General features: G+C 39.9%; 55 protein-coding genes and 1 pseudogene (2 of these 56 cut by a window edge). 51 read left to right on the top strand and 5 right to left on the bottom strand.

Annotated features, from left to right (window positions below; all coding sequences use genetic code 11):
• The 10 genes from COD92_RS19245 to COD92_RS19200 form a co-directional block, all read left to right on the top strand.
• Positions 1-1095, top strand: partial view of a substrate-binding domain-containing protein gene (locus COD92_RS19245; protein ID WP_098530947.1) — the 3' portion only. It extends 75 nt beyond the left edge of the window; the window shows 1095 of its 1170 coding nt (coding positions 76-1170); its start codon lies beyond the left edge, outside the window; it ends in the stop codon at positions 1093-1095.
• A 65-nt stretch (positions 1096-1160) separates the two neighbouring features.
• The gene (locus tag COD92_RS19240) at positions 1161-2657 is read left to right on the top strand and encodes a sugar ABC transporter ATP-binding protein (protein WP_098996477.1); all 1497 of its coding nucleotides are present in this window, start codon (positions 1161-1163) and stop codon (positions 2655-2657) included.
• Positions 2638-3618, top strand: coding sequence for an ABC transporter permease (locus COD92_RS19235; protein ID WP_098996476.1), 981 nt, complete (start codon positions 2638-2640; stop codon positions 3616-3618). The genes COD92_RS19240 and COD92_RS19235 overlap by 20 nt, the downstream gene beginning before the upstream one ends.
• Positions 3619-3837: 219 nt before the next feature.
• Positions 3838-5016: a Gfo/Idh/MocA family protein gene (locus tag COD92_RS19230; RefSeq protein WP_098996475.1), complete on the top strand. Its 1179-nt coding sequence runs from the start codon at positions 3838-3840 to the stop codon at positions 5014-5016.
• The gene (locus tag COD92_RS19225) at positions 5013-5984 is read left to right on the top strand and encodes a sugar phosphate isomerase/epimerase family protein (RefSeq protein ID WP_098996474.1); all 972 of its coding nucleotides are present in this window, start codon (positions 5013-5015) and stop codon (positions 5982-5984) included. The genes COD92_RS19230 and COD92_RS19225 overlap by 4 nt, the downstream gene beginning before the upstream one ends.
• Positions 5985-6115: 131 nt before the next feature.
• Positions 6116-7150, top strand: a complete 1035-nt coding sequence (locus COD92_RS19220) for a zinc-dependent alcohol dehydrogenase family protein (protein ID WP_098996473.1) — start codon at positions 6116-6118, stop codon at positions 7148-7150.
• A 56-nt stretch (positions 7151-7206) separates the two neighbouring features.
• The gene (locus COD92_RS19215; RefSeq protein WP_026565962.1) at positions 7207-8049 is read left to right on the top strand and encodes a sugar phosphate isomerase/epimerase family protein; all 843 of its coding nucleotides are present in this window, start codon (positions 7207-7209) and stop codon (positions 8047-8049) included.
• Positions 8050-8311: 262 nt separating this feature from the next.
• The gene (locus COD92_RS19210) at positions 8312-9490 is read left to right on the top strand and encodes a substrate-binding domain-containing protein (protein ID WP_098530951.1); all 1179 of its coding nucleotides are present in this window, start codon (positions 8312-8314) and stop codon (positions 9488-9490) included.
• A 148-nt stretch (positions 9491-9638) separates the two neighbouring features.
• Positions 9639-10529 (top strand): AraC family transcriptional regulator, encoded by an 891-nt coding sequence (locus COD92_RS19205; RefSeq protein ID WP_098996472.1) that lies wholly within the window; start codon positions 9639-9641, stop codon positions 10527-10529.
• Between the two features lie 190 nt (positions 10530-10719).
• Complete coding sequence (locus tag COD92_RS19200; protein WP_141561125.1) at positions 10720-11751, top strand: zinc-dependent alcohol dehydrogenase; 1032 nt, start codon at positions 10720-10722, stop codon at positions 11749-11751.
• A gap of 77 nt (positions 11752-11828) precedes the next feature.
• On the opposite strand, the gene COD92_RS19195 is transcribed toward COD92_RS19200, so the two are convergent.
• On the bottom strand, positions 11829-12638 hold the full coding sequence (locus tag COD92_RS19195) for an AraC family transcriptional regulator (protein ID WP_098530954.1): 810 nt from the start codon (positions 12636-12638) through the stop codon (positions 11829-11831).
• Positions 12639-12863: 225 nt separating this feature from the next.
• Here COD92_RS19195 and COD92_RS19190 point away from each other — a divergent pair, with 225 nt between their 5' ends.
• From COD92_RS19190 to COD92_RS33405, 25 genes and pseudogenes are all read left to right on the top strand, one after another.
• The gene (locus COD92_RS19190) at positions 12864-14366 is read left to right on the top strand and encodes a sugar ABC transporter ATP-binding protein (RefSeq protein ID WP_098530955.1); all 1503 of its coding nucleotides are present in this window, start codon (positions 12864-12866) and stop codon (positions 14364-14366) included.
• Positions 14367-14649: 283 nt separating this feature from the next.
• Complete coding sequence (locus COD92_RS19185) at positions 14650-15495, top strand: sugar phosphate isomerase/epimerase family protein (protein ID WP_098530956.1); 846 nt, start codon at positions 14650-14652, stop codon at positions 15493-15495.
• 17 nt (positions 15496-15512) lie between these two features.
• Positions 15513-16361, top strand: a complete 849-nt coding sequence (locus COD92_RS19180; RefSeq protein ID WP_098530957.1) for a sugar phosphate isomerase/epimerase family protein — start codon at positions 15513-15515, stop codon at positions 16359-16361.
• The gene (locus COD92_RS19175) at positions 16358-17851 is read left to right on the top strand and encodes a sugar ABC transporter ATP-binding protein (RefSeq protein ID WP_098996471.1); all 1494 of its coding nucleotides are present in this window, start codon (positions 16358-16360) and stop codon (positions 17849-17851) included. Before COD92_RS19180 ends, COD92_RS19175 begins: the two co-directional genes overlap by 4 nt.
• Positions 17826-18842, top strand: a complete 1017-nt coding sequence (locus COD92_RS19170; RefSeq protein ID WP_098530959.1) for an ABC transporter permease — start codon at positions 17826-17828, stop codon at positions 18840-18842. Before COD92_RS19175 ends, COD92_RS19170 begins: the two co-directional genes overlap by 26 nt.
• A 45-nt stretch (positions 18843-18887) precedes the next feature.
• Complete coding sequence (locus COD92_RS19165; RefSeq protein WP_098530960.1) at positions 18888-19892, top strand: sugar ABC transporter substrate-binding protein; 1005 nt, start codon at positions 18888-18890, stop codon at positions 19890-19892.
• A 64-nt stretch (positions 19893-19956) separates the two neighbouring features.
• The gene (locus COD92_RS19160) at positions 19957-21027 is read left to right on the top strand and encodes a Gfo/Idh/MocA family protein (RefSeq protein WP_098996470.1); all 1071 of its coding nucleotides are present in this window, start codon (positions 19957-19959) and stop codon (positions 21025-21027) included.
• Complete coding sequence (locus tag COD92_RS19155; protein ID WP_098530962.1) at positions 21028-22206, top strand: Gfo/Idh/MocA family protein; 1179 nt, start codon at positions 21028-21030, stop codon at positions 22204-22206. It begins immediately after the preceding gene.
• Entirely contained in the window at positions 22203-23171 is a 969-nt protein-coding gene (locus COD92_RS19150; protein WP_098530963.1) for a sugar phosphate isomerase/epimerase family protein, read from the top strand. The genes COD92_RS19155 and COD92_RS19150 overlap by 4 nt, the downstream gene beginning before the upstream one ends.
• Positions 23172-23779: 608 nt before the next feature.
• Positions 23780-24496 carry a FadR/GntR family transcriptional regulator gene (locus COD92_RS19145; protein ID WP_098530964.1) on the top strand — a complete coding sequence of 239 codons (717 nt, stop codon included), beginning with the start codon at positions 23780-23782 and terminating at the stop codon, positions 24494-24496.
• Between the two features lie 734 nt (positions 24497-25230).
• Positions 25231-25971 (top strand): FadR/GntR family transcriptional regulator, encoded by a 741-nt coding sequence (locus COD92_RS19140; RefSeq protein ID WP_098530965.1) that lies wholly within the window; start codon positions 25231-25233, stop codon positions 25969-25971.
• Between the two features lie 28 nt (positions 25972-25999).
• Entirely contained in the window at positions 26000-26734 is a 735-nt protein-coding gene (locus COD92_RS19135; protein ID WP_098996469.1) for a cysteine hydrolase family protein, read from the top strand.
• Between the two features lie 55 nt (positions 26735-26789).
• Entirely contained in the window at positions 26790-27332 is a 543-nt protein-coding gene (locus COD92_RS19130) for a type 1 glutamine amidotransferase domain-containing protein (RefSeq protein ID WP_098532433.1), read from the top strand.
• Between the two features lie 175 nt (positions 27333-27507).
• Positions 27508-29172 (top strand): GMC family oxidoreductase, encoded by a 1665-nt coding sequence (locus COD92_RS19125; RefSeq protein WP_098532428.1) that lies wholly within the window; start codon positions 27508-27510, stop codon positions 29170-29172.
• Positions 29173-29344: 172 nt separating this feature from the next.
• Positions 29345-30049 (top strand): gluconate 2-dehydrogenase subunit 3 family protein, encoded by a 705-nt coding sequence (locus tag COD92_RS19120; protein WP_098532429.1) that lies wholly within the window; start codon positions 29345-29347, stop codon positions 30047-30049.
• Positions 30050-30051: 2 nt separating this feature from the next.
• Positions 30052-31185, top strand: a complete 1134-nt coding sequence (locus tag COD92_RS19115) for a mandelate racemase/muconate lactonizing enzyme family protein (protein WP_098532430.1) — start codon at positions 30052-30054, stop codon at positions 31183-31185.
• 56 nt (positions 31186-31241) lie between these two features.
• The gene (locus tag COD92_RS19110; protein ID WP_098532431.1) at positions 31242-32009 is read left to right on the top strand and encodes an N-acyl homoserine lactonase family protein; all 768 of its coding nucleotides are present in this window, start codon (positions 31242-31244) and stop codon (positions 32007-32009) included.
• A gap of 116 nt (positions 32010-32125) precedes the next feature.
• Complete coding sequence (locus tag COD92_RS19105) at positions 32126-32557, top strand: GlcG/HbpS family heme-binding protein (protein ID WP_098532432.1); 432 nt, start codon at positions 32126-32128, stop codon at positions 32555-32557.
• Between the two features lie 55 nt (positions 32558-32612).
• Positions 32613-33347, top strand: a complete 735-nt coding sequence (locus tag COD92_RS19100; protein ID WP_098996468.1) for a cysteine hydrolase family protein — start codon at positions 32613-32615, stop codon at positions 33345-33347.
• Positions 33348-33724: 377 nt separating this feature from the next.
• Positions 33725-35251, top strand: coding sequence for a sugar ABC transporter ATP-binding protein (locus COD92_RS19095; RefSeq protein ID WP_098530967.1), 1527 nt, complete (start codon positions 33725-33727; stop codon positions 35249-35251).
• On the top strand, positions 35251-36243 hold the full coding sequence (locus tag COD92_RS19090) for an ABC transporter permease (RefSeq protein WP_098530968.1): 993 nt from the start codon (positions 35251-35253) through the stop codon (positions 36241-36243). Before COD92_RS19095 ends, COD92_RS19090 begins: the two co-directional genes overlap by 1 nt.
• Positions 36244-36280: 37 nt before the next feature.
• Positions 36281-37282 carry an ABC transporter permease gene (locus tag COD92_RS19085; RefSeq protein ID WP_098530969.1) on the top strand — a complete coding sequence of 334 codons (1002 nt, stop codon included), beginning with the start codon at positions 36281-36283 and terminating at the stop codon, positions 37280-37282.
• A gap of 97 nt (positions 37283-37379) precedes the next feature.
• A complete protein-coding gene (locus tag COD92_RS19080; RefSeq protein ID WP_098530970.1) occupies positions 37380-38495 on the top strand; it encodes a sugar ABC transporter substrate-binding protein in 1116 nt (371 codons plus the stop codon).
• 566 nt (positions 38496-39061) lie between these two features.
• The gene (locus COD92_RS19075) at positions 39062-39397 is read left to right on the top strand and encodes a spore germination protein (RefSeq protein WP_255286672.1); all 336 of its coding nucleotides are present in this window, start codon (positions 39062-39064) and stop codon (positions 39395-39397) included.
• Positions 39357-39664: pseudogene (locus COD92_RS33405) on the top strand (GerAB/ArcD/ProY family transporter). Before COD92_RS19075 ends, COD92_RS33405 begins: the two are co-directional and overlap by 41 nt.
• 93 nt (positions 39665-39757) lie before the next feature.
• Here COD92_RS33405 and COD92_RS33620 read toward each other — a convergent pair.
• Positions 39758-39961 carry a YczF family membrane protein gene (locus tag COD92_RS33620; protein WP_098530972.1) on the bottom strand — a complete coding sequence of 68 codons (204 nt, stop codon included), beginning with the start codon at positions 39959-39961 and terminating at the stop codon, positions 39758-39760.
• Between the two features lie 273 nt (positions 39962-40234).
• Here COD92_RS33620 and COD92_RS19065 point away from each other — a divergent pair, with 273 nt between their 5' ends.
• The 10 genes from COD92_RS19065 to COD92_RS19020 all read left to right on the top strand — a co-directional run bounded on the left by COD92_RS19065 (position 40235) and on the right by COD92_RS19020 (position 50671).
• Positions 40235-41242, top strand: a complete 1008-nt coding sequence (locus tag COD92_RS19065; protein WP_098530973.1) for a LacI family DNA-binding transcriptional regulator — start codon at positions 40235-40237, stop codon at positions 41240-41242.
• 416 nt (positions 41243-41658) lie between these two features.
• Entirely contained in the window at positions 41659-42894 is a 1236-nt protein-coding gene (locus tag COD92_RS19060) for a Gfo/Idh/MocA family protein (RefSeq protein ID WP_098530974.1), read from the top strand.
• Positions 42891-43862, top strand: coding sequence for a sugar phosphate isomerase/epimerase family protein (locus COD92_RS19055; RefSeq protein ID WP_098530975.1), 972 nt, complete (start codon positions 42891-42893; stop codon positions 43860-43862). Before COD92_RS19060 ends, COD92_RS19055 begins: the two co-directional genes overlap by 4 nt.
• 46 nt (positions 43863-43908) lie before the next feature.
• Complete coding sequence (locus tag COD92_RS19050) at positions 43909-45186, top strand: MFS transporter (protein WP_098996467.1); 1278 nt, start codon at positions 43909-43911, stop codon at positions 45184-45186.
• Positions 45187-45225: 39 nt separating this feature from the next.
• Positions 45226-45519, top strand: coding sequence for a putative quinol monooxygenase (locus COD92_RS19045; RefSeq protein WP_098996466.1), 294 nt, complete (start codon positions 45226-45228; stop codon positions 45517-45519).
• A gap of 108 nt (positions 45520-45627) precedes the next feature.
• Positions 45628-46428 carry an SDR family NAD(P)-dependent oxidoreductase gene (locus tag COD92_RS19040; RefSeq protein ID WP_176550457.1) on the top strand — a complete coding sequence of 267 codons (801 nt, stop codon included), beginning with the start codon at positions 45628-45630 and terminating at the stop codon, positions 46426-46428.
• A gap of 16 nt (positions 46429-46444) precedes the next feature.
• Entirely contained in the window at positions 46445-47125 is a 681-nt protein-coding gene (locus tag COD92_RS19035) for an ATP-binding protein (protein ID WP_218014479.1), read from the top strand.
• A 340-nt stretch (positions 47126-47465) separates the two neighbouring features.
• Entirely contained in the window at positions 47466-48287 is an 822-nt protein-coding gene (locus COD92_RS19030) for a sugar phosphate isomerase/epimerase family protein (RefSeq protein ID WP_098996463.1), read from the top strand.
• A gap of 65 nt (positions 48288-48352) precedes the next feature.
• Positions 48353-49540: a levoglucosan dehydrogenase gene (locus tag COD92_RS19025; RefSeq protein WP_098530981.1), complete on the top strand. Its 1188-nt coding sequence runs from the start codon at positions 48353-48355 to the stop codon at positions 49538-49540.
• 147 nt (positions 49541-49687) lie between these two features.
• A complete protein-coding gene (locus tag COD92_RS19020; RefSeq protein ID WP_098996482.1) occupies positions 49688-50671 on the top strand; it encodes an ROK family glucokinase in 984 nt (327 codons plus the stop codon).
• A 1218-nt stretch (positions 50672-51889) separates the two neighbouring features.
• On the opposite strand, the gene COD92_RS19010 is transcribed toward COD92_RS19020, so the two are convergent.
• A complete protein-coding gene (locus tag COD92_RS19010) occupies positions 51890-52090 on the bottom strand; it encodes a hypothetical protein (protein WP_255286673.1) in 201 nt (66 codons plus the stop codon).
• A gap of 53 nt (positions 52091-52143) precedes the next feature.
• Between COD92_RS19010 and COD92_RS19005 the strand changes: the two genes are divergently transcribed.
• Positions 52144-52308, top strand: coding sequence for a LamG domain-containing protein (locus COD92_RS19005; RefSeq protein WP_255286674.1), 165 nt, complete (start codon positions 52144-52146; stop codon positions 52306-52308).
• Positions 52309-52398: 90 nt separating this feature from the next.
• Here COD92_RS19005 and COD92_RS19000 read toward each other — a convergent pair whose 3' ends face one another.
• Together COD92_RS19000 and COD92_RS18995 are read right to left on the bottom strand one after the other, a co-directional pair.
• The gene (locus tag COD92_RS19000; protein ID WP_098530983.1) at positions 52399-52593 is read right to left on the bottom strand and encodes a hypothetical protein; all 195 of its coding nucleotides are present in this window, start codon (positions 52591-52593) and stop codon (positions 52399-52401) included.
• Between the two features lie 977 nt (positions 52594-53570).
• A complete protein-coding gene (locus tag COD92_RS18995) occupies positions 53571-54539 on the bottom strand; it encodes an NAD(P)-dependent alcohol dehydrogenase (protein WP_098530984.1) in 969 nt (322 codons plus the stop codon).
• A 223-nt stretch (positions 54540-54762) separates the two neighbouring features.
• On the opposite strand from COD92_RS18995, the gene COD92_RS18990 reads away from it, so the two are divergent.
• The 5 genes from COD92_RS18990 to COD92_RS18975 all read left to right on the top strand — a co-directional run.
• Entirely contained in the window at positions 54763-55170 is a 408-nt protein-coding gene (locus tag COD92_RS18990; protein ID WP_098530985.1) for an NUDIX hydrolase, read from the top strand.
• A gap of 126 nt (positions 55171-55296) precedes the next feature.
• The gene (locus COD92_RS18985) at positions 55297-55734 is read left to right on the top strand and encodes an SRPBCC family protein (protein WP_098530986.1); all 438 of its coding nucleotides are present in this window, start codon (positions 55297-55299) and stop codon (positions 55732-55734) included.
• Positions 55735-55755: 21 nt separating this feature from the next.
• Positions 55756-55917, top strand: a complete 162-nt coding sequence (locus COD92_RS32125) for a hypothetical protein (protein WP_176541234.1) — start codon at positions 55756-55758, stop codon at positions 55915-55917.
• A gap of 101 nt (positions 55918-56018) precedes the next feature.
• Entirely contained in the window at positions 56019-56309 is a 291-nt protein-coding gene (locus tag COD92_RS32120) for a hypothetical protein (protein ID WP_176541235.1), read from the top strand.
• A gap of 280 nt (positions 56310-56589) precedes the next feature.
• Positions 56590-57671, top strand: the 5' portion of a protein-coding gene (locus COD92_RS18975; protein WP_098530987.1) for a cation:dicarboxylate symporter family transporter. Its footprint extends 199 nt past the window's final position; the window shows 1082 of its 1281 coding nt (coding positions 1-1082); its start codon is at positions 56590-56592; its stop codon lies off the right edge, out of view.

The following is a 57671-nucleotide window of genomic DNA, read 5'->3' as shown; positions in this document are numbered from 1 at the left end:
AAATCTACATCTGAACAAGCGAGCACGAAAAAGAATGATAACTACTCAGAAACAGCTTCAGGACCATTAACGATCAATCCAAAGATTCCTGATTTAGCGGTACAAGATAAAGGGCCGAACGGAGAACAGGCCGTTTCAGCTAAGACATTGCAGCTTACGGAAGATGAGCTAAAGAAGATTAAAGAAGGTAATTATAAAGCGGCGATTGTTATGCACTACTCTGGTACTGACTATATGAATGCCGCAGTTGGTGCGATGAAGGATACATTTAAGAAGATGGGCATCAAGATCGTTGCTGTAACAGATGCACAGTTCAAAGCGGAAAAGCAAGTAAATGATATCGAAACCGTTTTAGCGAAAAAGCCGGACATTATGATTTCTGTTCCAGTTGATGCCGTATCTACCGCACCAGCTTATAAAAAGGCTGTTGCCCAAGGCGTAAAGTTAGTATTCATGGATGGTGCTGCACAAGGTTTAGTTGCAGGTAAAGATTACATCAGTATTGTGTCTGGTGACAACATGGGTAACGGAGCAACCGCAGCAGACATCATGGCTGAAAAACTTGGCGGAAAGGGTAAAGTCGGCATTTTGTATCACGATGTAAACTTCTTTGTAACCAAAAACCGTTCTGATGCTTTTGAAAAAAGAATCAAAGAAAAATATCCAAATATTGAGATTGTCGCAAAAAGTGGGATTACTGGTCCAAATCAGGCAGAAGAAGTAGCATCTGCTATGTTGACAAGACACCATGATATTGATGGTATCTTCGCACCATGGGATGTACCGGCTGAAGGTGTTATGGCTGCAGCAAGAACGGCTGGCAGGGATGACCTAGTTGTTACAACAGTTGACTTAGGTACAAACGTAGCAATCTCCATAGCACAAGATGGAATTGTTAAAGGTCTTGGAGCACAGCTGCCATATGACCAAGGTGTAGCACAAGCGATCCTTGCCGGCTATGCCCTATTAGGAAAAGAAGCACCAGCGTATGTTGCTTCACCATCCATCAAAGTTACGAAAGAGAATGTATTAGATGAATGGAAGTTAATCTACGGAACAGAGGCTCCTGACACAGTAAAAAATGCGATGAAATAATTTTTAAAAAAGGATAAAGGCTGCTTTTGAAAGCAGCCTCTAACATAAAAAGAAGGTGAACTTGGATGGAACAACCGATTCTCGAAATGAGAGGTATTAATAAAGCTTTTAATGGGATTACCGTTTTAAACGATGTCCATTTTTCCGTCAAAAAAGGTGAAGTTCACGCCTTGATGGGGGGAAATGGTGCCGGGAAATCGACGTTAATGAAAATCCTCACAGGCGTATACTCTGCAGACAGCGGCGAGATTTTAATTGAAGGAAAACCGGTAAGCATTAAAAGTTATGATGATGCTCAAAAGAATAATATATCGATGATTTTCCAAGAGTTTAGTTTAATTCCTACCCTTACCGTCGCCCAAAACATCTATCTTACTCGTGAGAAGAAAACATCATTAGGGCTGCTCGATGATAAGGATTGTGAGAAGAAAACAGAAAAATTGCTAGAAGAATTAGGCGTAGATATTAGACCAAATGATGTAGTTCAAAATTTGGGGGTTGGCTATTGGCAGATGACGGAAATTGCCAAAGCACTTTCCCAAGAAGCAAAGATTCTAATTATGGATGAGCCAACCTCGTCCTTAACCAAAAATGAAACTGAAGTACTCTTTAGTTTTATTAACAAATTGAAAGCAAAAGGTTATTCCATCATCTATATTTCTCACCGGATGGATGAAATCTTTGAAATATGTGACCGAATCACGATTATGCGTGATGGACGATATGTCACAACAGAAAAATGCAGTGAAACCGATCTTGATAGTGTAATTTCACATATAGTCGGTATGCAATTTGACCAAGCTTTTGAATGGAAAGAACGTTCCTACGCAACGGACGTGCCGCCCATTTTTGAAGTAAGAAACTTAAATGCCGAACATGTCCAGGATATTAATCTTAAAATTCAGCCGGGTGAAATCGTCGGAATCGCCGGGTTGATGGGAAGCGGAAGAACGGAATTACTTCGAAATCTCTTCGGGATTGATCCCATTGAGAGTGGAGACATCTACATCAATGGTCAAAAACAATCCATTAAGAATCCTAAGAATGCCATAGAAGCCGGACTTGCACTGATTCCGGAGGACCGCCGGATGCAAGGATTGGTCCTTGAACATAGTGTCAAGGATAATATGATTCTTCCAATTCTTTCGAAGGTGAAAAAAGGAGCTTTTATTGATAGTAAGAAATCCAATGAGATTAGTAATGAATTTGTAAGGAAGTTAAATATTAAAACGGATAATATTTTTAAAAAGGCCGGGTTGTTATCGGGCGGTAATCAGCAAAAAATCGTTCTAGCTAAATGGCTGGCGAACGACCCTACTGTCTTGATGTTGGATGAACCAACGATTGGTGTGGATATTGGTGCAAAAACGGAAATTGTGGAGATTATTAGAGCCATGGCCGAAAACGGCAAGGCAATCCTTGTGGTCTCTTCCGAACTTCCAGAACTGCTTGCTTTGAGTGATCGTGTCATCGTTATGCATGATGGGAAAATTAAAAAGGAAATGACCCGCAGGGAGATTAAATCAGAGGAGGAATTACAATATGCAATCCAAGGTTTCTAGTATTCAAAAGCCAGCAACTCCTTCATTGAAGGGATTCGAGTGGCGTAATTATATTGTCTATTTTGCCTTCGTGGGCGTATTAATCTATTTTTCTATCAGCTTAAGTGATGAAGGTTTCTTAACTTCAGGGAACTTATTAAACATTGTTAGACAAACAGCGACGATTTCTTTGATGGCGTTGGCAATGACATTTGTTATTAGTACAGGGGAGATTGACCTTTCTGTTGGTTCCATTGCTGCCCTTTCTTCTCTAGTCGGTGCATTAGCCATCCAAGCGGGTTATGGCATTATTGGTGGACTCATCGGTGGTGTAGGTACTGGACTTGTGGTTGGATTAATCAATGGGTTGCTTGTTACAAAAGTAGCGATTCCTTCCTTCTTGGTAACACTGGGAACGATGGGAGCCGTTAAAGGTGCTGCGATGTGGGTTACAGATACTGCTCCAGTTCCGATTGTAGACGCAAATTTCAATTTCATCTTTGGTTCAGGGGACATTGGTCCAATTCCAGTTTTACTTATTTGGACTCTAGTATTTACAGTGATTGCCCATATATTACTTCGTAAGACATCATTTGGCCGCCAGGTATTGGCAACAGGCGGTAACGAAAATGCGGCTAGATTCTCTGGTGTAAAGACAATGAAAATCAAGCTAATAGTTTTCCTTGCAACGGGTTTAATGGCTGGTTTAGCTGGTCTTCTCTATGCGGGCCGTATGAATGCCGGACGTTTCTCCTTCGGTGAAGGCGATGAGCTTTCTGTTATCGCTGCGGTTATTCTTGGTGGAACAAGCTTGTTTGGCGGTGTAGGAACGATTATCGGAACTATTGTTGGTTCCTTAATGATTGGTACGATCAACAATGGTTTGATTATCATGGGTCTTGATGTCAGCCAGCAAATGATTATCAAAGGAATTATCATTATCTTGGCGGTGGCTTTCGGTAAGAAAGCGTTGAAGAGGTAAATTTTAATAGAGGTTTCCGCGAAATAATAGCAAAATTCTGCGGAATTCCCCCGGAAATTGACGGAATTAATGAGAAAACTGGCAGAATTTCCTCGGAAATTGGCGGAATTAATGATAAAAGCGGCGGAATTCTTTTCAAAAAAAGCGGAATGACCCTATAAGGTCTATAAATTTGCATCCTTGAACAACACGATCAACTTTTGAACAGGAGGAAGAAAGGTGAAGAAGATTAAAGTTGGTATCATTGGTACTGGTTTTATCGGGCCAACCCATATTGAAGCCATCAGAAGACTTGGCTTTGTAGAAGTAGTTGGTTTGGCAGAAACAAGTCAGGAAGCTGCTGAAAAAAAAGCAGCCGAACTTGGAATCCCGAAAGCCTATGGTGATTACCAAGAAATGCTGAAAGACAGCGAAATCCAGGTCGTGCACAACTGTACACCAAATCATCTTCATTTTGCCATCAACAAAGAGATCATTTTAGCTGGAAAGCATGTTGTCTCGGAGAAACCACTGGCTATGAACAGTGATGAATCAGCAGAATTGTTGGAGTTAGCAGAAAAGCAAGGTGTCATCCATGCGGTGAACTTTAATTACAGACAGCATGCGAGTGTACAAAACTTAAAAGCGAAAATCACTGAAGGTGATCTTGGGAAAGTGAACTTGGTTCACGGAAGCTACTTGCAGGACTGGTTATTATATGAAACAGACTACAACTGGCGTTTGGCGCCGGAAGTAGGCGGAAAGTCACGCGCAGTAGCGGACATTGGTTCCCATTGGTGTGATACCGTCCAATTTGTAACAGGCAAAAGGATTGTCGAAGTTTTTGCCGATTTAGCAACTGTTGTTCCAGTAAGAAAGAAACCGACAGGAAACGTAGCAACTTTCGGGGCACAGACGGCGGAAGATATGCAATATGATGATGTACCAATTAATACAGAAGACTATGCATCCGTGCTTGTCCGGTTTGAAGATGGATCAAGAGGCGTTTTTACGGTATCTCAAGTAAGTGCTGGACGGAAAAATCGACTAAGCTTTGAGATTAACGGAAGCAAAAGCTCGATTTTCTGGAACCAAGAAGAACCTGAGAAGCTATGGATTGGGTACCGGGATAAAGCAAATGAAGTTCTATTAGCGGATCCGGCGTTGTTTTTACCGGAGGCAAGGTCTGCTATTCATCATCCTGGAGGGCATAATGAAGGCTGGCCGGATGCATTGAAAAATATGATGTTCAATTTCTACACATTTGTTCGCGACGGCAAAAGTCTGAAAACAGACAAGCCTAATTTTGCGACATTTGCAGACGGGCACCTTTCGATGTGTATCACAGACGCAATCTTAGAAAGTAACCAGCAGCAGAAATGGGTGAAGGTTCAGGCTAGCAAGGAGGTACTTGCGTGAAATTAGGTGTATTTACCCCCTTGTATCAGAACCTGCCTTTTGAAGAAATGTTGGATAAACTGGCAGCCATGGGTGTGGAGGCCGTTGAATTGGGGACAGGGAATTATCCCGGCAATCATCACTGTAATCCGGATGAATTGCTTGAATCTCCTGAAAAAAGAAAATCATTCCTGAGAGCGCTTGAAACTAGGGGAATAACGATCAGCGGCTTAAGCTGCCACGGTAACCCGCTTCATCCAAATGTAAACATTGCTCAAGAGTCACATGACGTTTGGCGAAAAACGGTATTACTTGCAGAACTTTTGGAAGTTCCTGTTATCAATGGCTTCTCCGGCTGTCCGGGTGATCATATAAGTGCAAAAAATCCAAACTGGGTTACATGCTCATGGCCTCCGGAATATTTAGAAGTGCTGAACTGGCAATGGAACGAAGTCGTTATTCCTTATTGGAAAGAGGAAGCAAAATTCGCGAAGTTGCACGGCATTAATCAAATAGCTTTTGAGATGCACCCAGGATTTGTAGTTTATAATCCTGAAACTCTACTAAAGTTAAGGGAGCATGCCGGCGAAAACATTGGTGCAAACTTTGATCCGAGCCACCTTGTTTGGCAAGGAATTGACCCGGTCGAGGCCATCAAAAAGCTTGGCAGGGAAAATGCGATTTTCCATTTCCATGCGAAGGACACTTATTTAGATCAAGCAAATATCAAGATTAATGGTGTTTTAGATACAAAGCATTATAGCCAAATTTTAGACCGCTCTTGGACATTTAGATCAGTCGGATACGGCTCGGACGAAAAAATGTGGAAAGACATAGTAAGTGCCCTTCGAGCGGTCGGATACGATTATGTCATTTCCATCGAACATGAAGATATGCTTGCTTCCACCGACGAGGGACTAAGCAAAGCTATTACTCTCTTAAAAGGGGCCATGTTCAAGGAGAAAATTACCGAGATGTGGTGGGCTTAATTTTTTGGAAGCATGGGGACGGTTCTCTTGCTTCCAAAGGGAGGGGCTGTTCCCTCCCGCAGCTCATTTCAAGGAAATATGATAGGATAATTGTTTTTCAAAATTAATGATGAATGATTGGAGGCAGTACAATGACAATAATGAATGCTGTATTTTTTCCAGGAGATAAAAAGGTAGAGATTCGCCAGGTTGAAATTCCAACGCCTGGCCAAGGGGAAGTATTAGTTCAGTTAAAAGCATCAGCGATCTGCCGAAGCGATATGAGCTTATATTATGGAACTTCCGTTTTTGAAGGAACAAAATGCGGATGCACGGTACCAGGGCATGAACCTGCAGGAGTTATCACGGAAGTAGGAGCTGGCGTTTCCAATTACAAAGCGGGTGACAGAGTTGCTGTTTACTTAGCTCTTGGCTGTGGTGAATGTGCACATTGTAAGAGCGGCTACAAAATGTTCTGCAAAGAGTTTAAATGTATCGGCTTTGACTCTCACGGTGGTGACGCAGAGTACATGGTCGTTCCAGCTGAAAACTGTATGAGATTGCCAGATAGCATGAGTTTCGTAACGGCCGCTGTTTCAACCGACGCTGTTGGAACCCTTTATCACGCACAAAAGAGATTAGGAATTTCCGGTAGAGATTATCTCGTTATTTTTGGAATGGGTCCTATGGGCGGTGCGGGTGTGATGATCGCCAAAGGATTAGGCGCAACCGTTATTGCTGTTGATATGCTTGATGAGCGCTTGGAGCTTGCGAAGGAATTGGGTGCGGATTATACCATCAATGGTAAAACAATGAATGTTCAAGAAGAAATCGCTCGTATTACAAAGGGTCTTGGTGCAGATGCTGCGATTGATTGTTCCGGAAGCCCTTACGGTGAGAATGATGCATTAGATTGCGTGAGAGCACATGGACGTGTCGCTTTTATCGGGGAAAGTAAAGAGACGACAATCAAACCAAGTGCGCAATTAATTCGAAAACAGATTTCTGTAATGGGTTCTTGGTACTTCCCAATTCAAGAATTTGATGAAATTGCGGAGTTTATTGTTAGAAAGAATCTGCCTGTAGAAAAGTTGGTTACTCACCAATTTAAATTGGAAGAAGCGGAAACAGCTTTCCGTTTGTTTGACGAAAGAAAGACAGAAAAAGCTGTGTTTGTTTGGGAATAATCACATTGAATAACAAAAATTTGCTTTATGACTTAATTTTTGAGGAGGATCAAAAAATGAAACTTTCATTTAATACTTGGGTTTATAATTCTTTTCCATCCATGTTGCCCTTTTATCCATTGGAAGAAGTGATTAGTCGAATTGCTGCATTTGGATATGATGGAATTGAAATAGGTTGTGCGAGTCCGCATGCATGGCCTGATTATCTATCCACACAAAGACGTAAGGAAATTCTTCAGCATTTAAAAAGAAATAATCTTAATGTAGCTGCTATGCTTCCCGCACCTGGAGGAGGACCTGGAGTGAATCCAAGTTCAGCTTTGAAAGAAGAGCGTGAATTTACGATCAATCATTATAAGGAAGTCATTCGTTTAGCGCATGACTGGGAATGCCCAACTGTGATGTGGCTTGCCGGCTGGTTTGGTTTTGGTATGAACAAACAAGAAGCATGGAAGTATAGCCGCGAAGGTTTGCAAGATGTGGCAAAATATGCGAAAGACCTTGGAATCACATTAGTAGTTGAACCTCAAGCTGCTGATTGTAATTTAATTGAATCGGCAGATGATGCCCTGCAGTTGGCAGAAGAATCAGGTGAATCCAATGTGAAAGTGATGTTTGATACGTTCCATGCCCTATATCGTAATGAAGTACCGAGTGATTATGTTTATAAAATGAAAGATAAGTTGCATCATGTTCATATTTCGGATGACGATCGTTTACCGCCTGGACAAGGAACGGTAAATTGGGATTCCGTATTAAAAGCATTAAAGGAAATCGATTACAAGGGCTACCTCTCAATGGAAATTGGATTTGGTACTAGAAAAGCAGATCCTGATTGGTATGCAAAAACATCCATTGATTACTTGACAGAAAAGTTAAAAGGAATTGGATGTAAGTAATAACCTAATTGAAAAAAATATAATCGGGGCGGATGCAGGCGTTTAATTGCAACTGGTTCGCCCAGTAAATCTATTCAAATACTTAAAACCTTTTTAATAGAAAACATGATCACCTAAAGAAAAACAGTAAAAAATAATTTTTAATTAATAAAAAAATGTAATCGATTACACTCAGAGAGAGGATGTGATACATAACAACAAGTAAAATTCGATATTTTAATCAAAGTGTTAAAAAAATTCGATGCTCAATAGGGGGCTAATCATGAAAAAGTTACTGTCTATTATCACTATGATTCTATTTATTACTAGTATCGCACTTGTCGGGTGCGGGAAGGAAAGCAGCACAACTAGCAGCGGAAGCAAAGAGACAGAGAGCACTAAAACAGAAGAAACGGCAGTAGTTTCAGGTCCAATAACGATAAACCAAGATATCCCTGACCAAGAGATTTTAAGTAAAGGTCCAAGTGGGGAAGCGGCCGTTTCTGCAAAAACGTTGAAGCTTACGGAAGAAGAAGTACAAAAGATTAAAGAAGGCAAATACAAAGCGGCGATTGTTATGCACTATGCTGGTAATGACTGGGCAACAGCACAAATCAATGGCTTAAAAGCAACTTTTGCAAAGATGGGAATTAAAGTCGTAGCTGTTACTGATGCCCAGTTTAAGGCTGAAAAACAAGTATCCGACATCGAAACAGTTTTAGCTAAAAAGCCGGATATTATCGTGGGGATACCAGTAGACCCTGTTTCAACTGCATCCGCTTTTAAGAAAGCGGCAGATGCAGGAGTCAAAGTCGTGTTCATGGATAATAAACCAAAAGGATTAGAAGCCGGCAAGGATTATGTGAGCGTTGTATCTGCAGACAACTATGGCAATGGTGTTCAAGCAGCTGAAATCATGGCGAAACAGCTTGGTGGAAAAGGGAAGATCGGCGTAATCTATCATGATGCTGATTACTTTGTGACCAAACAGCGTACAGAAGCCTTTGAAAAAACAATCAAAGAAAAATATCCGAAAATCAAAATCGTTGAACGCGGCGGAATCATTGGCCCTAACGATGGGGAAAAAGTAGCATCAGGTATGCTTACCAAAAATCGTGACCTTGATGGAATGTTTGTCGTTTGGGACGTTCCAGCTGAAGGTGCATTAGCAGCAGCCCGTACTGCAGGAAAGAAAGATTTTGTCATTACGACCATTGATTTAGGGACAAACGTAGCTTTAGACATTGCATCAAATGGTTTGATTAAAGGTCTAGGTGCCCAGCTGCCATATGACCAGGGGATTTCAGAAGCAATTTTAGCCGGTTATTCTATACTTGGTAAAGAAGCACCTGCTTATGTAGCCGTTCCCGCTTTAAATGTAACGAAAGAAAATGTATTAGGTGCATGGAAACTTGTTTACCACCAAGAGGCACCAAAATCTATTCAAGGTGCAGCAAAATAACAACAGCTGAAAAAAAAAGAGGCTCAATTTTTAGAGCCTCTTTTTTTAAGAAAAACTCCTTATTTATTAAAAAGCAGTCAAAGTCTACCTTTGGTCAAAAAGGACTACTTAGTGTTATTTATAATGAAAGGAGGCATACGGCAAGGGCATGGAATACTCTGCAATTCTTTTAAATACTCCCCGGTTAATTACGATTAAAGAAATAAATGAAAAAAAAACCAATGGGGATAAAAAACATTCTGATTCTCATTTTACAGAGATTATCTATATTCAAGAGGGGTGTGTAGAATTTGTTTTTGAAAACAAACCATTTATCGTGCAAGGGGGAGATCTTATTATTCTTCATCCGTTTAGTCCTATCGAAAGAAAACCATACACGGATGAATCTTTTAAAGCGATATATTTAAATATGTCAAATCTGCATATCAATGGTAATGATAAGGGTTGGTTCACAAATTCAAATAATTTTCCTATTATTCATTTACAAGAAGAAAAAATGGAGATAAATAACTATTTAAATATTATATTAAGGGAATATCGTACCCAACATGCTGGATACCAAGATGTCATTTCTTCCATATTGCAAGCAGCTATTATTAAAATTACTCGCCTCCTGAAAAATTCAGATCACCAATCCGTTTCTTCAATATGCTTTGATGTAAAAAAATATATAGAAGAGAATTTCAGACAAGAGCTGACTTTAAACCATTTAGCCAATCTAGTTTATGTAAGCCCCTACCATTTAGCGCATATTTTTAAAGAGGAAGTGGGGATGCCTCCTATACATTATTTGATTCAGTGTCGCATAGAAGAGGCAAAACGGTTGCTGAAGCATTCTAATCTGTCTGTAAAAGAAATTGCTGCTATGATTGGATACGAAAATCCAAATTATTTTAATCTACTTTTTAAAAAGGTGACAGGGACTCCACCAGGTAAATACAGAAAAAGTGAAATTAGTTCAAAACGGGAGGCATCTCAATCGTTAGAACCCAGTATGTTTGTTGGTCGTCATGTAATAAACGCCATAACAGTAGAATAACATTTTAAAAAGGCTTCTCACTCGAGAAGCCTCTTTTGGTGTCAAATGACTATAAAAAACACATAAATCCCCAATATAGTATATAAATACATCAATATACTTAATTTTCTTATAATTTAAATTTTAATAAGATTACTATAGAAAGAAATTAACAGTAACTGGTTATGAGAAATTATGGCGGGTGATTGATTTGAGTCAAAGGATGTTGGCAGCTGTCCTTCATAAGAAGGAAGAATTAAGTTTGGAAGAAGTCCCTATCCCGGAAATTTCGGAAGATGAGGTTATAATTAGGGTGAAAAAATGCGGTATTTGCGGGACTGATCCTCATATTTTTAAGGGCCACTTCCCAGCTCCGTTTCCCCTTATTATGGGTCACGAGTTTTCGGGAGAAATCGTAAATGTAGGAAAACAGGTGAAATCTGTTGCTATTGGGGCCAAAGTTACCGCGGATATAAATATAAGTTGTAATCATTGTTATTTTTGCCGTGTTGGTCAGAAGTTACTATGTGAATCTATTAAGCAAATCGGTGTTCATGTGGACGGTGCCTTTGCAGAGTATGTAAAGGTACCGCAAGGAAATATCTATACTTTGCCAGATGAAATGGATTGGGAAAAAGCGGCTTATATAGAACCGCTTGCTTGTGCCATTCACGGTTTAGAGCGGGCCAGGATGACCATAGGCAGCTCGGTAGCGATCATTGGTGCAGGCCCTATGGGTTTGGCCTTAGGAAAGCTGGCAAAATTAAATGGGGCCGCGCAAGTCATCCTCACCGAGCTCAATCAAAGCCGGATTGAAAAGGCTAAAGCAATAGGTGTAGACCATGTCATCCATGCCGGCCAAGAAAACCCCATTGAGGCCGTAAAGGAGCTAACAGAAGGAAGAGGGGCTGATTTTGTATTTGAGGCGGTGGGATCCTCGTATACTTATAGACAGGCATTTGAAATGGTCAGACGCGGTGGAACCTTAATCGCGTATGGAGCTGCGCCGGCAGATGCTGCTATCGATATAAAGCCTTTTGATATTTTTAGTAAAGAGCTTACCATTGTGGGTTCATATGCAGGTAGCTATGGAACTTGGCAGCAGGCGATACAACTAATTAAAAATGGCCTCTTTAACCCTCATGAGATCATTACCAAAACCATTGCCTTGGAGCAAATCATCGAGGGAATAAATGAAGCTTTATACAATAAAGATGTCATTAAAATCATGGTAGGGATTTAGTCTGCATCACCCAAAAGAGGCGGCCACTTGAATATTAGTGGCAGCCTTCCCTTTATTTTAAAAACAGTAGTAGTTCGCTAGGATGATTTTTTTCTAAATTTACCTGGAGAATAACCGGTGTACTTTTTGAACAATAAGTTAAAATAATTGGCATTCGGATAACCTACTTTGGAAGCGATTTCACTTATCGGCGAATTTGTGCTTAACAGCAAGGTTTTTGCTACCTCAATTCGATAGGTAATAAGATATTGAATAGGGGCGATCCCCATTTCCTCTTTAAACGTGTGGGACAAATGGTAAGGGTTTACAAAAACTACGCTGGCTAATTCATTAAGAGAAACGTCACGGTTGTAATTTTCAGAAATATATTTTTTTACTTTTTCCGAAATAGTGGCATTTTGACTAGAATCTGTCGTGAACAAAATACGCAGGATTTTGATGATTAGGGTTTTTAAGAGCGAGGAAATGATCTCTTGAGAACCAGGATCATTATTTTTAAATTCCTCATAAATATCCTCTATGTATTTTTGAATAGTGATATGCTGCTCTTGAACGTTCAATACCGGCTTTTCATCCGAAGCTATCATAAATCCCTCTGGAAGCAGTGATAAATGTAAACCTGAAAAGGTTAAGGAGAATCCTTTCAAACTGCTATCAACACAAGAAAGGGCATCATGCTCCATATTAGGATTAATAAGGACAAGGTCACCTCTATTGACAGTAAATATTTGACCATTTACGTTAACGTTTGCTGTGCCATCCTGGATAAACAGAATTTCGGCAGACTCATGCCTATGTAATGCATTACATTTTTGCTTCCGGACTTGGCTGAGTTCAACGACCGAGGTTAAATGCGGAGTTTGTAGTAATGCTGGTAATTTTTCCATAGTACCTCCTCTGCATTTTCCCTTAAAAGGGGTTATAATAGAACTTGTCAAAAATGTGATAAAATTTAGTAATATTATTGAAAAATAAGTTAATAAATTCAATAACTATAGCAATATCCCACAAGAATCTATAGTTTTCTAACAATTAAATTAATTTTACAAGGGAGAATTTGTATTCTAAACTAGAGGAAAATCTTTGAGTTGTTTTAAGGAAGTGGTGGGAGGATGCTATTAAAACTAAATCATATCAGCAAATCCTTTTTTGATAATAAAGTCTTAAATAATATGAGCCTAGAATTAAAAGCCGGTGAAATTCATGCTCTAATTGGTGGGAATGGAGCGGGAAAATCCACTCTAATAAACATTGCATCAGGGGTGTTTAAACCGGATTGCGGAGTGATCGAAGTGAATGACAAAAAATTTCACTTTGATTGTCCTCAGAGCGCACAGCGCAAAGGCATTTCTGTTATTCATCAAATCCCTAATTTGGTCCAGGGCATGAGTGTGGCGGAAAATATTTTTCTTGGGAACCAGCCAAAAAAATTTAAATTTTTTGTGAATCATAGAAAAATGAAAATAGAAGCCAAAAGAATTCTCGACGAGCTTGGTGTCAGCATCAATCCGAAAGAAAAAGTAAGCAATATCCCAGTACGACAGCATTATTTAATATCGATCGCAAAAGCGATTGTTCAAAAATCGAAAATTCTATTTATGGATGAACCGACAGCAAATTTAACGGAGCAGGAAAGAGAAAACCTTTTTAGGATTATCAAAAAATATAAAGATCAAGGTGTTGGCATCGTCTTTATTACTCATCGATTAAACGAAATTCACGAAATATGTGACAAGGTGACGATTATTCGCGATGGAAAGCATGTGGCAACCCATCGAGTTAAAGATATCACGTTGAAAGAAATGACCAATCTAATGCTGGGTTACAATCTAAAACATTATTATCCTCCAATGATTACAACAACAGGTAAGGAATTATTGCGGGTTGAGCATGTAACCCAAAAACCTTATGTAGAAGATGTCAATCTCATCCTTCATGAAGGTGAGATTATTGGAATTGCAGGTTTAGCAGGTTCGGGGAAAACTGAACTTGCAAAGGTTATTTTTGGACAAAGTAAAAAAGATAGCGGAAGTATCTACTGGAAAAATAATGAAGTCAATTTTAAACATCCCATTCATGCTGTCCATAACCGATTTGGCTATGTTAATGACGATCGCTTAACATCAGGATTATTTATGAATATGAGTGTAGCCAATAACATGACTATTGCCAGTTTGGAAACGCAAAACATTTTAAAATTGGTTAATCGGAATATTGAGGCGGATCAGACCCTTGAAAAAGTGATTGATCTTAATATCAAGGTGGATCATATTGATCAAAATATTCAATATTTAAGCGGCGGAAATCAACAAAAAGTGATGCTGGGCAGATGGCTTATCACGGAAAGTGATCTATATATTTTAGATGAACCGACCACAGGTATGGATATTGGCAGCAGGACGGAAATCTATCTTAAAATCCATGAGCTGGCACAAGAAGGAAAAGGAGTTATCGTTATCTCCTCGGATACAACGGAACTGCTTGGGCTTTGTAACCGCATTTTGGTTATGTACAGGGGAAGAATAGTTGCTAACCTTAAGAATGACAATATCACTGAAGAAGATATCATTCACCATATGAATGGAGTGAGCCCATGTGTGAAGACATCTTCATAATTTACTAATTTAAGATCATACAGCCTCCTGCATCAGGCGGCTTATGATCTTTTTTTGCTATTAGTACAGAAATAAAGATTGAAAATACAAAATATTTTAACAACCGCAAGATTGTGAACTTTTGACTCAATATTGTTAATTGTTTGAAAGCATGAATCAAAGTAACATTAGAGACAAGAAATCTTACAAACCAGTTGATAAACAACAGTATTTCATACTCTATAAGTTGTTTACTAGCTGCTTTTAAAAGATTTATATTAAAAAATTTCTAGGGGGATTTGGCATGTTTAAGTACAGTTTTGATTCACTAGTTTACTTTGGAGAAGATGTTGAGAAAAGTATTGAGCGCGTAGCAAAGTTCGGTTATGACGCTATTGAATTGGTAGGCGAGCCAGATGCTTATGATACAAAAAGAGTACGCAATCTTGTAAGCGATTACGGAATCACTGTTGGTTCCATTTGCTCGATTTATAATGCAGAAAGAGACCTAGCTCATCCGGATCCAAATAAACGCAGACAGGCAATTGATTATGTTAAACGAGTAGCAGATATGTCGGCTGAAGTAGAATGTCCAGTCATGATCGTAGCCCCAACGGCAAATGGTAAAACGGCATCACTAACTGATTTTGATGATGAAGTGAAATGGGCGATTGAAGGCATTCGTGAAGGCGCAGAATATGCAGCCAAATTAAATGTTAACCTTTGTATCGAAGCGTGGAACCGCTATGAAACGTACATGCTGAATCGATTAGATCAAGCAATGGATATGTGGAAAGAAGTAAACCTTCCAAACGTGGGAATCATGGGCGATCTATTCCACATGAATATTGAGGAAGATAATATTGCAGAAGCGATTCGTAAAAGCGGAGATGCATTAATCCACATTCATTTTGCTGATAGCAATCGTAAGGCACCTGGACTTGGCCAAATTGATTTTGTTCCGGCCTTACAAGCATTAAAGGATATTGATTACAAAGGACATATCACTTTTGAAATTTTACCGGCTGCTGCTGATCCGTTTGGAGTTATGAAAAAAGGCGGCGGATTAGAATTCTTCGATGACTATACAAAAAAATCAATTGATCATATTAAATCACTAGAAAAATCCCTTTTCGCAAACACAAAATAAGAAGGAGAGGAAGAAGAATGAAATTTGGTGCTAGTACGTTTATTTGGGTCTCTCCCTTTTCCAACCAAACCTTGAATTTAATTGATAAAGTAAAGAATATTGGATTTGATTATCTTGAAATTTGTATTGAAGACCCAGAAACCATTGATGTTGCTGCAATTCGTAATCATTTAGATAAAACGGGTGTTGAAGCGTTAGTGTGCGGGGCATTTGGACCAAACCGGGACATCAGCTCTGAGGATGTGGCGATACGTGAACAAGGCATTGAATATATTAAAACTTGTATCGATATTGCCGCCGAACTCGGTTCACCATTAGTGTCCGGACCAATGTATTCTGCTACAGGCAAAACGCGCTTACTTACACCTGAGGAAAAAGAACAACAATGGGCTTGGGCAGCAGAAAACATGAAAATAGTTGCCGATTATGCAGCTGAAAAGAATATTAGATTAGCAGTTGAAATTTTAAATAGATTTGAAACCGATTTTATTAATACAGTTCAGCAAGGCTTAGACTTTTTGGATTTAGTGGATTGTGATAATGTTGGATTTTTATTGGATACATTCCATATGAATCTTGAAGAAAAAGATATTGCAGAAGCGATTAAACTGGCTGGCAGCAAAATTTTCAATTTCCATTCATGTGAAAATGACAGAGGTACGCCAGGAACAGGACATATTCCATGGAATGAGGTATTCCAGGCATTGAAAGAAATATCCTATGATGGACCGGTTGTTATTGAATCATTTACAACTGAAATCAAAGAAATCGCCCGCGCTGTTTCACAATGGAGACCGTTAGCACCTTCTCAAGACTCTCTGGGTGAAGAAGGATTACAATTTCTCAAAAAGGCTGTATTAGTATGATTAATACCCTGCAGCTGAGAAACATCAGTAAATCGTTTTCAGGGGTGAAAGCCTTAACCGATGTGAGCTTTACCATTTATGGCGGGCAAGTTCAATGTTTAGTAGGAGAAAACGGGGCAGGAAAATCAACCATTATTAAAATCTTGGCCGGCTTTTATAAGCCGGACCAAGGTGGTGAAATTGTCATCGATAATGAGCCTGTTGCTTTTTCCAATCCGAGAGATTCCCAAAATCATGGAATTGCGGTTATCCATCAGGAATTACTTCTCGTTCCGCATTTAACGGTTGCTGAAAATATTTCATTGGGACATTGGCCGAAAAATAGCCGGAAAATGGTCAATTGGAAGGACGTAGAGAAACGGGCAGAAGAGGCATTGAAAATGCTGGGAGCGAATATTGATCCAAATGCGATTGTGTCTACCTTATCTACTGGTGAACAACAGTTAGTAGAAATTGCCCGTTCTCTTTCAAGGGAAACACGAGTGCTAATTTTGGATGAGCCAACTGCTTCTCTTTCCGAATCCGAAACACAGCGTCTGATGCAAATCGTTAAAAATTTGCGGGATAAAGGCATGGCCATTATGTATGTTTCCCATCGTTTAGAAGAAGTATTTGAACTGGCGGACATGATCACCGTATTTAGAGACGGGAAATTAGTTCAATCCGCAACGAAAAAAGAAATTACTCCAAACAATATTGTTCGATTAATGGTAGGAAGAGATGTTTCCCTGGAACGAACAAGAAAGCCGGTTCATGGCAAAAAAGTGCTTGAAGTACGGAATTTAACGCGTAAAGGTGCAATTGAAAATATATCCTTTGACTTACATGAAGGTGAAATCCTAGGTGTAGGCGGGCTTGTCGGAGCGGGAAGGACAGAAATATTTAGATGTTTGTTCGGTGTCGATCCGATTGATACAGGTGAGGTCATCATCAAGGGGCAAAAGGTGAATATCAAAAGCCCGCAGGATGCCATCAAACATGGTATCGGTTTTGTTACCGAAGATCGAAAGACACAGGGCTTAGTGTTAAATGCCAGTGTGAAGGATAATGCCACCATATCTATCTTAAATAATATTAAGAGATTTGGCTTTATCGATCAAAACCGTGAAAAGGAAATTGTTCAAAGCTATAAAGAACAACTTCGAATTAAGACACCAAGTCTGGAAACGGCTGTAAATTCCTTAAGTGGAGGAAACCAGCAGAAGGTTGTTTTGGCTCGTTGGCTGGCCACTCATCCGAAAATTCTACTTCTTGATGAACCAACCCGTGGAGTGGATGTAGGGGCAAGAGCAGAAATCCAAGCCATGATTGAAAATCTTGTTGCGCAGGGCTTAGCAATAATTATTATTTCTTCTGATCTTATGGAACTATTAGCATTAAGCGATAGAATTATCGTTATGAGAGAAGGAAGAAATGTTGCAGAACTTAAAGATGACAAGATTACGAAGGAAGAGGTGATTAAGTTTGCAACAGGAGCAGACGCAAGTTAATAGAAAGATTGAATTGGTATCTTCGAAGGACAAAACACAGGGACGAAAAAAACTTAAACAGTATTTAGGAAGTCTTGGACTTTTAATTGTCATTGTTGCCTTCGGTATTGTACTCAGCTTTATGTCACCCGTTTTTCTTACAAAAACGAACCTTATTAATTTATTAATGCAGTCGACGATTCTTGTCACATTAGCTCTAGGAGTAACGTTTGTCATTATAACAGGCGGTATTGATTTATCGGTGGGGGCCATAATGGCGGTATCTTCTGCCCTTGGTTTAGGTTTAATTGTTTATAATGGTGTACCAGTAATTGTAGGCGTTTTCATCATGGTATTAATTGGGGCAGTGTTTGGATTGATCAATGGACTATTTATTACAAAATTACAATTATCTCCATTAATTGTCACACTGGGTACGATGGGTATTGCCAGAGGGATCGTGCTAATTTATACAAACAGCGCGAATATCGATCCGGTTCCAGATAGCTTTGTTTCTTTAGCTACAGGAAGTCTTTTCTCGATTCCATATTTAATCCTTCTGGTAGCGGTATTCGCAATTATAGCCCATATTATTTTGAAAAATACGGTATTTGGAAGATCGGTATATGCAAGCGGAGGGAATGAATTGGCTGCACGACTTTCAGGAGTCCGGACCAAGACCATTATTACCTTAACATATGTGATATCTGGTGTAACAGCTGCAATTGGGGGACTACTATTATCCGCTCGTTTGGAATCAGTGGGTCCTACTGCTGGAACAGGTCTTGAATTAACCGTTATTGCAGCCGTTGTTATTGGAGGAACTAGTCTTTTCGGCGGCCAAGGAAATATATTAGGAACCATTCTGGGTGTCATTTTAATCTCATTGGTATCAAATGCGATCAACCTGCTTTCCGTTCCGCCTGCTTGGGATTCACTTGTTCAAGGCAGCGTGATCTTGGTAGCAGCATTGCTGGATGTCTATCGTCGAAAGTTTTTAAAAAGTGCTTAAACACAGAGGATGGGAAAAATTATTCACATTAAAGGGGTGTTTTAATTGAAATTTGTTAAAGGTCTTCTATTATTCGCTTTAATGTTTAGTCTGTTGGTAGGTTGCAGCTCTAATAATCAATCATCAAGCGGTTCTGAAAAAACAGCTGCTTCTAGTGAAAAAAATGATGGGAAAAAGAAAATTGCCGTATTATTGTGGAGCCGTGGTTTTGAATTTATGGTTGCGTTAGACCAGGGAATTAGAGCGGAAGCAAAAAAACAGGGCGTTGATGTTGAAGTACTTGATGGCCAATCAAGCAGTCAAACCCAGTTAAGACAAATTGAAGACAATATTGCAAAGAAAGTTGACTTAATCATTTTATCACCTGCCAACTCTGATGAATTGGTTCCAGGTGTCAAAAAAGCAAATCAAGCTGGTATTCCTGTCGTTACGGTAGATGCTGTTGTTTCAAAGGGCGCTGATGTTGTGAGCAGTATAGCTTTTAACAATGAAGAAGCAGGAAAAATGGCCGCTAAATACATTATGGATACATTAGGAAAAGGTTCTGTATTAGAACTGACGGGTGCACCAGGAACCTATCACGCGATTTTAAGAGGCGGCGGTTTTGATAAAGGAATGGGACAGTCTTCAGATTTTAAACTTTCTACAAAAAATGCTGAATGGTCTGCAGAAAAATCTCAAGGCATTACAGCTGATTCTTTAACAGCAAATCCAAAGATCAACGCCATCTTTACTCATAACGATGATATGCAGCGCGGAGTTCTAAGCGGTCTAAGACAAATTTCTAAAACCAGCAAGGTAGGCGAAAAAGGACATATTGTGCTTGTAGGTGTTGACGGAACTCCGCAGGCATTGAAACGAATTAAAAATGGTGAACAAGATGCCACTATTAATCAGGATCCATTTGAAATGGGTGCGTTAGCTGTTAAAACGGCTGTCGATCATCTTAATGGAAAAGAAGTTCCAAAAATGCAATACACTCCACCAACTTTAGTCACAAAAGAAAATGCAGACGATCCAAATCTTTGGGGGAATAAATTTAAAAAATGATAAAGAAAAGGGTGATAATTTATCACCCTTTTCAATTAAAAAATAACATTTTTAGGAGGAAATTATGACAAATTCATTACGTATTATTCAAGTTGGTCTTGGCGGCTGGGGATGGAGCTGGACTCAAGTGGTATTGGACTCACCTCATTGGGAATTGGCCGCGGTGGTCGATATTAATCAGGAACTGTTGAATAAAGCATGTCAGTATTATCAAATTAACCCGAACACAGCATTTAATAGTTTATCAGAAGCCGTTAAAGAAGTTGAGGCAGATGCCGTATTAATCCTGGTTCCGCCTGATTATCATGCAAATATCGCCTTGGAGGCATTTGAACATGGACTTCATTGTATAGTAGAAAAACCTTTAGCGGGTACTTTGGAAGATTGCAAGAAAATCGTAGAAGCAGCAGAGCGCAGCGGATGTAATATTATGGTTAGCCAAAATTACCGTTTTAAAAGAGCACCTCAAACAGTCAAAAAGGTAATTGAACAAAATGTGATTGGTGAGTTGGGGAGCGTTTATATTAACTTTCAAAAATCACCTGATTTTACAGGATTTAGAACTGAAATGGACGAACCTTTGATTATTGACATGGCTATTCACCATTTTGATCAAATTAGAGGAATTCTTGGTCTTGAGCCCGTTTCCGTAAAAGCGCATTCATGGAATCCTACATGGAGCTCGTTTAAGGGAAATGCGGTTGCTTCAGTGGTTTTTGAAATGTCTAACGGTGCAGTCGTTTCTTATACAGGAAGCTGGGTTTCACGTGGATGGGAAACAACCTGGGATGGAGATTGGCGCATACAAGGTGAAGAAGGAGAAATTTTTTGGGCCAATAATGAGGTCACAGTAACACCTCATGACGTCTTTAAATCTGTATTTATGCAAGGTGCAGTTGAAAAAAATGGAAAATTAGAAGTAGATTTAGTAGATTTACAGTTGGAAGAGCGCTTGGCAAGCTTACAAGAGTTTGCTGAATCCATTCATGAAAACAGAGAACCTGAAACATCTGGAAGAGATAATTTGAATAGCTTGGCCATGGTTTTAGGAGCTGTTCAGTCAACAAAAACAGGAGAAAAGGTTTATATCGAAGATGTACTGGCAGCTGAAAAGCGAGAGGAGATCACACAATAAATGGAAAAGATAAAGGTTGGAATCATCGGAACAGGTTTTATTGGACCAACCCACATTGAGGCGATCAGAAGACTGGGATTTGTAGAAGTAGTTGCATTAGCGGAAACCAGTCAGGAAGCAGCAGAAAAAAAAGCTGCCGAACTCGGGATTCCAAAAGCCTATGGCAATTATCGTGAAATGCTACAAGACCGCGATATCCATGTCGTGCACAATTGCACGCCAAATCACCTGCATTTTGCCATTAATAAAGAGATTATTTTGGCAGGTAAGCATGTCATCTCTGAAAAACCGCTGGCGATGAATAGTGAAGAATCGGCAGAATTACTAGAACTAGCAGAAAAACACGGTGTTGTCCATGGGGTGAACTTTAATTACAGACAGCATGCCAGTGTACAAAACTTACACGCAATGGTTGTAAACGGTGACCTTGGAAAAGTGAACTTGGTTCATGGAAGCTATCTGCAAGATTGGTTATTGTTTGAAACAGATTTCAACTGGCGTCTCGCCCCAGAAGTAGGCGGGAAATCTCGAGCAGTTGCCGATATTGGCTCCCATTGGTGCGATACAGTACAATATGTAACAGGAAAGCGAATTGTGGAAGTTTTCGCTGATTTAGCAACGGTTGTTCCTGTCAGAAAGAAAGCCAAAAATACAATTGCTACGTTTAGTGCACAGAATATAGAGGAACAAGAGTATGAAGATGTTTCAATCAATACAGAAGATTATGCTTCCGTTCTTGTCCGTTTTGAAGATGGGTCCAGAGGAGTATTTACGGTATCCCAGGTAAGTGCTGGACGGAAAAATAGATTAAGCTTTGAAATCAATGGCAGTCAAAGCTCTGTTTTCTGGAATCAAGAGGAGCCAGAAAAGCTATGGATCGGACACAGGGATCGGGCAAATGAGATTCTGCTAGCAGATCCTTCCCTGTTTACTCCAGAAGCAAGGTCTGCAATCCACCACCCTGGCGGCCATAATGAAGGCTGGCCGGATGCATTGAAAAATATGATGTTGAATTTCTATTCATTTGTTCGTGATGGCAAGAGCTTGAAAACAGACAAACCTAATTTTGCTACATTTGAAGATGGCCACATTTCCATGTGTATTACCGATGCTATCTTGGAAAGTAACCAGCAGCAGAAATGGGTGAAGGTTCAAGCTGGTAAGGAGGTACTTATATGAAGCTAGGAGTTTTCACGGTCTTATATCAAAATCTTCCGTTCGAAGCCATGCTCGATAAATTAGCTGAGATGGGTGTAGAAGCAGTGGAATTGGGGACAGGGAATTATCCCGGGAACCATCACTGCAATCCGGATGAATTATTGGAGTCACCGGAAAAAGCCAGAGGTTTCTTACAGGCAATAGAAAGCAGAGGGTTAACGATTAGTGGTTTAAGCTGCCACGGAAATCCGCTGCATCCCGATAAAAAGTTTGCTAACGGATCTCATGAGGTTTGGAGAAAAACGGTTTTGTTGGCGGAACGTTTAGGGGTACCGGTTGTGAATGGTTTTTCTGGCTGCCCTGGTGACCATGCGGGTGCTAAAAATCCAAACTGGGTTACATGTTCATGGCCGCCTGAATATTTGGATGTGCTGAATTATCAATGGAACCAAGTGGTTATTCCATACTGGAAGGAAGAAGCTCAATATGCCAAGTCACATGGTTTAAATGTAGCTTTTGAAATGCATCCAGGCTTTATAGTCTATAATCCTGAAACACTATTAAAATTAAGAGAATACGCTGGGGAAAATATAGGCGCCAATTTCGACCCTAGCCACCTTGTTTGGCAGGGAATAGATCCTGTTGAAGCAATTAAGAAATTAGGCCGGGAAAATGCCATCTTCCATTTCCATGCAAAGGATACTTATTTAGATCAAGCCAATATCAAAATTAATGGTGTCCTAGATACAAAACATTATAGCGATATCCTTGAGCGTTCATGGTCATTCCGTTCAGTAGGGTATGGACATGATGGAAAAGTGTGGAAGGATATGGTTAGTGCACTCCGTTCTGTCGGATATGATTATGTTCTTTCGATTGAACATGAAGACATGCTTGCATCCAACGATGAGGGGCTAAGTAAAGCTATCTCTCTACTAAAGGACATCCTGTTTAAAGAGCAGTTAACGGATATGTGGTGGGCTTAAATAAAACGGTTACGAAGCAAATGTGTAACAACTGACCTCGGCATTAAACCAAGGTCAGTTGTTTTTTCAGGCGAGAATGCTATGAAATAGATAGAAAATCTGGAGATTCAAGCAAATGCCAAAATAAATATAAGAAAATAAAGGATAGATGAACGCTGTTAAGTGTCTTATTTATCCTTTTTTTCTGTGAAAATAAATAATCTTTGTCCCCCAGAAATAGAATACACTGATAAAAATAATATCAACATATCCCTTAATTCATCAATTCAAAGTCAAATAATCACCTCCATATTAAATTCAATTCTAATTAAATGATAAACAGTAAGTGAAAGATACATTTTTTGTCCTCAGCAAATCATATAATAATTCAAAATTTTAGTTGTTAAATATTTTCGAATTATTAATTTTTTCTTTGACAGATCGTTTTTCGTGTTTTAGTCTGTTATTAGATATCAGACAACCTACAACAGACATCTAACTTTTAACGTTAACAAGATTAAAAGAGAAATTTTAAAATCACTTTAAACTTTTAATTATTTGTTATTAAATTACCTAAATTGTTGTGTGAAAAAGGAATTACAACGATAGAAAATTTTGGAGGTGTCATAATGGATACATCTATTCAACCTATAAAAAGAACAAAAGTTTCCCTCGCCGTCGCAGCCAAGCTTCAGGAGATGCTGCAAGGTGGAGAGTATAAGGTAGGGGATAAACTTCCTACGGAAAAAGTGCTTTCTGAACGCTTTGGTGTCAGCCGGAGCTCCATACGAGAAGCAATGAAGAGTCTTGAAGCTGAAGGATTTGTTCGTGTAGTACATGGTGTAGGATCATTTGTAACTAGTAGTAGTGGCAGGGAAACAATTAATTCGAGTTTGGCATCGCTTCTTGTCATAGAGGGTACCACAGTACCAGAATTGTTCGAGGCAAGACTGGTTTTAGAAAGTGAAATTGCGTTTCGGGCTGCTGAGAGAGTCACTCCTTCTTCCGCGAATGAATTAAGGAGAATTCTAGAACAACTCGATGACAATACATTATCAGATGAAGCCTATGTTGAATTAGATGTCGCTCTCCATATTGAAATTGCAAAAGCGACAAAAAACAAAATTTTCATCAGTATAATGGAAAATCTTAAGGATGTATTGATTGAATATTCATTGCGAACGATCAAGCTTTCTGGACGAAGAGAAAGGGCGAATGAGGGTCATCGGATTTTGGTCGAAGCGATCTTAGCTGGTAAACCTTCAGCAGCACGTAAGGCTGCTAGAGCACATGTGGAAGCGGTAGAATTAGAAATAATTGATCTCTTTAAGAGAGAAAATGTGTGACTACCAGTCATGACGGCTAGTTAGAATGAAATGTCTAGCAAAATGTTAAGGCAAGAGTACAAACTTCGCTAAGCAAAAAGGACCGGGCTATGCCCGGTTTTTTTATGTTCAATTCATTAAAAGTGACTTTCAAAAAATTCAATCGAGTTTAGTGAAATATTTAGCAAAAATACTAAGATCTTTAAAGACCGCAAGATAGCTGAGTAATTAACTCAATATTGTTAATTGTTTGATAGTTATCATGTAAGTAACATATGAGACAAGGAATTTTCACTAACTATCAAATTACCCATGATATTAGGATACTAAAAAAACAATTTTAAATGGGGAAAATTGCACTATTTCAGATTTTCCAATTTTTATTACTAGACATTAAATAATTCTAAAATATTAATTTACAAAATATTTAGATTTTTTTATTTTTTTCGTTGACAGACCCATCCATCCTGGGTTAATCTGTTATTAGATATCAGACAACCTACAACAGACAACAGACAACAGATAACCGACAACGAAACATCACCACAGATCATCTACAGCAAATTGCCTGCAACAGAGAACCTACATCACATTATCTACTACTGCTACCTACTTATTGATTATTGAAAGATTTAAGAGTTAGAGAATATTTTGAAAGCGAATACATTAAAACACTTAAATTTTTTTAATGATAATTTTCTTAATATTATCTAAATTGCCAAAATAAAAACGACAGAAAATAAAGGAGGTGTGATATGGCATCATACATTCAACCTATTAAAAGATCAAAAGTTTCCCTTGATGTAGCTGCTAAGCTTCAAGAGATACTGCAAAGCGGAGAGTATAAGGTAGGGGATAAACTGCCTCCAGAAAAAGTGCTTGCGGAACGGTTCGGTGTTAGCCGGAGCTCTATACGAGAAGCGCTTAAGAGTCTTGAAGCTGAAGGGTCTGTTCGTATAGTTCATGGTGTAGGCACCATTGTTAGCAGCGGGCGGGAAACCATTAGTTCGAGCTTGGCATCCCTTCTGGTGATAGAGGGAACCACAGTGCCAGAATTGTTTGAGGCAAGGCTTGTCCTAGAAAGCGAAACCGCTTTTCGAGCTGCAGAGAGAATTACCACCAGTTCTGCCAATGGGTTAATCCATATTCTAGAACAACTTAAAGATAATAGATTATCGGATGAAGCCTTTGTTGAATTAGATGTCGCTCTACATATTGAAATAGCAAGAGCGACTAAAAACAAAATCTTTATCAATATAATGGAAAATCTTAAAGATGTACTGATTGAATATTCTTTACGAACGATCAAGCTTCCTGGGAGAAGAGAAAAGGCTAATGAGGGCCATCGAATTTTGACCGAAGCCATCTTAGCTCGTAAACCTTCTGCAGCTCGTAAGGCGGCTAAAGACCATGTGGAGGCAGTAGAGTTTGAAATAGCAGAGCTCTTTAAAGGGGGTGAAGGACATGTAACCGCCAGTCATGACCTAATAAAATAAAATTCAAAAATATGAGGAGGAATTCGAAATGTCTTTAAAATTCACATACGAAAATATTGATAAGGTAATTGATAGAAGTTCCATGATTGCAAAGGAGATTGATCCGAAGAAAATAACACTGCTTGTATTGGATATGCAGCCGATGTGTAACGATCCGGAAGGTGCGTTATATATTCCAAGTGTGGGAGGCGCTCCTAGCGGTCAAGACGTTATTGCACCGGTTGAAAAAGTCCTTGAACGTTTCCGTCAGGAAGGCAGCCAAATCGTATTTTCACAGTGGGGACTTCGTCCTGATGGGCATGACAAAGGAATCTGTGCTTTAAAATGGCCAGCATTAAACTGTGGAACGCCTGAGTCACCAGCAAGCTGGGGCAATCCTCAGACGGACAGTTTTTCCGGTACGCTTGAACCAAGGGAAGGAGAACCGGTTGTAAGAAGAAGCCGTTTCAGCGCCTTTCAAAGTACTGCACTAGGGGAATTCATGAGAGAAAATGGCTCGGATACTCTTGTAATTGCTGGTATCTCAACTGCTAACTGCGTCATTACGACTACAATCGACGCATGGAATCAAAATTATAAGGTAGTCGTGCTTGCAGACTGTGCGGCTGCAGTACCTAGCTTCCATACTGATGATACACCACTAGGATATGGACAACATTGGGAATTTTTAAGAAATATCCAAATGAACTACGGGGACGTTATTACGAGTTACGAACTTTTCGAAAGAGTGGAAGCAGCAAAGAAGAACTTACAGCAAGCTTAATATAAAAGATTGATAGATTGTACTACTAGAGGAATTAATGGAGGGAGAAATCGAAATGAAATTACAAGGTAAGAAAGTCGCATTACTCATCGAAGACGATTATCAGGAAATGGAAGCCTGGTATCCAGTATATCGATTGCAAGAGGAGGGGGCAACGGTTGTAGTTGTTGGCTCTGGAACAAAATCAACTTATCATAGTAAGCTTGGTTATCCAATGGATGCTGACAAATCAGCAGATGAAGTGAATTTTGATGAGTTTGACGCTGTAATCGTTCCTGGTGGGTTTGCCCCAGATCATATGCGACTTCATAAATCAATGGTTGATTTGGTCAGAGGAGCATACGAGTCTGGAAAACTAACAGCAGCTATTTGCCACGGTGGATGGATGCTAGTTTCTGCGGGTGCAGTACGCGGGCGGAAAGCGACGGGATACCTGCCAATTCGCGATGATGTAGTTAACGCTGGAGGCGAGTGGGTAGATGCTGAGGTAGTGTGTGATGGGAACGTAATTACGGCCAGAACACCTGTCGATTTACCAGCCTTCGCCCGTGAAATCGTTGGATACTTAGAACGTGTGTCTGTAGCAAGTGAAGTTTAATCGGTGCGGACGAATTATTATGAGGGATTAATAGTATTGAAAGAAAACTATCATTCTATTGATCCTAATATAATATTTGACAAAGAAAAAAATATACTCCACAAAATGGATGGACAAATAGTTAAAGCCATCCATTTTGCGGAAGGAAACCCGCTAGAAAGGGGAAGACAACTATATGACGTATATTAAGAAGCCAGATCAGGTCGATGTGTGTATCGTAGGGGCAGGTGCCACTGGTGGAACCACCGCAAAAGTGCTTTCAGAAGCAGGATTAAAGGTCGTCGTGTTAGAGAAAGGTCCTCGTATGAAGATAGAAAACTTTTCGGGTGATGAACTTAAATATCTTAACCGAAACTATCTTTGGCCGGACCCGAAGATTAGCCCAAGGACCGTTAGAGCTGATGAAAATGATAAAGCAAGGACGTTCCAGTTTTCACCTACTCCGCAGATGGTAGGCGGTGGTACGGTTCACTGGGCAGGTTGGGTCCCTCGTCCATTAGAACAAGACTTTCAGATGCACACTCTACATGGTGATGTTGAAGGTGCAGATCTGGCGGATTGGCCTATTACTTATGATGACCTTGAGCCCTATCTTACTAAGGTTGAGTGGGAGTTTGGTGTATCTGGACTTGCAGAAGCAAACAAGTATGAACCAAGACGGAGTAAAGGGTACCCTACACCGCCTTTGCCACCTACCAAGTTTGGGAAGAAATTTTACGAGGGTGCTGAGAAGCTAGGGGTAAATGCGTTTCCTATTCCACATGCTTCAATTTCGAAGCCATATCGGGGAAGAACTCCAGCAAACTTCACGGGATTTTGGAATCAGTACGGTGATCCGGGAACCACACGTTCAAGCACGCTAACTAGCTTTATACCTGAAGCTTTAGCTACAGGAAATTGCGAATTGCGAACAGGTTGTATGATTCGTGAGATAACCGTAAATAAAGAGGGTCATGCTAAGGGAGTAATCTACATCGATTCAGATGGTCACGAGGTTGAACAGGAGGCTAACATCGTTATTTTATGTCCTGGAGCTATAGAATCATCGAGGTTGTTACTTATGTCGAAGTCTAACTTATTCCCAGACGGCTTGGCGAATAGCAGTGGACTGGTTGGAAAGTACGCAACATTCCATGAATACGCGTTCGCAACAGGCATTTTTGACAAGGATTTCCATGATCCTCTTCACGGTTTTGCTGGCCACTACATCAGCGCAGGCTCGATGCAGTTCTACGAGACTGATGAGAAAAGGGGATACATCGGCGGTTGTATTACCTCTTCTTCACAAGTTGGACACCCTATAAACTGGGTTTGTCCTGACAGACCAGAGTGGGGGATAGCCATGAAGGATGCTGATCGCGACTTCTACAACCACTCAATGAAAATTGGTATTATCCTTCAAGATCTGCCTCAAGAATCTAACAAAGTGGACCTTGATCCCGATGTCAAGGATGCCTGGGGTTTACCTGTTGCGAGAATCACATATAAACCACACGCGAACGACATTGACATGGCGAAGTGGATGATAAACAAAAACGTTGAAATCCTCGAGGCAGCTGGAGCGACGAAGACCATCAAGGTAATTCCCGAAAATGAATTAACCGGTAATACCTGTCACCAACATGGTACTGCTAGAATGGGTAACGATCCATCTAAGAGTGTTTTGAACAAGTGGTGCCAGGCACACGATGTTGATAACCTCTACATACTAGATGGAAGTAGTTTCCCTACATCCTTAGGGGTTAATCCTACACTAACAATGATGGCTAATGCTTGGAGGGTCTGTGATTATATCGCTGAAGTTCATGCCAAGGGACGTCAAGCACAATATGTCGAATAACAAGTGCAGTGGGGTATTTAAGAAGTAAATTATATTTTATGTATAGATTTAACATATTAAAGTGCCTTGTTAGTAACTTATAGTCAGGGTTATCCAATATAAATATATCAAAAAATGGCTTTAAAGTGAAGTAATCTCCCGGAGCTATTTTACCAAAAGGAGGGTGTTTCTTATGACAAGCAAAGCAGATTGGCCGGTTATAAATTCTCCAGTAGATCAAGAGTCAGACACTCGCTTATTTTTTTCCCAACATGAGTGGGAAACAATCGAAGAGGCGACAGCTCGGATTATACCAACAGATCATGATCCTGGAGCCCGAGAGGCTGGCGTTGTTCGATTTATAGACCGTTACCTTTCGAGTATAGACTACATTTATGCGTCAGCAGACGGTAGAGGATTTCTGAAGATTGCAGGCAAAGAGGTAGAAGCTTGGCGAGAACGTATGGCAGATATGCAGGAGACCTATCGTCAGGGGATCCAAAAGCTAGACGAAATCTCGCATAAGAAGTACGGTTCTACTTTTAAGAATTCAAGTGAAGAACAGCAGGATGGAGTTCTGGTTGAGCTTTCAGGAAGGCCGAAGCCGGAACATATGAAATTTGATACTTCGGGTGAGCATAATACTTTTCTCCAAGGTACGTTTGACGAGGGATTAGACTTCTTCAGTGCTTTGGTTCTGCACACTCGTCAAGGATACTATTGCGACCCGGTATACGGGGGTAACAAGGATTACGTTGGTTGGAAAGTGATCGGCTTCCCTGGACCTAAATCATTGGCTGATACCAATACCTTAAAATACAACGTTAAAGAGTATTACGTAGAAGATTATGATTGGGCTGATTTAATCCCTCATCTTAAGGAAAGGAAAGGGGAATAGAAATGAAGATTACTAATGTAAGGGCATTCCCGCTAGGTGTAAAGCTTGATCAGCCTCTACGTTGGGGAGCCATGGAAGTCAACGTAAAGGGAGGTATTATTGTACAGGTCTCCACCGATGAGGGTTTATACGGAATAGGGGAGGCGGGGTTCTCGGCAGAGTACTTTTCGACAGTCGGCCCCATCATCAATGAGAGACTTGCCCCCCTACTTATCGGTGAGGATCCTACACAAATCGCTATGCTTTGGGAGCGAATGTTTAGTGCCACCCATATGTGGGGACGACGTGGTATTGAGACTTATGCCTTAAGTGGTGTTGATATTGCACTATGGGATCTGTTCGGTAAGATCACCAATCAGCCTATTTATAAGCTCCTAGGGGCGGCCAAAACGAAAGTGAGAGCTTACTTTGCACCGAGTCTGAAAGGACCTGAGGAAATCGTGCCGGAGTGTGTGAAAGCGGTTGAGGATGGCTATACGGCATTGAAGTTAAGGGTTGGACTAGGATTGGAGACCGACGAGGCTATTGTATCTGGAGTGCGGAAGGCGGTAGGAGATAAGGTGGATCTGATGGTGGACGCTAACATGGCGTATGATCGGAGGACTGCTCTCAGGATGGCTCGTGTGTTTGAGGAACTTGGCGTCGTTTGGCTAGAGGAGCCGATCAGGTCCAGAAGCTTAAGTCAATACATCCACGAACATCGCTGGTTATCCGAACGCGTCAATATGCAGTTATCTGGTGGCGAATCCATGCTCTCTCGTTACGAATATATAGACCTTCTCGAGCCAAAAGCGTTCGACGTGCTCCAACCTGACTGTGTGAGCGTTGGCGGCATCTCTGAGGCTAAGCGTGTAGCTGACATGGCCAGTGCTTGGAACATTACCTGCGTCCCTCATATTGCCTGTTCGTCCGGAATGGGTGTCGGCTTAGCTGCGGGTCTGCATCTGATTTTGTCATGCCCTAATGCCCCATTGATCGAGTATGATGCCTATGGTGGCCCTGGTTGGGAAGGAATGCTGAAAGAACCTATACTCTTGAAAGACGGTTACGTCAGCGCGCCTGAAGGACCGGGTTTGGGTATAGAGCTAGCAGCAGACGCGGAGGAGAGGTATAGACTTTACGAACTCGCTCGTTAGTCATTGACGACGGTTGAAAAAGTGCAGCAAAACATCAGAAAGGGTGAACTAAGTTTATGTACACCGTCAACATCTTGAACAATGGGGAGTGGGTCGCACCGGGTACCGTCATTTATCTGCACGCTTTCGGTCGACACGATCCGGTCAAGATCGTGCAAAACTTCTATCTTGTAAGAGGCAGAGGACATACCATTCTTATCGATACCGGGATAGATAACTTAGAAGACTATTTGACCGAAGAACAGGAGAGGTCCTTCGTTTCCGCTCCAAGTCGAACAACGGAGGAGCTGCTGAGAGATGCAGGTGTGGCGCTCGAGGACGTAGATATGTTAATACTAACGCACTTACATTTTGACCACTATATAAATGCTCGCCTCTTCCCGAATGCTCGAATCATCATCAACCGTCGCGAGTGGCACTATAATCTAAGTCCTGAAAATAAGCGCTACGCTCCCCAGGTGGGCTTCCCGCGTGAAGTGTTCGGCTGGCTGGTGGACGAGGCGTGGGAACGCCTTCAGTTAGTAGAGGGTGAAGCAGAGGTATTACCGGGTATCCGAGTCATCTGGACCGGCGGCCACAGCCCCGGCCACCAAATAGTGACTGTAGAGACCACGCAGGGTACCGTCATTATTCCCGGTGATGAGATCTACATGTACGAAAACCTGGAAGCAAATATCCCCATTGGTTACTATTACAGCTTCGAAAATGTAGTAGCCGCAATGGATCTGATACGCGGGATGGAGGCTATCGTACTGCCTGCCCACGATCCTAAAGTGCATGAACGTTACCCGTCCTTGCAGATAGGGAACCAAAGAGTACCATGACTGCTCGAAAATAAAGAGAAGTTGGATTAACGGAACTTTTTAATTCGTAAATAAATGTATCAATTATATATTCTATTAAATTATTAAAATTTACAAAATGAAGGGATTGAAAAAAAATGGCTGTATTATCTATACCGAAAAAAGCGGTTTTGCCGCAAGAGTTGGTTCTTAAAATGTTCGATTTGGCTATTAGTAAGGCTAAAGAGTTGGGAATAAAACAAAACATTGCCATTGTTGATGACGGCGGGAACTTATCCGGATTTATTAAAATGGATGGTGCGAATATTCTTCCAGCTCAAATCGCCCAAACGAAAGCTTATGCCGCACTTGGATTTGGAATGCCTACAGCTGATTGGTACGAAGCGATTAAAGATAATCCGGCAGTACTACAAGGACTATTGCAAGTTGACAAAATGACCATTTTAGGTGGAGGCCTACCCATTTTTCTTGAAGGCCAGCTGGTTGGCGGTATTGGTGTCTCTGGCGGTTCACCAGAGCAGGACGTTGAATGTGCACAAGCAGCACTTGAAGCGATCAAAGATCTTTAAGATTCGATTTGCTATATATTAATTGAAAAAAACCAAAATTTAAGGAGGAATTCGAATGTCTCTAAAATTCACATACGAAAATATTGATAAGGTAATTGATAGAAGTTCCATGATTGCAAAGGAGATTGATCCGAAGAAAACTACGTTGCTTGTATTGGATATGCAACCGATGTGTAACGATCCAGAAGGCGCGTTATATATTCCGAGTGTAGGTGGCGCTCCTAGCGGTCAAGACGTTATTGCACCGGTTGAAAAAGTCCTTGAACGTTTCCGTCAGGAAGGCAGCCAAATCGTATTTTCACAGTGGGGACTTCGTCCTGATGGGCATGACAAAGGAATCTGTGCTTTAAAATGGCCAGCATTAAACTGTGGAACTCCTGAGTCACCAGCAAGCTGGGGCAATCCTCAGACCGACAGTTTTTCCGGTACGCTTGAGCCAAGGGAAGGAGAACCGGTTGTAAGAAGAAGCCGTTTCAGCGCCTTCCAAAGTACGGCACTAGGGGAATTCATGAGAGAAAATGGCTCAGATACTCTTGTAATCGCTGGTATCTCAACTGCTAACTGCGTAATTACGACGACAATCGACGCATGGAATCAAAATTACAAGGTAGTCGTGCTTGCGGACTGTGCGGCAGCAGTGCCTAGCTTCCATACAGATGATACACCACAAGGCTATGGACAACATTGGGAATTTTTAAGAAATATCCAAATGAACTACGGAGACGTTATCACTAGTTACGAACTGTTCGGAAGAGTGGAAGCAGCAAAGAAGAACTTACAACAAGCTTAATATGAGAGCTAAATAAATCATAGAACTTACAAAAACGTACTCACGTCAAAGGTTTTATAATAGTAGACTCCCGCAAAGTGGGGCTGATGGATGAACATCCATTTTGCGGGTGGTGTAATAAAAAAGATTATAGAGGGTTGTATACTGCCAGCTACGTAAGTTCAAAGTAAGAAACCTTGCAAGAAGTTTACTATTTGTTTATCTAGTTGGAGAAAACCAAATGATTTTGAAATCGTTTACAATCTAGATCTCTGTAAAATTTTTTTCTATAATTTCTAGGTCTTTACTACTATTCACTTGCTAGTTATTTTACGAATTACAAACTAGCTTACTACTATCAATGCGTAAGTAGATTATATAGGAATGGAGGACAACAAATGGTAGTAGAAGATGATAGCGTGCTGATTTCGTTGACCGGAATCACAAAGGAATTCCCTGGTGTAAAGGCACTTGATAACGTTTCACTAGATGTACGAAAAGGAGAAGTTCTAGCCCTGGTAGGAGAAAATGGTGCTGGTAAGTCTACTTTAATTAAGATTTTATCTGGTTTATATCAGAAGGATAGTGGAGAAATCAAAGTTCTGGGGAAATCTGTAGAAATAAAGGATGCTAGACATGCTCAGGAACTTGGTATTAGTACAATATTTCAAGAACCCACACTAGCTCCTCATTTAACTGCAGTTGAGAATGTATATCTCGGACGAGAAATTTATAAATCTTATCTTGGCGGTGCAGTGAAGATTTTAGCTGAAAAAGAAATGTACCAAGAGACAGAAAAACTTTATCGAAACTTCTTTTCTACTATAGAAGATCTAAAAAAACCAGTAATGGAACTTGGTGCTCTGAAAAATCGGGTCATCGAGATTGCCAAGGCACTTTCAATTAGCGCTTCAGTTGTCATTATGGATGAACCAACCGCAGCTCTTGCGGAACACGAACGTGAAGTTTTATTTGATTTCATTCGGGCGCTTAAGGAACAAGGAGTATCCATTATTTACGTATCACATCATCTGAAAGAGTTATTCTTACTTGCTGATCGTTTTCATGTCATGCGTGACGGCAAGCATATCACAACAGTCAATTCTAATGAGACAAATATTGACCAGCTTGTTTCCATGATGGTAGGCCGTGAGATATCGAACTTTATTGCAAAGGAAACAGTTCCTACCGGTGAAGAAGTCTTACGTGTTACAGATTTAAACCAGCCAGGAACTTTGAAAAACATTAACTTCCATATTAAGGAAGGGGAAATTGTAGGGATTGCCGGGCTTGCTGGTTCAGGACGTACCGAAACCGTCCGGGCAGTAATTGGTGCTGACGAAATCAGTTCAGGCAGCATCCGAGTAAACGGTAAAGAAACTAGAATCCGAACCCCGCGTGATGCTATTCAGGCTGGGATTGGCCTGCTTCCGGAAAGCCGAAAATTGCACGGAGCTTTAATAGAAATGGATGTAAGTAAAAACATCACTCTTGCATCTATTAATCGTGTTCTTTCAGCAAAATTTATTTTAAAGAAAAAAGCAGAAATAGAAACAGCGGAAGATTATAAAAAACGTCTGGGCATTAAGACACCTACTGTACATCAAAAAGTTAGATTGTTAAGTGGTGGAAACCAGCAAAAAGTAATATTAGCTAAGTGGCTTTTCTCTAAGCCGAAAGTGTTGATTTTTGACGAACCAACTATCGGTATTGATGTAGGTGCAAAGGTCGAAGTTTACAATTTAATGTCAGAGTTTGTAAAGAATAGCGGAGGCATTTTAATGGTCTCTTCTGATCTACCAGAGCTTTTAGGACTTTCCGACCGTATCTATGTTATGCATAAAGGTGAATTTGTAAAAGAGTTTTCTCGTGAAGAGGCTACAGAGGAGAACATTATGTACTACGCTTCAGGAGGACATAGGTGATGATTAATACTAAGATTGCAGAGAATTCTAGCAAAACGTCTAAAGATAAACAAAGTCTTCTCTCCTTTTTCAAACTGGATGGAGTTGGGGTATTCATTATTCTCATCCTATTGTCCCTGTTTTTGACAGTGATGATCCCAAGTTTTTTAACGTTTGATAATATATCTAACTTATTAGTGCAATCAATATTTATCATGATTATTGCTTTTGGAATGATGTTTGTGCTTTCAACGGGTGGTATCGATTTATCAGTGGGATCGGTTCTAGGACTCACTGGCGGGGTTACCGGCTGGCTGATGATGAGTGGTTTAAATATGTGGATTGCGATCTTGGGAGGATTAATTCTAGGATTCCTAATTGGTCTCATTAATGGAGTAATCATTACAAAACTAAAAATTTCAGCCTTTTTAGTAACCTTTGCCATGCTATATATAGCCCGGGGACTGTTAACTCTACTAACTAAAGAGGAACCAATTAGTAGTTTTGCTACTCCAGGATTTGTATTTCTTGCCCAGGGAGATGTGCTGGGAATTCCAATGCCATTCTTGATCACATTGGTCCTCTTTTTCTTACTGTATTTTCTTTTTAAATTTACTAAGTATGGACGTTTTATTATCGCAACAGGTTCCAATAAAGAAGCAGCGCGCCTATCGGGTGTGTCCACTGATCGAATCAATATAAGTGTTTATGCACTTTCGGGGTTACTGGCATCAGTAGCTGGTATCCTTCTGACCTCACGCCTAACGTCAGTACAGCCTTTAATGGGAAATGGATATGAATTATATGCTATAGCTGCAGCAGCCATCGGTGGTACAAGTATGTTTGGTGGTAAGGCAAGTATGGTTGGGGTAATGATGGGATCGCTGATTCTTGGACTTATTGCAAACGGCTTGGATCTTCTATTGGTAGATCAGTTTTATCGTTTAATCATCACTGGGATCATCATTATTATTGCAGTAGCTATTGAGCGTTATCTATCTAGAAAAAGCTAATTAAGCAATATAGACACTTCAGAGGAGGGGTACAAAATTGGATAATAAAGGTCTGGAAGTTATCCAAAAGCATCATTCTTATGGAGTCCCGCTGAAATTTGATCGATATCTCACGGGTATCTTCATAGTTCTCGCAGTAATTATGGTAGTTATGTCATTTGCCTCAGAGCATTTTTTAACCATTACAAATCTATTAAACGTTTTACAACAGGCTACCTTCATCATGATATTAGGATTTGGTATGACTTTTGTCCTTTCAACAGGTGGAATTGATTTGTCAGTTGGTTCCATTTGTGGGATATGTGGTGGCATGGTGGCATGGCTTCTTAATCAGGAGGTTAATGTTTTCATCGCCATTTCAGCTGCTTTACTCCTGGGTGTTTTAATAGGTGCTACAAATGGGATTATCATAACTAAATTAAATTTATCACCTTTTATGGCTACTTTAGCAATGATGATTATTATCAGAGGCGTCCTATATGTTTGGACTGGTTCCATTCCTTTTCGTTCATATATGACAGAAGGTTTTCAGTTTATTGGAAATGGCCGCATTTTGGGAGTGCAATTCCCAGTTATCGTAGCGGCCGCTTTACTAATCCTGCTCCTAGTTGTCTATCGGAAAATGAAATTTGGCCGGCATATTCTTGCTTTAGGCAGTAGTGAAGAGTCGGTTCGTATCTCCGGTATCAAAGTGGATAGGCTTCTCATTAAGGTGTATGCGCTTTCTGGATTAATCGCTGCTGTTGCAGGTATTCTGCTGGCTTCCCGCCTTACTACAGTTCAGCCTGAAATGGGCAGAGGCTACGAGTTAGAAGCCATTGCAGCCGCAATCATTGGAGGAACAGCTTTAAATGGAGGTAAAGGAACCTTAATTGGAACAGCAATTGGAGCCGTCATTTTATATCTGATTAAAAATGCTATGAATCTTCTGAATGTTGATCCGTTTTGGGAGACGATCGTGGTAGGTTTTATTATTCTACTGGCAGCCACAGTACCGGTTTTAACGGGTTACTTCAAAGGCAAATTAAAAAATTCTTAGACATGGAGATTTTAAAAAAAATAATTAAGCAGGGTGACTTAAAAATGTTAGCCTGTTCATGCAAAACTATTGATCTTAAATTTAAGGGGGTTAAATCATGTTAAAAAAAATCAAGTTAAGTATTCTACTTTTCTCTATTGTAGGATTGATATTGTCAGGTTGCAGTAATAGTCAAGAGACTTCGTCATCTCAAGGACAAAAATCTTCTGGAAACGTCTATCAATGGGGAGATAGCAATTTTGAAAAATTTGTGAAGGAACAAGCGCAAGGAAAGACACTTAAAATTGGATTTGCACCACCTGCTGCTTCTGAACATTATGATATTTTTATCCATAGTGCCTACACCATGATGAATGAAATTCATGATCGTTTTGGAGTTAATTTCGAGTTTGAAGTGGCTGCACCGGATGATTTTTCTTCCGTTGAGAGACAAGTGGCTACAATTGAAAACTGGACTTCACTAGGATTTGATGCAATATTAGTGTGTTCTGGAGGCGATTTTGATTCCATGAACGCCGTCTATGAAAAGGCACGTAAAAAGGGAACGGAGATTTATTTGTTTAATTATCCAGCAGAATTGTGGAATGAAAAGGATTTAAAAGCGACTGCAGCAATCACTTATAACAACGAGTTCCAATCAGGATACCAGGTTGGCAAATATGCCGCTGAGAAGTTGAAAGGAAAAGGAAATATTGTACTAATTTGGGGTGTACCTGGATACTGGGCTACTTCACGTAAAAAAGGTTTCGAAGAGGCAATTTCAGAATATCCAGGTATGAAAATTGTAGCAGAACAACGCGGTGATTATGTTCGAGATAAAGGGATGAGTGCAGCAGAGAACTTGTTACAATCCAATCCGAAAGTCGATTTAATCTATGGAGAGAATGAGGAAATGGCTTTAGGTGCGGTACAGGCAGTTAAATCACGCGGCTTAAAACTATGGGATGGTAAGAAAGGCATCATGGTTATTGGTGCAGACGGCCTTAATTCCGGTTTTGATTCCATTCGTCAAGGCGAACTGACTGCTACTGTTGATGTTGGTACTGTTGATATGGGCCGTGAACTAATTAAAAACGTTTTTATGCATCAAGTTCTTGGATACTCTATTGATAAGATTCAGAATGTGCCTACTGTAGTTGTTGATAAGAAAAATGTTGATATGAGGGCCGCTTATGTAAACTGGGCACTAGATACAAAGGAAAATTTTAAATAATAAAATTTATAATACAACTAAAATTAGTGTCCCAAGTAGCAATCTACTACTTGGGATATTTTTTTGAGGCACCGTCAGTTTTAAATAAGGATTTTGGTACACTTCCTTTCCTATATTAGCGGTTGCATCTCTCCTAGTCTCGATTTATATGTGGTCTAGGAGTTTTTGATTACCCAGGTAAAGATCCTTTGACATATTGAATACTTATGGAATGAAAAAGCCATTAGATTTTCTTCAAACCACTATCTATATTCATTAAACAATTCCCCCTCTTTTTCTAATCATTTTAACCCTGATTAAATGGAAAGGTTTGTACGTTCAATTTGTCCATCTGAAATAAATGAAGCTGTTTCAAATTTTAAAAGAATACAAAATCGAAGCAGCCATTTGGAGTAGTTTCATAGGTGTTTATTTGATAAAAAAAGGAAGCAAAAAAACATAGTATAGATAAAGAAATATCGAGGGAAAATGGTGGACTTTCCCTTCATCATCATCTAAAAGACAACCTCCAGCAGCTCAGGCAAGAGGTGGGAAACAGTCCTGATATTGTGATTCGGGAATTCGAGATGGGAAACCCGAAGGCGATAATTGCAGCAATCTATACATCTGGCTTAGCCGATCAGAATATGGTTAGTGAATTTGTTATGCGTTCCTTGATGATTGATTCTATTGATGAGACACACATAAACAGAATACCGGAAAAAAACATTTTTGATTTTATAAAAGATAATGCTTTGACCATCGGAGAAGTAAAAGTGGTTAAGGATTGGAATGGATTAATATTATCGATTTTGTCTGGTGATAAAGTGATCCTAGTTAACGGTTGGACACAAGCGATTGTCGGCGGTACACGAGGCGGATATGTACAGCCGGGCTACATTTCCTTTGTTTGTAACAATTAGTAAAGTTAACATCGCTGATTTTCTGCAACGTTTGGATCCGATTGTCATTCTTGCATTAATTATTGGCTTTTTTTTAAAATCTCGATCTATTGTTTTGCCGCAATCAATGTTGCGGCCCATTTATTCAAAATAGAGAAGCCCAATAAACTCGTATTACCAACAGGGATTATCATCCTTTTCCTTTCGATCCTCATTGCGATCAATGCGATCGAACATCTCGAAGAAGGGGCATTTATTATCCGTTACATATTGCCGATTTTTTGTTGATTTGATTCGGAAACGATTCAGTTAGCAACAAACTGATATCATAACTAAAAACCGAACAAGTAAAAATCATGCCTTCCTTGTGTCTCTCTTTTTTTAAAAAAAAGATAAAATGGGCGGAATGATCATGGTAAGTAGAAAGGCGAACGAAATGAGGTATTCAGGTAATGTCATAAAAGAGAAGGTTCTTTTATAATTACTCATGGCCAGGGAAACTTTTACTCCCATCAGGAGATCAATTAGGAAAGCAAATGCTATACTTAACCCAAAGAATAAGAAAAAGAGCAGGAATTTAGTCATTGTATAACTACCGCCTTTTACATGTTTTTTTAAAACATTGATAATGAAACCACCTTACCCTTAGTAGGGTCTAATCGCGAATTTTTTATACAATGCAGATGTTTATGTTGTGCAAGCCCAATTTTTATAGGCTGATTTACATTTAATTTCAGGTTGTTGGAGAAAAATGTTTTTAAATGATACCGTTTTATGGCTGATTTACGAAAATTATTGTAATTCTCAATGTAATCGATTACAATAAATGTAAACGAACATTGAAGGGGAAAGCAATACATGGTCAGAATTGCGGATGTTGCAAAAATGGCAAATGTTTCAACGGCCACAGTATCCCGAGTCATAAGTAATGCAGGGACTGTAAAAAAAGAAACAGCTGAAAAAGTTTTAGAAGCCATAAAAGAATTAAATTACCAGCCTAATATGCTGGCAAGACAATTAAGAAGATCTGAAACCAAAACAATTCTTGTGGTGGTTCCTGATATAACCAATACTTTCTTTTCTGCGGTGCTGCGCGGAATTGAATCCGTTGCCATCGAAAACGGATATCAAGTACTTCTAGGAGATGCGCGAAACGATGTCGAAAGCGAAACTAGTTTTTTAACGATATTAGGTCAGAAAAAAGCAGATGGGTTGATATTATTAACGGCAAGGACCGATCAAAAAATATTAGAAGATTTATCCCAGGATTACCCTGTAGTATTGGCGTGTGAATACTATGAGGGTTCCAAGCTGCCTACGGTCTCCATTGATAATGTTAGCAGTGCAAGAAAGGCAACCGAATATTTAATTAGCTTAAACCACAAGAGAATTGGACATATTTCCGGACCCTTGAATATTGTCGTTGGACGAGATCGATGTAGGGGGTTTCATCAAGCTATGGCGCAACACGGCCTGTCTGTGGATCCAAGTTTTGTACAGGAAGGCGAATTCTCTTTTGAAAGTGGATTTAATTTAATGATGAAATTTTTGTCACTAGAGAATCCTCCTACAGCCCTTTTTGCCGGTAATGATGAAATGGCTATGGGTGCCATTAAAGCCGCTAAATCTAAAGGTTTAAGAGTTCCAGAAGATTTATCTGTTGTTGGCTTTGATGATATTCAATTTGCATCAATTTTTGAACCTGCTCTAACAACCGTGGCACAACCAACGTTTGATATGGGTCAAAAAGCGATGCGTTTACTGTTAAAATTAATTAAAGATGAAGAAATAGAGAAAGATCAATTTATTCTTCCTGATAAACTCATTGTCCGTGAATCATGCAAAGAACTTACCATAGAAGAGTAGTTTAGCTTATTCCTGTTAGAATTAAAATAATGAAAAACAAAAGGGGAGTGAACTTAATAATGGTTCACTCCCTTTTTATCATTATTAGGGGACCAGCGATTCTATTGGTTCCAGAACAGTTTTTATCATTCTGATTAAAAAAGAATCGAGGAAGTTTTAAAAAAAATATTGAATTCTATACTGTAATCGATTACAATAAGGGTGTCGAAAAAAAGAGTAAAATATTTTAGTGCTAATTGAAAAGGTATTTTATTCTGAAAGGTTATTTCTTAATTTAAATGTATGAATAAATTCAAATTTTTTTCGACGAAAATGTAATCCATTACATTTATAGAAGTTTGAAGGATAGGTAAATTATTTATTTACTAGGACTAAACACATATTTTTTTGCAAGGTAGTGTAATCGATTACACCAAATGACTTCTACTCATTCTTGGGTGAATCGAAAAGTTCGATTGGAGGACGGAAAACAAATGGAAAAAATAAAAGTAGGAATCATCGGGACAGGTTTCATTGGCCCGACACATATTGAAGCAATCAGAAGACTTGGATTCGTGGAAGTCGTAGCATTAGCCGAGACGAGTCAAGAACAAGCGGAAAGAAAGGCAGCTGAACTTGGAATTCCGAAAGCATACGGAGATTACCGTGAAATGCTGCGTGACAGCGAAATTCAGGTAGTTCATAATTGTACCCCAAACCATGTGCACTTTGCGATCAATAAAGAAATTATTTTAGCAGGTAAACATGTGATCTCAGAGAAACCGCTTGCGATGAATAGTGAAGAATCAGCGGAATTGTTGGCATTGGCTCAAAAACAGGGTGTTGTACATGGTGTGAACTTTAATTACAGACAGCATGCGAGTGTGCAAAACCTGCGAGCTAAAATTGCTAACGGTGACCTTGGGAAAGTGAATTTGGTTCACGGAAGCTATTTGCAGGATTGGTTACTATATGAAACGGATTTTAACTGGCGTTTAGCACCGGAAGTCGGCGGAAAATCTCGCGCAGTAGCAGATATCGGGTCTCATTGGTGTGACACCGTTCAATTTGTTACCGGTAAAAAGATTGTAGAAGTATTTGCTGATTTAGCAACGGTCATTCCAGTTAGAAAGAAAGCAATTGGAAGTGTGGCCACTTTCAGCACACAAAGTACTGAAGATTTAGAATATGAAGATGTTTCAATCAATACAGAAGACTATGCATCCGTACTAGTTCGTTTTGAAGATGGATCAAGAGGAGTCTTCACTGTTTCACAAGTAAGTGCAGGCCGAAAAAATCGACTAAGCTTTGAGATTAATGGCAGCAAGAGTTCTGTATATTGGAACCAAGAAGAGCCTGAAAAATTATGGATGGGGCACAGGGATAAGCCGAATGAAATCCTGCTTGCCGATCCAGCACTCTTCTCACCGGAAGCAAAATCAGCCATCCATCATCCTGGTGGACATAATGAAGGCTGGCCTGATGCTCTGAAAAATATGATGTTCAATGTTTATACGTTCATTCGTGAAGGCAAAGATCCGCTCCAGGATAAACCGAATTTCGCCACATTTGAAGACGGTCATATTTCAATGGCGATTACGGATGCCATTCTGGAAAGCCATGAGCAGCAAAAATGGGTGAAAGTTCAGATGAATAAGGAGGTTTTAGTGTGAAACTAGGTGTATTTACTGTTCTATATCAAAATCTTCCTTTCGAAGCCATGTTAGATAAATTAGCCCAAATGGGAGTAGAGACCATTGAGTTAGGGACCGGTAACTATCCAGGGAACAGTCATTGTAATCCCGATGAATTGTTAGGGAATCCAGATAAAATCAAATTGTTCCGACAGGCGATTGAAAGCAGGGGACTAACCATCAGCGGACTAAGCTGCCATGGCAACCCTCTACATCCTAATGTAAAGGCTGCCAAAGAGGCGCATGATGTATGGAGAAAAACGGTTTTACTGGCTGAACAGTTAGAGGTACCAGTTATCAATGGTTTTGCTGGATGTCCAGGGGATCATCCGGGTGCCAAGTTTCCAAATTGGGTGACCTGCTCTTGGCCTTCTGAATATACAGAAGTTTTAGAGTGGCAATGGAATGATGTGGTTATTCCGTACTGGAAAGAAGAGGCAAAATTCGCTGAACAGCATGGGATTCACCAAATTGCTTTCGAAATGCATCCAGGCTTTGTTGTCTATAATCCGGAAACATTACTAAAACTAAGAGAACATGCAGGACCGAACATCGGAGCTAACTTTGACCCAAGTCATTTGGTATGGCAAGGAATTGATCCAGTTGAGGCCATTAAAAAATTAGGCCGTGAAAATGCGATCTTCCATTTCCATGCAAAAGATACCTATTTAGACCAAGCCAATATCAAGGTGAATGGTGTTCTCGATACGAAGCATTACAGTCAAGTATTGGATCGCTCATGGACCTTCCGCTCAGTTGGCTATGGCCATAACGAAAAAATGTGGAAAGATATGATCAGTACACTTCGTGCAGTAGGGTATGATTACGTGGTTTCCATTGAACATGAAGATATGTTGGCTTCTATCGATGAAGGCTTAATGAAAGCAATCACACTGTTAAAAGGAACTTTGTTTAAAGAGCAAGTATCGGAAATGTGGTGGGCTTAAGGAACCGTCCCCCCGCACCCAATTAATAAAAATAGAGGTGTTAAAAATGAAAACGCTTGTAGGTCAAGAACGTACTTTAGGCGGACTTCCAATGGGAGTCGTTTGGGGATTTGTTGCAACGTTAATTTTTATGGCCGGTGACGGTCTCGAGCACGCATGGTTGTCTCCATATCTGATTGAAAAGGGATTGACCGTTCAACAATCCGCGACTCTATTTGCTGTATATGGTGCTGTGTTGGCAATTGCATCTTACTTTTCAGGTGTACTCACCGAGATGTGGGGACCCAGGAGAGTAATGGTTATCGGTCTTGTTACTTGGTTAATCGGTCAGGTTCTATTTATTGAATATGGTTTAAAGTTAAACAATTTTGCTATTATGCTCCCTACTTATGGGATTCGTGGTTTAGGTTATCCTTTATTCTGCTACTCTTTCTTAGTGTGGGTTACTTATCGCAGTCCAGAGCGGATTTTGGCAACAGCTGTAGGTTTGTTCTGGGCAGCGTGGAGCGGCGGACTTTATGTTGTAGGAAGTTATTTCCCTGCTTACATGCTTCCGAAGATTGGATATATCGGGTTATTGTGGAGTGCTGTAGCATGGGTATTAGTCGGAGGAATTGTTGGTCTTATTGTAGTAAAAGGTGATGTAAGAAAAGAACAAAAGGGAAATCCGAAGGAAAAGCTCAAGAGCTTAATGAGTGGATTCACCATTTGTATCGAACAGCCGAAAGTGGCGCTCGGAGGAGTGGTCCGGATTATCAATTCGACGGGGATCGGTTCACTGCCAATCTTTTTCCCGATGTACTTGAAGTCGAATTATGGATTCACCACTGAACAGTTTCTGCAAATGTGGGGAACCATGTGGTTTGCAAATATCATCTTTAACCTAATCATTCCTTACATCAGTGATAAATGGTTAGGCTGGCAAAAAACGATTCAATGGCTTGGCAGCTTCGGCATGGGTGTCATGTTATTAGTTATGCTTTACACGCCGCAGGTTTTTGGCAGCAGTTTCTTAGCCTTGAATATTGTCGGTATTCTAATGGGGATTACTCTTTGTGGTTTCGTCCCACTTTCAGCTCTTGTAGCATCGCTGGCTCCTGAAAATAAAGGGTCTGCGATGGCGATAGTAAGTTTTGGTGCAGGGATGTCCTACTTTATCGCACCGGCAATTGTTGGGTTATTTATCGGACTTATCGGTGCAAAAGGGGTTATTTGGATCTTTGCGGGCACGTATTTCCTTGGTGCTTATCTAATGAAGTTTATGAAGCTTCCTTCCGAAGAAAATAATAAAAACGAAATCGTATTAGAAAAACACGCAGGTTAGTTTTTTAGAAATACCATCAACAATTAAGGGGGATGTACCATGATTATCATTCATGCAAGCATAAAGGTAAATGCGCCTTATCGTGAAATATTCTTGGAAGAGGCAAGGCTTGTAACAAAACCGTCTCAAGCGGAGTCCGGAAATATTAGTTATCAATATTATGAAAATCCGGAAGAGGCGAACGGCTTTATCTTTGTTGAGAAATGGAAGGATGAAGAAGCGATTCAACTGCATGAGGAAACCCCTCACTTTAAAAGATTCATAAAAGCTGTTCAACCCATTGTTGCTGAACCTATCCATGCAGAATTATTTGAGGCTTCAGTGAAAAATTAATATTGGACATACATAAGGATTAACTCCGAGCTGTGTATCAGCTAGAGTTAATCCTTATTTGGTAACTACAATCTTATCAGGTTAGTATAGAAAGGAATGGATGAAAAAATGAATCTGGAATTAAAAAATAAAACCGCACTTGTGACTGGCAGCAGTAAAGGTATTGGGAAAGCAATTGCCATGGCGTTTGCGGAAGAAGGTGCCAACGTTGTAATTTGTGCACGCGGCGCGGAAGCGTTAAATGAGGCGTCCGCTGAAATCGAAAAAACCGGAGGACGTGTTCTTGCTATTCAAGCCGATTTAACGAAACGAGCAGACGTCGACCATCTTGTTGCTTCTGCTATTGATCGTTTTAAAACCGTCGACATCCTCGTTAATAATGCGGGGATTGCAAGTGGATTTGATGACTTTGAATCATTGGATATAGACGAATGGCAGCATATTTTTGACGTCAATCTTTTTGGAACTGTACGTGTAACTAAAGCAATTATTCCTTTTATGAAAAGAACAGGATTTGGCCGCATTATTAACATTTCATCAGAATCCGGCATTCAACCAGACGCATTCATGCCTCATTACAATGCTTCTAAAGCAGCACTGATTAATTTTACAAAAAGCTTATCCAAGGCATATGCCGCAGAAGGAATACTTGTCAATACGGTATCGCCTGCGTTTATCATGACACCTATGCTTGAGGACCTGTTGAAGGATAATGCCAAAAAGCTGAACATCAGTTATGATGAAGCTATCCAGCAATTTCTTAAGGAAAATCGTCCGCATGTTGAAGTGAAACGGCCAGGGACGGTGGAGGAAGTTGCTTCAGCTGTTGTGTACCTTGCATCCGCAAAGGCTTCTTTTATTAATGGTGTAAACCTTCGAGTTGATGGTGGCTCCGTTGCAAGTCTGTAAGTTGGCAGCGTTAGATATGGCCCATCGTCAACATCTTGAAAAGCTGGCAGTTAGTATCGCTCATGAAATCCGTAACCCATTGACGACCATAAAAGGTTTTATTCAGTTACTAAAGCCCGATTTGAAGGAAATAGGCAAGGAATATTATGCGGATGTGATGATAGAAGAACTTGATCGTGTAAATCAAATCATTAATGAATTTTTGGATGCAGGAAAGCCACAACATCCTTTGGCACAAAAAACATCCCTGAATAAACTGATCAAAGAGATGGCCATGCTCTATGAAGGTGAAGCAATATTAAGGAATATCCGACTCTCTACTTCCACTGCCGATGATGACGTTGTACTGAATATCCCAACTAACCAATTAAAACAAGTAATCATGAATTTGATGAAGAATGCCATGGAAGCAATTGACGATCAGCATGAAAGAGAAATCTATCTATCTGCGTCTGTTCAAAATGAATTTGCCACAATCGTCATCAAGGATAATGGATGTGGGATGTCAGAAGAAGCAAGGGCGATGTTGTATATCCCTTTTTTCTCAACAAAAGAAAAGGGGACTGGATTAGGTTTAAGTGTATGTAAAGAAATTATTGAGCGATTAGGCGGATCCATACATGTTGATAGTTCGCAAGGAAAGGGAACTATATTTACAATTTCCTTTCCTCCTACACTTATCGTGAACAAATTGTGACAATCGAAATTTAGTTGTTGCAAATTTAGGTGTAATCGATTACAATAATTCATGTAAGCGATACAACATCTATTTTCTTGTCAGATGATAGTGAGGACTAGTAATAGATAGGGATACATCATTACTTTCTTATAGGAAACAGCATTTCATCTGTAAACAAAAATGTAATGGATTACATTAAGGTTTTTTATTACTTTGATTAAATATTAATATTATTGAAGGTGAAGAGTAATAATTTTAGCGAAAATGTAATCGATTACTATAATTGAAGGTGAGTTGCTTCGGTTTTTATAGGATGAAATATGGCACACTAAATTCCAAAAGATATGGAGGTAATCAAATGAAATTAGGTTATCAAACAAATACTTGGGGCGGCGTAGTTGGTCATCCGGCAGGTGTGACTTGTGTGAAGGATAATTACTACCTTGCCTATGGATCAACGGAAGAAGCATTAAAGGACATTGCGGAAGCTGGCTATGACGGCTTTGAAATCTTCGATGGAAACCTGATGCAATATAAAGATAAAAAAGAAGAATTTTTAAAATTAATGAATGACCATTCTTTATCTTTGGTTGGTGTATATACAGGCGGGAATTTTATTTTCCCTGATATTTTAGAAGAAGAATTAATAAAAATCGAAAGTGTAGCACAATTCGCATCAGAAGCAGGTGCAATCCACCTGGTAATCGGCGGCGGAGCGGTGCGTGCAAACGGCATTCTTGAAAGCGATTATACGGCTCTTGGTAATGCACTTAATAAAGTAGTTGAAATTGCTGAAAAATATAATCTGATTGCAAGTTATCATCCGCATTTAGGAACGAACGTTCAGGCTCCTGAACAATTAGATAAACTAATGCCATTAACAAAGATTAACTTTTGCCCAGATACAGCTCACATTGAAGCTGGCGGTGGAGATCCAGTGGCTGTCATCAGAAAATATGTGGACCGAATCAAATATGTTCACTTCAAAGATTATGCCAATGGTGAGTTTTTACCATTAGGGGAAGGGCATCAAAAATTTGATGAAATGGTTAAAGTGTTAGAAGAGGCAAACTATGATGGCTGGATTACGGTTGAGTTAGACAGCTACCCAGAGCCAAAACAAGGGGCTAAAATCAGCCGCAGCTATTTAAATCAATTTGATAAAGTAAATCAAGCATAAACGTTTCATCTATTAGGAATATCAAACTTTTAAAAATAAGAAGATAATAGTGGGAGGATACTAAAATGAAAAAATTAAACGTAGGTATGATCGGCGGAGGATTTATGGGTAAGGCGCATTCACTTGCATATGCAGGTATGCCAATGTTTTTCTGGCCAGCACCAGCAATTCCTCATCGTCACACAGTAGTAGACGTTAACGAAGGATTAGCTAAAGATGCAGCAGCAAGATTAGGTTTTGACAACTATGCAACTGACTGGAGAGATGTTGTTAACAACCCAGAAATCGATGTCATCGATATTGTTACTCCAAACAATACTCATGCTGAAATCGCGATTGCAGCAGCAAAAGCTGGCAAGCATATTATCTGTGAAAAGCCATTAGCATTAGGCGCTGAACAAGCGAAGGAAATGTTAGAAGCAGTAAAAGCTGCAGGTGTAAAACACGCAGTTGCTTTTAACTACAGAAGAACACCAGCTGTTGCTCTTGCGAAAAAATATATTGAAGAAGGAAGAATTGGTAAAGTTCTAAGCTTCCGTGGAACATACTTACAAGACTGGTCTGCTGATCCGAATTCTCCATTATCATGGCGCTTCCAAAAGAAAATTGCTGGATCAGGTGCTCTAGGTGATATCGGAACACACGTGGTTGATTATGCTCGTTACCTTGTAGGTGAAGTTACAGATGTAAATGCGATCACAAAAACATGGATTCCTGAAAGACCAATTCAAACTGGCGGCATCGACAAGTTAGGTACAGTGAAAGCTGGAGGCGACGATGTGCCAAAAGCAGCTGTTGATGTAGACGATGAATTTATCACCATGGTCAAATTCGATAATGGTGCAATTGGAACGATCGAGGCAACTCGTAATGCACATGGCCGCAACAACTTCCTAACTTTTGAAATTCATGGGGAAAAAGGTTCTTTATACTTTAACTATGAGCGCCGTGACGAGCTTCAAGTTTGCTTTGCAGATGATCCAAGTGATGCAAAAGGCTTCAGAACTGTTTACACAGGACCAGCTACTCCTTACGGTGAAGGATTATGGCCAATCCCTGCTCTAGGTATTGGTTACGGCGAAACAAAGATCATTGAAACATATGATTTCTTTAAAGCAATCAGTGAGGGTACTGAATTCTCACCTAACTTCAATGATGGCTACCAGATTGAATTAATTGCAGATGCAATCCTTGAATCCGCTGAAAAAGGACAATGGGTTAATCTTGAAAAAACAGCTGCGGCTGTAAAATAATGAGAAAGGCAGAAGCGCCCGTTAGTCACTGGGCGTTGGAGCTAGACAATTCTCAAACTTAACAAGAGGCTTCTCAATCGAGGAGCCTCTTTTGTAAAAATGGGGCTTTTCGGAGTGGGAAAACATGAAGGAAATGAGTGAATGGTTATGGAAGAAAGATGGTTAGTTGGTGTTGATATAGGCGGGACCACGATTAAAATGGCTTTTATCAGTTTGCAGGGTGACATCATTTATAGCTGGGAGATCGATACTGATATAAGTAATAAGGGCAAACACATACCTGTATCGATTGCAAGATCGATTGATCAAAAGTTAGAAGAATTAAATCAAACAAAAAATCAGTTAGTCGGAATCGGAATCGGTGCGCCGGGCCCTGTGAATTCGGAGGATGGTTCCGTTGAAGTGGCGGTTAACCTAGGCTGGGAACGATTCCTTTTACAAACCATTCTTGAGAGGGAAACATCCCTGCCGGTTGTTGTGGACAATGATGCTAATATTGCTGCAATCGGTGAAATGTGGAGAGGTGCCGGCAAGGGGGCTAAAAACTTAATCTGTGTCACATTAGGCACAGGTGTAGGAGGTGGAATTATCGTCAATGGGGAGGTTGTGAATGGTGTAAATGGAGCCGGTGGTGAAATAGGTCATATAACATCCGTTCCTAAAGATGGTTCACCTTGTAATTGTGGGAAATCAGGATGTCTGGAAACGGTAGCATCCGCAACAGGAGTTGTCCGTTTGGCAATGGAGGAATTAGCTTCTACCAACGAGACTAGTATATTACGAGATTATTATGATGGACAGCCCCTGTCTGCCAAGCGTGTTTTTGACGCTGCAAACGAAGGGGATGAACTCGCCAACAGAGTCATAGGTGAGGTTGCCTACCATTTAGGATTGGCCCTTGCTAATTTAGCCAATGGCTTAAATCCTGAAAAAATCGTTATTGGAGGCGGAGTCTCAAAAGCTGGTGATACATTGCTGAAACCTCTGAAAGAGGAATTTATTCAATTCGCTTTTCCGAGGGTTGCACATGGTGTCAAGATTGTTATTGCCACACTAGGCAATAACGCAGGGGTCATTGGAGGAGCTTGGCTGGCGAAAGAGAAGCTAATTAATAAGTTAGTACTTCAATAATGTACAATAGTTTTTTTCTAATTCATAAAAGATTAAAGGCGAAAAACTACTGTTTTTCGCCTCAGATTTTAGACAAAAGACATTCGGATGAGCCAATCCGGGTGCCTTTTTGTTGTTTTTTGCTCGTAAAAGCAAAAGTTAGGCCTATCCTGATGTTAGACTAAACTACGGACAGATAAATTGGGCATAATACCAAAATTAACCAATTTATGTATCTGCCGTAGGTGGGGCCGATACTAGGGACCGATGCAGATTGTCCTAATAATAAAGTACTTAAATGTTCGCTAAATTAGGTGGAAAATGGTTGAAGGAAAATGATAAGAAAAACCTCACATCAATCATACCTACTGGAACGATTAAATCGATATCCAGTTTTTTATTGTAAATAGGTTACTACTTTGATATTTCGAAACGACTTTTACGAAACGCATTGGGAAACGCCTGAATTCCTTTACTTCTAATTGTTGATTATAATTGCTATGTTCACACTCATCCGTATAACAGCCCTTCTCAGCTTAAGCGGATGATTTTTACATTTTGCCGGAAGGGCTAATATTTAAACTGCGGAAACACAGAAAACTGTTCACCGATACATTCCTTGTATTTCATTCATTTTTTCGTTTTCCATTTGATTTAATGTACTCCTTGTGTGTCTATTGGAAAAAATTAAAACTAGAATGAAAACAATCAAGCAACCACCCATAACCAACAAGAAATATTGCAACCCTAATATAAGAAATGAAAAATCCATTCAAATCCCCCTCGAATAATGACTTTTCTTCTAAGTATTTCCACGAATGTGAAGATAAGTGATTTTTGTGAAGCGTGTAAAATAAATTAAATTAATGTGGTAGAACCGTCCGATGATCCCGACCAGCTTTATAAATTATGCAATCAATGTCACAAAAGACTATTAAAATATTCATTACGACCTGTTGAATGGTACAACCTGGCGGTTATCCATTCTCCTAATAAATTTTTATTACACGATGATTTTTACGATGAAGTCGGAGAGGCTTGTCAACCAGAAGAAGATGTTATTGTAACTAAAAAAGACAAAGCACCAACTTTAAAAAACGTTCGAAATGATTTGGAATCTTTATTGGATTTTTCTATAACGAGGTGGTTTCTTGAGGAGGATGTAATAAAGGCCCTTAAAAAACACGATAACCCGATGACTTTGAGTTTTGTAAAATCCAGGTTTTATGGAACAGGAAACTACCAAATAAAATCAAGAATGTTTAGACGTTGATGGGATTGAATATAACCTTTAAGTGCGAGTTCCAGCTCATCTTTCTTCTTTTTCATCGAGTGACGTGCAAAGTTTGCTAGTTTTTCAGGATCCTCTTCGCCTTCGGCAATAGCGTTAAGCATATCTCGAGCTGAAACACCCAAAACGTCTGAAACAACTGAACCCAATTTAATGTTCGCTCCTTCTAATACCTTTTGGATTCGATGCTAAGTTTACTGGAGTGGGAATTTCTGATGTTTTTACAGGTTCAACTGGAGTCTTTACTCTGGGTGTAAACTGGTGGGATACTCCGTTCAAAGGGAAAATGGATGAGCTGAGAATTTATGAAACGGCTCTTACTCAAGAACAAGTGACTCAATTGGCAAATGTGACTACAATTCCATAATAGATATGTATTATAGAAAGCAGTCGTTGGATGAGCGGCTGCTTTCTTTTTCCCCATACGGAGAGCACTTTTTAAATTAGAGTTTAATAATTACTGGCATCCATTTTCCATTGGACAATCTTGTGACGTGGCACAGTCAGAAATACCGCGGTTCATTTCTTTTGCACACATTGCTGCACATTTTCCTTTATCCATGTGAGCACAGTCAGCCACCCCTGCTGCAAAAACGGAAGTTCCTAAAGCCATTGTTGATACAAAAGCGAGTGTTGCAATGATTTTTTTCATAAGTATCCTCCTCGTAATCTAAATTTCTCTTCTAGATTACAGGGAAACTTTGCAGAAAATATGGAGAAAATATGATTATTGCAATAGTTAACAAAAAGCTCACAAATTTTCTAACGGGTTTAGATGCAACCTTTAAATGATCTGGCGATTCGGACAGGAGTAGCAGGAAGTTGCCGATGATAGTCCGAGAAAAGAAGGAAGGTCGACCGAAGTCAGGGTAGGTTCGGACAGGAACGTCGGAAAAGGAGGAAGGTTGTCCGAAGTCAGGGTAGGTTCGGACAGGAACGACGGAAAAGGGAGGAAGGTTAGACCGAAGTCAGAGTAGGTTCGGACAGGAACGACGGAAAAGGGAGGAAGGTTAGTCCGAAGTCAGAGTAGGTTCGGACAGGAACGTCGGGAAAAGGAAGGAAGGTTGTCCGAAGTCAGGGTAGATTCGGACAGGAACGTCGGGAATAGGGAGGAAGGTTTCCGAAGTCAGGGTAGGTTCGGACAGGAACGTCGGGAAAAGGGAGGAAGGCTGTCCGAAGTCAGGGTAGGTTCGGACAGGAACGTCAGAAAAGGGAGAAAGGTTAGTCCGAAGTCAGAGTAGGTTCGGACAGGAACGTCGGGAAAAGGGAGGAAGGCTGTCCGAAGTCAGAGTAGGTTCGGACAGGAACGTCAGAAAAGGGAGGAAGGTTGTCCGAAGTCAGGGGAGGTTCGGACAGGAACGTCAGAAAAGGGAGGAAGGTAAGTCCGAAGTCAGAGTAGGTTCGGACAGGAACGTCGGGAAAAGGAGGAAGGTTAGTCCGAAGTCAGGGTAGGTTCGGACAGGAACGTCGGAAAAGGGAGGAAGGTAGTCCGAAGTCAGAGTAGGTTCGGACAGGAACCTTATGAAATAGCGGTTAAGCTGTCCAAATGAGGGTCAAATTCGGACAGCATCCTCATGGTAAGGCCGATGATAGTCCGAATGCAAAACTTATTTGTATTTTGACGCTTTTTCAAATCGTAATGACAACTTTTCCTTGTGCGTGCCCCTCTTCAAAATACCTAAAGGCATCCGGCACTTCGCTCAACCTAAAACATCTGTCAATAACTGGCTTTACCTTGCCGGATTCAACCAATTCCTTCATATAAATTAGATCTTGTTGGTTTGCCCTTTGTAAAAAGCTGCCTATTTTCTTACTCCCAATCATAGAAATCAAAGGCCCCAGTGCCATGGCTTGAAACATTTGAGAGCTGGAACCTCCGACGTGAACAAAAATACCGTTGGGATTTAAAACACGCTTATAATCTGAAAGCGAAAGACCACCGTTAACACCAAGAATCAAGTCATAACGCTCTCTCCTTTGAGTAAAGCTTTCCTTCGTATAGTCAAGACAATGGTCTGCCCCAATCGACTCAAGAATGTCTAAATTTCTTGTACTGCATACCCCCGTTACCTCAGCACCGAATGCTTTCGCAATCTGTATGGCAAACGTTCCGACGCCGCCAGAGGCACCATTAATCAGTACCTTCTGCCCGTGCTGAATTTTACCTTTATCCCGCAGACTCTGCAACGCTGTGACTCCCGCCATTGGTACCGCAGCAGCCTCCTCAAAGGACAAATTGGCCGGTTTTAGTGCTAAAGCATTTTCAGGAACAGATACATACTCGGCAAAACCAGCCCATCCACATCCAGATAAGTCACCAAAAACCTCATCTCCGAGTTTAAACTGCTTAACATCTTTGCCAACGGCTTCGACCTGTCCTGCGATATCCCCTCCAGGGATGGAATATTTTGGTTTTAATAGACCAAAGGCAAAGCGGGCTAAGAACGGTTCGCCTTTCAAAAGAACCAGGTTGCCATAATTCACGGATGCTGCATGAATTTTTACTAGTACTTGATTGTCCCCCGGTTCAGGTTTTTCCACTTCTGTTAATTTAAGAACATCGGGCTGGCCATATTGGTTATAAACGATAGCTTTCAAGATTACTCCCCCTAATTTCCTGCGAATCTTCAAATAAACCTAGTAATAACTTATAAGTATTGCTTAATAGCTATAAAAGACCACTAATTAAGGATATTCCAGTTGAAAATGCTCAGGAATGGAATTAATCTATGTAACTAATTAGGTATTTCTTCAGGTTGAAGAAGGAGCAAGGAGAAACGTACCGAATTAATAAGATATTCTATAAATGTGAGGTCAAGTTATGCCGACACCAAAACATATTGTTTCAGCAGCAACTATCGTACTTAATGAGCAAAAAGAAATCTTATTAATTAAAGGCCCGCGAAGAGGCTGGGAAATGCCTGGTGGACAGGTTGAAGAAGGGGAATCTTTAAAAGAAGCTGCAATCAGGGAGACAAAGGAAGAAAGCGGAATAGATATTGAAGTGATCAAATTTTGCGGTGTTTATCAAAACGTAAGGGAATCAATATGTAACACATTATTTTTGGGAAGACCCACCGGAGGGGAACTTACAACTTCCTCAGAAAGTTTAGAGGTCGGTTTCTTTCCAATTAATCAAGCATTGGAAATGGTCACCTGGAACAATTTTAGACAAAGAATTGAGTATTGTTTAAACGAGAAACTTCATCCTTTCTATGTTGCTTTTTGATTTCTAATGGAGATGGGCTAAGAATAGCTTGGACAATATGGTACGAAATAATTTAGAAGTAAAAGTATAAAGCGAACGAATAAGTTCAATCATTAGAGAATAAACGGAAAAAGAAGGATGATAAGTATGAACAATCTTACAAAATTTAAGATATTAAGACCCACGGATGAAGTATTTGAGGCGTTTGTAGATCCGTCGAAGATCGGAAACTTCTGGTTCTCATCGAGTTCTGAAAGGTGGGAGCAAGGCAAGACCGTTACAGTGAGATACGAAGAGTACAATGCACAATTAGAATTAGAAATAATCGAAATCGAGACCAATAAGAAAATTGTTTTCCGGTGGGGGGGAAATGGAGAAGGTCACGTAGTAACGATAACATTAAAAGAGGTAGACCATTCTACTACCATCATTGAAATTCTTGAAGATGGATTCCATGAAAACGATGCTGATTTTGTAAGTCAGTTGATAGACAATAAAGAAGGCTGGGTTTTTATGTTGGGCTGTCTAAAAGGCTACCTCGAATTCGGTATCTCTAAACTAAGAGGAGGGTTAGTGAAAGATTAGCCTATTAAAGGGGAAAAATGCATGATAATAAGACCAATTGATGTAATAGATGCAGAGAGATTTTTAGAGTTAAGTAAAAAAGTAGATGAGTCAGGCTTTATGTTATATGAACCCGGCGAGAAAAAAACAACGGTTGAACAACAAAGAACCTCAATAGAAAAATTTTTATCCAAAAAAAAATAAATGATTTTTGTCGCCGAGGTTGAGAACAAACTTGTGGGTTTTATGGTAGCCTTACCAAGTCCTTGGTACAACAAAGGCAGTCATTAGAGAAATGTTTGTCAATGGATGTAGAACTCGTTTTTTCAGGTCACGGTAATATGATCGAAAATCCTGTTGATTTATTAAAAAAGAGAATTAAAGAGATAGATGTAAAAGCCGGCAAATATATAAACATGATTAAATCAGGAATTTCAACTGCAAGTGGAATTGCTCAATTAAGATATAAAGAAAAGTATGAAAAGCACTTTTTCAATATTATGTCTGAAGTTATTGGTACTCTAGATTATCTTGAAATACAAGGGGAAATTAATAAGGAAATGAAGAAAGGAATTTGGCATTATTATTGGAACTAACTCATGATGTCTTTTATTTGAGAAAAAACCCTTGCTTTGGCAAGGGTTTTTTTGACGTACCCGAGTTAATTCCAACATCGGCCTACCGTCCCAGCCAGCCATTCAATCTCCAAAAAAAGAATGAAAATAGTAATAATTAAAAAAAAAATTTTTTTATTTTAGATTTTTTGTAGATTTTTGTGTAATCGAGTAGGTTTCTAATAGAGTAAAAACATAGCCTGTCATGTGTCCTGATAAAGATACAAAACATGCTTGAGAACAAATAAGGGGGAGCTTTTCAATGAAAAGATTTGGATTGGCTACACAAATTTTTGTTGCACTTATACTCGGGATTATCGTTGGTATCGTTTTTTATGGAAATGAGACAGCGATGGCCATATTAGCTCCTATAGGGGACATTTTTATCCATTTGATTAAGATGATTGTATTGCCAATTGTTATCGCGGCATTAATAGTTTCTATTGCTGGTGTGGGAGACATCAAAAAATTAGGAAAGTTAGGCGGAAAGACGCTATTTTATTTTGAAAGCGTTACAACTTTTGCTATTGCGATTGGATTATTGGCGGCAAATCTATTTCAGCCTGGGGCAGGTGTAGATACGAGCGCTCTTAAGGCAAATGACATTTCAAAGTATGAAGAAACAATGAAAACGACTGGAACTCCGAGTGTAGGGGAAACGATTGTACATCTGGTTCCGACAAACGTATTTGAATCTATGACTAAAGGTGATTTACTTCCAATCATTTTCTTTACTGTTTTCTTAGGATTGGGAATTGCAGCAATAGGAGAAAAAGGAAAGCCTGTTCTAACATTTTTTGAAGGTATATTGGAAGCGGTTTTTTGGGTAACGAATCTTATTATGAAATTAGCCCCTGTTGGAGTATTTGCACTCATTGGGGTGAACGTTGCAAAATTTGGAGCTGCCTCGTTACTTCCTCTTGGAAAACTGGTGCTGGCTGTTTACGTAACAATGATATTTTTTGTCCTCGTTGTTCTTGGTGTCATTGCGAAAATCTCTGGGACAAGTATTTTTGTTCTCATGAAGGTACTGAAAGATGAGCTCATTCTGGCGTTTACAACAGCAAGCTCTGAATCTGTTTTACCGAGACTTATGGATAAGATGGAGAAGTTTGGCTGCCCAAAATCAATTACTTCTTTTGTAATTCCAACAGGCTATACATTTAACCTGGACGGATCATCCATCTATCAAGCTCTTGCTTCACTTTTTGTGGCACAAATGTATGGAATTCATTTATCCATCATGCAGCAAATTACATTGCTGCTTGTGTTAATGCTTACATCAAAAGGAATGGCTGGTGTTCCGGGTGCGTCGTTTGTGGTCCTTTTAACAACACTTGGCAC

It is taken from the genome of Bacillus sp. AFS037270 (genome assembly GCF_002585305.1).
Note: the sequence above shows the minus strand (reverse complement) of the source record. Positions and strands in the feature narration are given on the sequence as shown.

Bases quoted from the DNA above. Each gene is read 5' to 3' on its own strand.
- COD92_RS19240 (WP_098996477.1), top strand. From the start codon at position 1,161: ATGGAACAACCGATTCTCGAAATGAGAGGTATTAATAAAGCTTTTAAT.
- COD92_RS19235 (WP_098996476.1), top strand. From the start codon at position 2,638: ATGCAATCCAAGGTTTCTAGTATTCAAAAGCCAGCAACTCCTTCATTG.
- COD92_RS19220 (WP_098996473.1), top strand. From the start codon at position 6,116: ATGACAATAATGAATGCTGTATTTTTTCCAGGAGATAAAAAGGTAGAG.
- COD92_RS19215 (WP_026565962.1), top strand. From the start codon at position 7,207: ATGAAACTTTCATTTAATACTTGGGTTTATAATTCTTTTCCATCCATG.
- COD92_RS19210 (WP_098530951.1), top strand. From the start codon at position 8,312: ATGAAAAAGTTACTGTCTATTATCACTATGATTCTATTTATTACTAGT.
- COD92_RS19205 (WP_098996472.1), top strand. From the start codon at position 9,639: ATGGAATACTCTGCAATTCTTTTAAATACTCCCCGGTTAATTACGATT.
- COD92_RS19195 (WP_098530954.1), bottom strand. From the start codon at position 12,638: ATGGAAAAATTACCAGCATTACTACAAACTCCGCATTTAACCTCGGTC.
- COD92_RS19190 (WP_098530955.1), top strand. From the start codon at position 12,864: ATGCTATTAAAACTAAATCATATCAGCAAATCCTTTTTTGATAATAAA.
- COD92_RS19185 (WP_098530956.1), top strand. From the start codon at position 14,650: ATGTTTAAGTACAGTTTTGATTCACTAGTTTACTTTGGAGAAGATGTT.
- COD92_RS19180 (WP_098530957.1), top strand. From the start codon at position 15,513: ATGAAATTTGGTGCTAGTACGTTTATTTGGGTCTCTCCCTTTTCCAAC.
- COD92_RS19175 (WP_098996471.1), top strand. From the start codon at position 16,358: ATGATTAATACCCTGCAGCTGAGAAACATCAGTAAATCGTTTTCAGGG.
- COD92_RS19160 (WP_098996470.1), top strand. From the start codon at position 19,957: ATGACAAATTCATTACGTATTATTCAAGTTGGTCTTGGCGGCTGGGGA.
- COD92_RS19155 (WP_098530962.1), top strand. From the start codon at position 21,028: ATGGAAAAGATAAAGGTTGGAATCATCGGAACAGGTTTTATTGGACCA.
- COD92_RS19150 (WP_098530963.1), top strand. From the start codon at position 22,203: ATGAAGCTAGGAGTTTTCACGGTCTTATATCAAAATCTTCCGTTCGAA.
- COD92_RS19145 (WP_098530964.1), top strand. From the start codon at position 23,780: ATGGATACATCTATTCAACCTATAAAAAGAACAAAAGTTTCCCTCGCC.
- COD92_RS19140 (WP_098530965.1), top strand. From the start codon at position 25,231: ATGGCATCATACATTCAACCTATTAAAAGATCAAAAGTTTCCCTTGAT.
- COD92_RS19135 (WP_098996469.1), top strand. From the start codon at position 26,000: ATGTCTTTAAAATTCACATACGAAAATATTGATAAGGTAATTGATAGA.
- COD92_RS19130 (WP_098532433.1), top strand. From the start codon at position 26,790: ATGAAATTACAAGGTAAGAAAGTCGCATTACTCATCGAAGACGATTAT.
- COD92_RS19125 (WP_098532428.1), top strand. From the start codon at position 27,508: ATGACGTATATTAAGAAGCCAGATCAGGTCGATGTGTGTATCGTAGGG.
- COD92_RS19120 (WP_098532429.1), top strand. From the start codon at position 29,345: ATGACAAGCAAAGCAGATTGGCCGGTTATAAATTCTCCAGTAGATCAA.
- COD92_RS19115 (WP_098532430.1), top strand. From the start codon at position 30,052: ATGAAGATTACTAATGTAAGGGCATTCCCGCTAGGTGTAAAGCTTGAT.
- COD92_RS19110 (WP_098532431.1), top strand. From the start codon at position 31,242: ATGTACACCGTCAACATCTTGAACAATGGGGAGTGGGTCGCACCGGGT.
- COD92_RS19105 (WP_098532432.1), top strand. From the start codon at position 32,126: ATGGCTGTATTATCTATACCGAAAAAAGCGGTTTTGCCGCAAGAGTTG.
- COD92_RS19100 (WP_098996468.1), top strand. From the start codon at position 32,613: ATGTCTCTAAAATTCACATACGAAAATATTGATAAGGTAATTGATAGA.
- COD92_RS19095 (WP_098530967.1), top strand. From the start codon at position 33,725: ATGGTAGTAGAAGATGATAGCGTGCTGATTTCGTTGACCGGAATCACA.
- COD92_RS19090 (WP_098530968.1), top strand. From the start codon at position 35,251: ATGATTAATACTAAGATTGCAGAGAATTCTAGCAAAACGTCTAAAGAT.
- COD92_RS19080 (WP_098530970.1), top strand. From the start codon at position 37,380: ATGTTAAAAAAAATCAAGTTAAGTATTCTACTTTTCTCTATTGTAGGA.
- COD92_RS19075 (WP_255286672.1), top strand. From the start codon at position 39,062: ATGGGAAACCCGAAGGCGATAATTGCAGCAATCTATACATCTGGCTTA.
- COD92_RS33620 (WP_098530972.1), bottom strand. From the start codon at position 39,961: ATGACTAAATTCCTGCTCTTTTTCTTATTCTTTGGGTTAAGTATAGCA.
- COD92_RS19065 (WP_098530973.1), top strand. From the start codon at position 40,235: ATGGTCAGAATTGCGGATGTTGCAAAAATGGCAAATGTTTCAACGGCC.
- COD92_RS19060 (WP_098530974.1), top strand. From the start codon at position 41,659: ATGACTTCTACTCATTCTTGGGTGAATCGAAAAGTTCGATTGGAGGAC.
- COD92_RS19050 (WP_098996467.1), top strand. From the start codon at position 43,909: ATGAAAACGCTTGTAGGTCAAGAACGTACTTTAGGCGGACTTCCAATG.
- COD92_RS19045 (WP_098996466.1), top strand. From the start codon at position 45,226: ATGATTATCATTCATGCAAGCATAAAGGTAAATGCGCCTTATCGTGAA.
- COD92_RS19040 (WP_176550457.1), top strand. From the start codon at position 45,628: ATGAATCTGGAATTAAAAAATAAAACCGCACTTGTGACTGGCAGCAGT.
- COD92_RS19035 (WP_218014479.1), top strand. From the start codon at position 46,445: ATGGCCCATCGTCAACATCTTGAAAAGCTGGCAGTTAGTATCGCTCAT.
- COD92_RS19030 (WP_098996463.1), top strand. From the start codon at position 47,466: ATGAAATTAGGTTATCAAACAAATACTTGGGGCGGCGTAGTTGGTCAT.
- COD92_RS19025 (WP_098530981.1), top strand. From the start codon at position 48,353: ATGAAAAAATTAAACGTAGGTATGATCGGCGGAGGATTTATGGGTAAG.
- COD92_RS19020 (WP_098996482.1), top strand. From the start codon at position 49,688: ATGGAAGAAAGATGGTTAGTTGGTGTTGATATAGGCGGGACCACGATT.
- COD92_RS19000 (WP_098530983.1), bottom strand. From the start codon at position 52,593: ATGAAAAAAATCATTGCAACACTCGCTTTTGTATCAACAATGGCTTTA.
- COD92_RS18990 (WP_098530985.1), top strand. From the start codon at position 54,763: ATGCCGACACCAAAACATATTGTTTCAGCAGCAACTATCGTACTTAAT.
- COD92_RS18985 (WP_098530986.1), top strand. From the start codon at position 55,297: ATGAACAATCTTACAAAATTTAAGATATTAAGACCCACGGATGAAGTA.
- COD92_RS32125 (WP_176541234.1), top strand. From the start codon at position 55,756: ATGATAATAAGACCAATTGATGTAATAGATGCAGAGAGATTTTTAGAG.
- COD92_RS32120 (WP_176541235.1), top strand. From the start codon at position 56,019: ATGGATGTAGAACTCGTTTTTTCAGGTCACGGTAATATGATCGAAAAT.